Here is a 52,984-nt window from a genome sequence, read left to right on the forward strand (position 1 = left end):
GGCCGGGCCGCCGGCGCGGCGGGGGCGGCCGGCGCGGGGCGCGACGCGGGCGCGGCCTCGCGGGCGGGCGCACCCGGGGCGCCGACGCGGCGCTTGACCGTCTCGACCATGACCTGCTTCGTGCGGCCGTGGGAGAAGCTCTGGCGCACGACGCCCTGTTCGATCGGGCGCTTCAACGACAGCGGCTTGCGGGGGCCCCGCTCCGGCATCTTGTCGCCCGGGTTGTTCGTATCGCTCATCCAGTCCGAACCCTGAGGGTTTCCATCGTCCCGTGGACCGGCGCCCGGTGGCGCCGGCCGAATCGTCGATCGTGCGTCGTCATCGTGAGGTTTAGCCAATCCGGCCGGTGCGGGCTGGATCGGGCTCCTCGGTCGCCGCGGCGGCGCCCTCGAAGGAGCGTAGCCGACGCCAACGCGACAGGCAGCCGTTGGTCCCGGCTCCTGCGACGAGCGCAGCGTGTATCACATGATCCCGACCCAAGGCCATGTCCAATTCGTCCTCGGACAGGTCGTCGACGATCGGTATGCGCGATATGGCGTCGCCGTGCCGGCGCAGCAAGGCCGCGACGATCTTGCGGCGCCCGTCCGGGCTCGCCTCGGCGGCGTGGATCACCGCCGCCACCCCCGGCGCCCCGCCGATCGCCGCCTCGACCTTCGAGAAGCCCGCGACCACGCAGCCCGCCTTGTTGGCGAGCGCGATCGCCTGCCGGAGATCCTCGCGCAGGCCCGCCGCGATCCGGTCGGGCAGGTCGGGCCCGGCCTGGGCCGGTCCCTTGAACGCCCGCGAGAACAGGTTCTTCTTCACCGCCGCGGCGACCGCGTCGCGCCGGGCGCTGACCCAGGCCCCGCGGCCGGGCAGCTTCCCCCGCAGGTCCGGCACCACGGCGCAGTCGGGCCCGCGCACGAATCGGATCATCCCCTCCGGCGCCTGGGCGACGCGGGTAACGATGCAGGTGCGCGTGGGCGCCCGCCGGCCGGGGCCCGCATCGAGCACCTCGTCGGGCGCGCTGTCACCGGCCTCGTCCATGGGGGGTGGGGGATCCTCTCTCGTGCTGCGCAATCTGAAGGTCGCAAACGTGACCGCCCCCTCTCCCCGCGTGCGGGGAGAGGCCCGCACGGACCCTGTCGTCCGTGCGGGAAGCGGAGGCGGAGCCGGAGCGGCGGTGAGGGGGCGGTTCCGGACGGAGCGCATCCGGATACGCCCCCTCACCCTCGCTGCCGCTCGCCTCGCCCCCGGCAAGGGGGGCTCGGTCCTCTCCCCGCAGGCGGGGAGAGGGCTCGCGTGTCGCCTCAGGCCTGGGCGGGCTCGCCCTCGGCCGCCTCGGCCTCGGCCCCCTCCTCAGCTTCCTCGCCCTCGGGCTCGGGCAGCGCCTCGATCCAGCCGGCGTGGAGGCGCGCGGCCATGATCAGCGCCTCGGCGTCGGTGCGGGACAGCTCGAACCCGTCGAGGAAGCCCGCGTGCCGCACCGCCTCGGGGCCGCGGCCCTCGACGTAGCCGACGAGGTCGTCGGTGGCGCAGCCGGCCAGATCCTCGACCGACTTCACGTCGTTCTCGCCGAGCGCCACCATCATCGGGGTGGTGACGCCGTCGATCTCGCGCAGGTCGTCCGAGACGCCGAGTTCGCGGCGGCGGTCGTCGTGCTCCTGCTCGATGCGGGCGAGGTGGTCCTGGGCGCGGGCCTGGATCTCGGCGCCGGTCTCCTCGTCGAGGCCCTGGATGCCGGACAGTTCCTGCGGCTCGACGTAGGCGATGTCCTCCACCGAGCGGAAGCCCTCGGCGGCCAGGAGCTGGCCCACCGTCTCGTCCACGTCGAGCGCCTCCATGAAGATCTGGGTGCGCTCGGCGAACTCCTTCTGGCGCCGCTCGGATTCCTCGGCCTCGGTGAGGATGTCGATGTCCCAGCCGGTGAGCTGCGAGGCGAGGCGCACGTTCTGGCCGCGGCGGCCGATGGCCAGCGAGAGCTGGTCGTCGGGCACCACCACCTCGATGCGGTCGGCCTCCTCGTCGAGCACCACCTTGACCACCTCGGCGGGCTGGAGCGCGTTGACGATGAAGGTCGCCTGATCCTCCGACCAGGGGATGATGTCGATCTTCTCGCCCTGCAACTCGGCCACCACCGCCTGCACGCGCGAGCCGCGCATGCCGACGCAGGCGCCCACGGGATCGATCGAGCCGTCGCGGGAGATCACCGCGATCTTGGCGCGCGAGCCCGGGTCGCGGGCCACCGCCTTCACCTCGACGATGCCGTCGTAGATCTCGGGCACCTCCTGGCCGAACAGCTTGGCCATGAACTGCGGGTGCGAGCGCGACAGGAAGATCTGCGGGCCGCGCACCTCGGAGCGCACGTCGAACAGGTAGGAGCGGATGCGGTCGCCGGGGCGGAAGGTCTCGCGCGGGATCATCTCGTCGCGCCGCACGATGCCCTCGCCGCGGCCGAGATCGACGATGACGTTGCCGTACTCGACCCGCTTGACGATGCCGTTGAGGATCTCGCCGATCCGGTCCTTGTACTCGTCGAACTGCCGGGCGCGCTCGGCGTCGCGGACCTTCTGGACGATGACCTGCTTGGCCGACTGGGCGGCGACGCGGCCGAAATCGAAGGGCGGCAGGGTGTCGGAGATCACGTCGCCGACCAGCGCGCCCGGGTTGTAGCGGCGGGCCTGATCGAGGGTGATCTCGCGGGCATCGTTCTCCACCAGCTCGACCACCAGCAGGTGGCGCGACAGGCGCAGCGCCCCGGACTTCGTGTCGATCTCGGCGTGCACGTCGGTCTCGGCGCCGTAGCGGGAGCGGGCGGCCTTGGCGATCGCCTCCTCCATCGCCTCGATCACGATCTGGCGGTCGATCACCTTCTCGCGGGCGACCGCGTCGGCGATCTGGAGGAGTTCGAGCCTGTTGGCGCTGACGACGGCCATCGGTTCAGGTTCCTTCTTCTCATCAGCTCATCCGGCCCGGCGCCCGGGAGGGGCCGGCCCACATCGAAAGACGGTCAGTGCAGGTCGTCGCGGTGCTTGACCCGGGCGGCCTTGGTGACGACCGGCTGCTTCGGGCCGGTCCGCGCCGGCTTCTTCTGGGACTTCGGTTTCTCGGCGGGCGCGGCCTTCCGCGGCGGCTGCCGGGCGGGGCGGACGGGCGCCGTCGCCTCGACATCCTCGGCCTCCTCGCCGTCGTCCTCGGCCGGCGGGCCGCCGCGGCGCAGCGATTCGCGGATCAGCGCGTCGGTGAGGACGAGGTGGGCCTCGGCGAGGCTCGCGAGCGGCAGGAGGATCCGGCTCGGCAGCCCCTCCTTCACGTCGGGCAGGTCGATCGGCACCGTGCGCCCCTCGGCGTCGGGGGTGCCGATGATCCCGCGGAAGCGCTTGCGGCCGTCGAGCGGCACGGCGAGCTCCACCTTGGCCTCGTGGCCGGCCCATCGCGAAAAATCCGAGACGCGGACCAGCGGCCGGTCGATCCCGGGCGAGGACACCTCGAGGTTGTAGGCGCCGCCCACCGGATCGTCGAGATCGAGGATCGGCGAGATCGCCCGGCTGACCGCCTCGCAATCGTCGATCGTGAAGGTGCCGTCCGGCCGCTCGACCATGATCTGCACGGTGCAGCCGCCCTGGGCGGAGACCTTCACGCGCACGAGGCGGAAGCCGAGGCCGTGCAGCGGCCCCTCGATCACCTGCCCGACGCGCGCGGCGACGCCGGTTTCGCCGACCAGACGCGTCTCGGTGATATCCGATGTCTCGGTGTTGTCCGACATGGGTTGGGCCGACATGGGTTGGGCGCAGGACCTCGCTTCGGTCCGAGGGCGGTCGCGGCCAAAAAAAAGAGCGGGCCCGGGGGCCCACTCCGAACCGCAGCCTCGCGACTGCCATCAGAAATGTCGTCCTTGAGATAGACGCGGATCGCGGCGAGTTCAAGGCTGTTCCGGCGCGGCGTCCGCGATGCTGGCGACCGGCGCGGGCCGGCGCTAATCTGCCGCCATGCTCGTCGGCCCCCTCGCCCTGACCGTCGCCGCCCTCTTCACCGGCGCGGCGCTCTACATCAACGTCGCGGAGCAGCCCGCGCGCCTCGGGCTCGACAACCGCGCCCTGCTCCGGCAGTGGCAGCCCGCCTACACGCGCGGGCTCGCCATGCAGGCGCCGCTGGCGCTCGTCGGCTTCCTCCTCGGCGCCGCCGCGTGGTGGATCGCCGGCCGGGCCGGGTTCCTCGCCGGCGGGCTGCTGATGCTGGCGAACTGGCCGTGGACGATGCTCGCGATCCTGCCGGTCAACCGCGTCCTGATGGCGGCCGATCCGGCGGCGGCCGACGGGGCCGCCCGGGCGCTGATCGTGCGCTGGAACGGCCTGCACGCGGTGCGCACGGCGCTCGGTGCGGGCGCGACCCTCTGCTTCCTCTGGGCGCTGGCCTGAGGGCGGCGCCGGAGCGCTCATTGGCCGAAGCGGATGCCGGTTCGGCCAATGAGCGCGCGTCGGAACAGGAAATTCGAGCCGCGCACGATTGCAACGCGCTCGGGAACGGCTCTAAGCGGCGTCGTTTCCACGACGATCAGGCCCCGAGGGCCGCAGGACGGCGCCGCGTGATTCCCTGGGTTCCCCTCGACACCGCCGAGATCCCCGGCGGCGGCACGCCCCTGCGGTTGATGCAGCGCGGCCACGAGTTCTCGATCTTCGCCGGCCCGACCGAGCTGATGAACAGCACCCGCGGCGGCTCGGAGGAGGCGCTGGCCCATCTCGCCTGCGCGCGGCTCGGCGGCGTGCGGGCGCCGCGGGTGCTGATCGGCGGGCTGGGGATGGGCTTCACCCTGCGCGCGGCGCTCGCCGTCCTCGGGCCGGAGGCGCGGGTGACCGTGGCCGAACTGGTGCCGGCGGTGGCCGCCTGGGCGCGCGGCCCGCTCGCCGCCGTCTTCGCCGGCTGCCTCGACGACCCGCGCGTCGACCTGCGCGACGTCGACGTGAACCGGCTGATCCAGTCGGGCCCGGCCGCCTGGGACGCGATCCTGCTCGACGTGGACAACGGCCCGGAGGGGCTGATGCGGCGGGAGAACGACCGCCTCTACGACGGCTGGGGCCTCGGCCGGGCGCACTGGGCGCTGCGGCCGGGAGGCGTGCTCGGCGTCTGGTCCGGCGCCCCGGACCGCAAGTTCAAGGCGCGCCTCCAGCGCTTCGGCTTCGCCGTCGAGGAGGTCCGCCCCCGCTCGGGCGGGCGGAGCGGCGCCCGGCACGTGGTGTGGCTCGCCACGCGCGCGGTCGCCGCGCCGCGTTGAAGCGCTCGCCGCCTACGCCGCCGTGCGCGGCACCCGCCCCTCGATCGGGTAGGCCGGGTCGTTGTAGCCCGGGGTGGTCGGGTGGCCGCTCGTCACGTGGCGGTCCACCAGCGCCTCGTCCTCCGGGGTGAAGGCATAGTCGAGGGCACCCAGATATTCCCGCCACTGTTCCTCGGTCCGCGGGCCGGCGATGACGCCGGTGACGAGGCGGTTGTTGAGCACCCAGGCGGTGGCGAACTGCCCGGCGGTGATCCCGCGCGCCTCGGCGTGGGCGCGCAGGTCCCGGGCGATCCGCAGGGATTCCGGGCGCCACTCGGTCTGCATCATCCGCGTGTCCTGGCGTCCGGCGCGGCTGTCGGCGGGGGGCGGGGCGTCGGGATCGTACTTGCCAGTGAGCACGCCGCGGGCGAGCGGCGAGTAGGGCACCACGCCGAGCCCGAAATGCGCGCAGGCCGGCAGGTGCTCGGTCTCGGGCATGCGGTTGAAGGCGTTGTAGTAGGGCTGGCTCACCACCGGCCGGTCGATGCCGACCTCGTCGCACAGGCGGCAGATCTCGGCGATCCGCCAGGAGCGGTGGTTCGACACGCCGACGTGGCGGATCTTGCCGGCGCGCACGAGGTCGGCCAGGGCGCGGACCGTCTCGGCCAGCGGCGTGCCGTGGTCCTCCTTGTGGAGGTAGTAGATGTCGATGACGTCGGTGCCGAGACGCTTCAGGCTGTCCTCGGCGGCCTTGAGCACGTGGACGCGCGACAGGCCGCGGTCGTTCGGCCCCTTGCCCGTCGGGTTGGCGACCTTGGTGGCCAGCACCCAGGCGTGGCGCTCCGCCCCGATCAGGCGGCCGGTGATCTCCTCCGAGCGCCCGTCCGTGTAGACGTTCGCCGTGTCGATGAAGTTGATCCCGGCCTCGCGGGCGGAGGCCGTGATGCGGCCGGCCGCCGCCTCGTCGGTGGGGCCGCCGAACATCATCGTGCCGAGGCAGATCGGCGAGACCTGGAGGCCGGAGCGGCCGAGGGGGCGGTATTCCATGACGGGTGATCCGGGGCGGGGTGATCCGGTGGCGACCCGGTCCAATCTCGGCGCCGCGGCCGCGCCGTCAACCACCGCACCGTCGACCGCCGCGCCGACGTAACCCGGACGCCGCCGCGGCGAATCGGCCTGCGCGGGCACCGGGGCCCCCGGCAGCCGTTCCGCCACGGGACCGCCCCGGATCCGGGGCAAGGACCCGGAGCCCCACTCCGCTCACGCAGGCACCAAGTCCCGAACGATGACAGGACGAACGGTACGGCCCCTCCCCTGGCTCGACCGGGCCGGGCGGCTCTCCCCGCTGAAGCTCGCCGTGTTCCTGGCCTGCCTCGCGCCGGCCCTGTACCTCGCGGGCGCCTACCGGCTCGACGCGCTGGGCGCCAAGCCGATCACCGCGCTGATCCACGCCACCGGCGAGTGGACGGTGCGGTTCCTGCTGGCCTCGCTGGCGGTCTCGCTGCTGCGCCGGATCGGCGACTGGCCGCGGGTGCTGCTGGTGCGGCGGATGCTCGGCGTCACGGCGCTCGCCTACGCGCTGGCGCATCTCGCCCTCTACGTCGTCGACCAGAACTTCGTGCTGACGAAGGTCGTCTCCGAGATCGTCCTGCGGCTCTACCTGACGATCGGCTTCGTCGCGCTCGTCGGCCTGATCGCTCTGGGGGCGACCTCGACCGATGCCGCGATCCGCAACCTCGGCCCGAACTGGCACCGGCTGCACCGGCTCGTCTACACGATCGCGGTGCTGGGGCTGGCCCACTACTTCCTGCAATCCAAGATCGACGTGTCCGACCCGGTGTTCTGGACCGGGCTGTTCCTGCTGCTGATGGGCTGGCGGGTGATGCGGCGGTTCAAGTGGCCCGAGCGGCCGTGGTCGCTGCTGCTGCTCGCGGCGGGCGCCGCGCTCCTGACCGCGGGGCTGGAGGCGGCATGGTACGGGCTGGCGAGCGGCGTGCCGGCGAGCCTCGTGCTCGGGGCCAACCTCGACTTCTCCGGCCCGATCCGGCCGGCGTGGTGGGTGCTGGCGGTGGGCCTGAGCCTGCCGGTGCTGGCGCTGCTGCGCGGTCCCCGCGCCCGGGCGTCCGGGACGGCGCGCCCGGCGCCGGTCGCGACCCGGCGCGCGCCCCAGAACGTGCCCCAGAACGTGCCCTTGTCGCCGCGGGCGTGATGCCGCAGAACCCGCTGCCCCCTGCCCCGGGGGCGCAGCGGAGTTCTCCTGACCATGCGCGGCACGCCCCTCGCCCTCGCGGCCCTGCTCGCGTCGACCGCGGCGCTCGCCGCGCCGCCGGCCAAGGAGACGGTCAAGACGCCGCCGCCCGCCGCGAGTCCGCCCCCGGCCGCCGCGCAGGCCGTCGCCTGCACCCCGCCCGCGGCGCCGCCGGCCTCGGCCCGGCCCCAGAAACCCGCGCTCCCGGAAAAACCCGCCTGCCTGGACGCCAAGGACGGCTGCCCGGGCTGGGAAGCGTACAGCTACAACGACGCGATCAAGGCGTACAACGCCCAGGCCCAGGCCTTTCGGCCGATCGCCGAGGCCTACCTTCAGAAGCTCAACGCCTACGTGAAGGCGAGCGCCGACTACGCCCAGTGCGAGGTCAACGCGATGCAGAAGTAGGCGGCTGGCAAGAGGCGCTTGGCAAGAGGGGGCTGGCAAGAGGGGGCTGAACGGCAGCCTGCGGCCCGGGCCGGGCGCGGTTCAGCCCGGGCGGCGCAGTCTCCCCGGCACGATGGCCGCGATCCCCGCGGCCGGACGAGCCGAGCGCCGACAGTGCCCTCACCCCTCCGTCTCGCAGGCCTCTGCGCCCTGATCCTCGCGGGCGCTCCGGCGCTGGCCGCCGACTTCGACGCACCCTACCCGCCGCCGGGCCCCGGCCCCCGGGAGCGGATCGACGACGACGACGGGCCGGACCGCCTCCCGCCCCCGCCTCCCCCGGGACCAGCGTATCGCCGGCCGCACGTCACCGCAGCGCCCCCGGAAGCCTGCCGGGAATTCGTCCGGCGCCGGCTCGATCCCGACGGGCAGCCGGTGCTGCGGCGGGTGCGGGTCTGCGACGAGCCCGCGTTCGAGCGCGGCCCGCCGCCGCCGCCGGAGGACATCCCGCCGCGGCGCTGGGGCGGTCCCCGCTGGTGAGCGCGTCCTGCGCTCAAGGTCGGATCAGATCCGCGCCGGCGCCTTCTTGAGGGCGGCGGCGAAGGCCTTGAGCTGCCGGTTCAGGTCCGCCAGCTCGTTGAGCGCGATGGTCTTGTGCCCGTCGCGGACGGCGCGCTCGATGTCCTCGACCTGCGAGGACACGAGGCGGCGGATCGCGGCGGCGACTTGTTCACGGGTCATCGGGACTAGGGCTTCGCGGGCTTCGACGGACGGCCGGGCGCGGCCGTCGACACCCCACCGGTGTTAGGCGGGTAGGCTTAACCGTTGGTGTGCACCGCACGGCCCGTGCACCGGTGCGCGGTCGCCCTCCGCGGCGCGGATCACCGGTTCCCGCGCATCTCGTCCCGCCGCATCGGCATCGCGTCGATCGTCGCGAACAGCCGCTGGGGCGGGATCGGCGCGTCCGCGGTGAGCTTCGCCCCGCCGTCCTTGCCGACGAGCACCGCCCGGAAGGCGTCGGCGGGCAGGCCGAGGCGGGCGCGCAGGGCCGCGGCCTCGGCGCCCGGGCCCACCGCCTCGATCACTACGAGGTCGCGCTCCCCGAGCCCGCCGCGGACCGAGGCGAGCGCCGCGCGCTGCGCCCGCAGCCCGGCATCCCCGGCCCCGGGCGCCGACAGGACCAGCACCCGCGTCCGCCAGCGGTGGGCCGCGAGCGGATCGCTCCCCGCCGCCGCGCCCGTGGCGAGGAGCGCGGCACCGAGCATGCCCCAGACCGTCAGAACCGCGCGCATGGCCACCTCCCGCCTATCCCGGCGGACAACGCTCCCGGCCTCCCGCCCGTTGCGGGTCCGGCCGGGGCGGGTTTGCCGCCGCCGCCCCGGCGCACCAGATCGGGCGCGTGATCCGCGTGAACCCGGGAGCCCCCGCATGGCCGACAAGAACCGCCGCATCGTCCTGGCCGCCCGCCCGCACGGCGAGCCGACCCCCGACGATTTCCGGCTGGAGGAGGCGCCGGTGCCCGAGCCGGGGCCCGGCGAGATCCTGCTGCGCACCCGCTGGCTGTCGCTCGATCCCTACATGCGCGGGCGGATGAGCGCGGCGAAGTCCTACGCCGCCTCCGTCGAGATCGGCGCGCCGATCACCGCCGAGACGGTGGGCGAGGTGGTGGCCTCGAACAATCCGGCCTTCAAGCCCGGCGACCTCGTCACCGCCTTCGCCGGCTGGCAGGATTACTGCGTGACGGACGGCAAGGGCTCGCGGCGCGTGGATCCGGCGGTCGCCCCGCCCTCCACGGCGCTCGGCGTGCTCGGCATGCCGGGGATGACCGCCTACACCGGGCTCCTCAACATCGGCCGGCCGAAGGCGGGCGAGACGGTGGCGGTGGCCGCGGCCTCCGGCCCGGTCGGCTCCCTCGTCGGCCAGATCGCGCGGCTGAAAGGCGCCCGGGCGGTCGGCATCGCCGGCGGGCCGGACAAGTGCCGCTACCTCACGGAGGAGCTCGGCTTCGACGCGGCCGTGGACCACCGCGCCGCCGACTTCCCCGACGCGCTGGCGGCGGCCTGCCCGGGGGGCATCGACGTCTACTTCGAGAATGTCGGGGGTGCGGTGTTCGACGCGGTGATGCCGCTACTCAACGACTTCGCCCGCATCCCGGTCTGCGGCCTCGTCTCGGCCTACAACGCCACCGAGGTCCCGCCGGACCCCGACCGGCTGCCGGCCCTGATGCGCATGACCCTGACCAAGCGCCTGCACATCCAGGGCTTCATCGTCTGGGATTTCGCGTCGCAGGCCCAGGCGTTCCGGGAGGAGGTCGGCGGCTGGCTGAAGGCGGGCCGTGTCCGTTACCGCGAGGACGTGGTCGAGGGGCTGGAGCGGGCGCCGGAGGCGTTCATCGGCCTGCTCAAGGGCCGCAACTTCGGCAAGCTCGTGGTGCGCGTCTCCTGACGGCCGCTTGCCGCGACATAAGAACAGATATAGAACATCAACGTCGGCCTAGTGGGTATCGGGCACAAGCCTGGCCCCCCCGTTGCCGGCCCCAGGACCCCGGCGCATGACTCGCGCCGGGCGACGGCCCAGTGAGATGCGAGACGTGTGGAGAGAGCGATGGCGGGCAGCGTCAACAAGGTGATTCTGGTGGGCAATCTCGGGCGCGACCCCGAGATGCGCCGCCTCGGCTCGGGCGACCCGGTCTGCAACCTGCGGCTGGCCACCTCCGAGTCGTGGAAGGACAAGGCCACCGGCGAGCGCAAGGAGAAGACCGAGTGGCACTCGGTCGTGATCTACAACGACAACCTCGCGCGCGTGGCCGAGCAGTACCTGCGCAAGGGCTCGAAGGTCTACATCGAGGGCCAGCTCCAGACCCGGAAGTGGACCGACAATTCGGGCGTCGAGAAGTACACCACCGAGGTGGTGCTCCAGCGCTTCCGCGGCGAGATGACGATCCTCGACGGCCGCGGCGGCGGCGGGGGCGGCGACTTCGGCGGCGACGAGGAGGGCGGCGGCCAGATCAGCCGCGGCGGCGACTTCGGCGGGGGCCGGGGCGGCGACCGCGGGGGCGATTTCGGCGGCGGCCGCGCCCAGGGCGGCGGCGAGCGCCGGCCGGCCCCCTCGGGCGGCGGGAAGGGCGGCTACGACCTCGACGACGACATCCCGTTCTAGAATCCCGGCCCAACGCTCGACGACCGCGATAGCGGGATCCAGCGATCAGGCCAGCGCATCAGCGCTGGCCTTCCTCTTCCCATGCGAACAAGCGCCCCCAAACGGACGCGCCCAAGCGGACATCCGGGCCGCCCGTGCTCGGTCATGGACGGCGCGTCGCGTAGGAGTCGCGCAGGTCGATCCGGGCATCGGGGCCGATCGGCGGACGCCACGAACAGGTCAGCGGTGGCGCCGTGGACACGGGTCGGCGGCGCGCCTCAACCCCGCCCGGACCGGACCTGCTGGTGCGCCTCGGACTGGGCGGCCTCGGCCAGCTCCAGCTTGCGCAGGGCCTCGTAGCGGGAGATGTCGCCCTCCACGTCGCGGATCGTCTCCTCGACGAGGTGGCGCTGCAAGGCGACGCGCGGGTCGTCGGGCGGCAGCGCCTCGCGCTCCTGGAGGCGCTGCACCGCCTGCCGCACCACGGTGTAGACCGCCTCCCGCTCGGCGCGGCTCATCGAAGGCTGGATCGCCTTCGCGACGAGATCGGAGAAATCCGACATGGATTGCGGGGCTTCGCCTGCCTGCGTGGGGGGACCGCCCGGACCCTCCGGGCCGGTCGGTCTAGATCATGGAGCGGCCGAGGGAAATGGGCCCGCCCCCGCGGCCCGCTCGCCCCCGCGGGGCATCAGCCCCGCTGGTCGCGGATGCCGGCGGCCAGCAGCGAGACCGAGCTCCAGATCACGAAGAAGCAGAAGAACGCCACGAACAGGGTGTGGCCGCGCTCCGGATAGAGGGAGGCGGTGGGCAGCACGGGGGTCTCGAACGGGGCCAGGAAGATGTGCTGCTTGGTGGCCGCGATCCGGGCGCGGTCGAGCAGCATGTCGGCCGATTCCTCCAGCTTCTCGGCGATCGTGCGCTCGACGAGCAGGCCCTCGTAGTGCAGCAGCGCCTCGGTCATGTTCTGGCCGCCCGCCCCCGCGGTGGCGTTGGTCAGCTCGTCCTGGAGGCTCTTCATCTGCTGGTCGATGGCGGCGACGTTGGCGACCAGCGTCTGGATCGAGCGGGAGCGCTCGTCGAGGCTCGACCCGCGCAGCACCTGGAGGTCGGTCTCGAGCTTCAGCTTGTCCTTGCGCAGGGTCAGCAGGGTGGTCATCGTACCCTCGGCCGACTTGATCGGGTCGATCACCCCCCACTGGTTGCGGAAGCTCTGGACGGCGAGGTGCGCCTTGCGCAGGCGCTCCTGGGCGGTCGCGGCGTCGGCCTGGGCCTGGGCCACCATGTCGGCCTGGGCGCGGCGCGAGATGTCGTTGATCAGCGCCTCGGCGCGGGTCACGATCTCCCGGGCGATCAGCACCGAATCCTCGGGGGTGAAGGCGCGCACCGACAGGCGGATCACGCCCGAGATCGAGTCGATATGCGCCTCGACGTGCCGCCGCCAGTACTTGGTCAGCTCCTCGATCGGCTGGCTCGTGTCGTACCGCGCCCAGAAATCCGCCTCGGGTCGCGAGAACAGCTTCGAGATCCCGATGCTCTTCTCAAGCGCCTCGACCAGGGTCTGGCTGAGGATGAAGTCCCGGACGATGTAGCTGTCCTGGCTGTTGTGCTTCTGGATCAGGTTGGTGAACTGGCCGAGGCCGACGTTCTCCATCGGCTCGACGTTGCCGCGGACCGCGAACTGGGCCCGGGCGATGTACTGGTTGGAGGCGAACGCGAACAGGTAGACGCCGATCACCAGGGTCGGCAGCAGCACGAACAGGCCCACCCGGCGGATCACCCGCGAGGCGTAGCTCGACGTGTCCTGTCGGGCGGGGCGCAGGCCCGGCAGGCGGGTCCAGTCGACCCGGGCGCGGGCCGCCTCGATCAGTGCGCGCGCGCGCCGCCGCTCGGGCACCGGACGGACGGTCTCCGCGCCGCGGCGCAGCTCGGTCATCGTCGGCCGGACGTACTCGACGATACCGTCGCGCGTGTCCTCCTTGACGTCGTCGAAGCTCATCCGCTCACTGTGTCCTGAGGTGTGCGCCGGATCCGCTGCCGCGGAACCGGCCGGAGACGGCCCGTGCGCCGTGCCGAGATCCCGTTCTTTTAGGCCCTTTTTAAGGCGCGGCCCCGGCCGTTGCGCCGGGGCGCGGGGCGGCGTACCCGGCACCGGTGCCACGCCTCGACGACCGCCGGATGACGACAACCCTCGATACGGCCGAGCCCCGCACGGCCAAGTCCTGCACGGCCAAGCCCCGGACGGCCAAGACGAAGGTCGCGGCGGTGGCGGTGGTCTGTGCCAAGTGCGCCAAGCGGCAGGGCCTGCGGCCGCGGGACGTCCGGGCCCTGCTGAAGGGCGCGGCGAAGGCGGCGTCCAGGACCGCTTCGAGCGGAGCCAAGGGAGAGAAGGGAGCCAAGGGAGAGAAGGGGACCAAGCGGCGCAAGCTCTGCGTCGTCGCCTCGGGCTGCCTCGGCCCCTGCCCGAAGCGGGCTGTGGCGGTGGCCACCGGCGCGAGCCTCGCCGCCGGGCGGGTGCTGCTGCTCGATCCCGCCGCCGGCCCGGAGGCGGCGCTGGCGCTGCTCCCCGAATTCGGCCCCAATGCCCCCCTAGGGGGCTCGGACGCGCCGCCCCCACGCTGAGCCCATGCCCCTGCGCACCACACGCGGGCGCCGACCGTGAGCGGCGCCTCCACATCCCGGCTGCGCCCGGTCGGCCGGGCCATCCTGCGCCGGCTGCCGCTGCTGGGCACCCTGGTGGGGATCGGGCTCGCGATCTGGCTCGTGGCCACCAACGACCTCGCGGCGGTGGCGGCGGCCTTCGGCAAGATCGGGGTGCTGGGATTCGCCGGCGTCACCCTGGTGCGCGCCATCATCGTCCTCCTGTGCGGCCTCGCCTGGGCCCGGATCCTCGACGGGTTGTCGCCCGCGCCGACCATCGCCTTCCTGATCCTGCGCTTCGTGCGCGAGGGCATCAACGTGCTCCTGCCGGTGGCCTCGGTGGGCGGCGACGTGCTCGGCGCCCGGCTCCTGACCTTCTGGGGCGTGGCCGGGGCGCTCGCCGCGGCCTCGATCCTCGCCGACATGCTGCTCCAGGTCGGCACGCTCGCCCTGTTCGCCGGCCTCGGCGCCGGGCTGCTGACCCGGGTCGAGGGGGCGGCGGCGGCCGACCTCGCGCACTGGACCCTGCGGGCCCTCGCCATAGCGGGGCTGCTGCTCGCCGCCTTCTTCGCCCTCCAGCGGACCGGGATCGCGCACCGGCTGGAGGCGCGCGTCGTCGCGCTCGGCCGCCGCTTCGTGCGCGAGACCGAGGCGCGCCCCGACCCGGCGCCGCGCGTCCAGGGCGCCCTCGACGCGGTCTGGGGGCCCGGGCGGCGGGGGCATCTCGCCGAGTCGCTCGCCCTGCACGCGCTGGCGTGGCTGCTCGGGGCGGCCGAGATCGCGATCGTGCTCGCCTGCATCGGCGTCGATGTCGGCCTCAGCGAGGTGCTGGTGATCGAGGCGATGGGTCAGGCGATCAAGGCGGTGGCCTTCCTGATCCCGAGCGGGCTCGGCGTGCAGGAGGGCGGCCTCGTGCTGGTCTGCGGCCTGTTCGGCATCGACGCCGGCACGGCGCTGGCCCTGTCGCTCGCCAAGCGCGTGCCCGACGTGGTGCTGGGCCTGCCCGCCCTCCTGGTCTGGCAGAACCTGGAGGCGCGGCGCGCGGGCGTGCAGCCGGGCCCGGCCCCGCGATGACGCGCGCGCGCCTCCTCCGCGCCGCCCGGGTCGCTCCGGCGGCGGGCGCGCTGGCCGGCCTGATGCTCGGCGCCGGGCCGGCGCTGGCCCAGAGCGTGACCGTCGATCTCGGCGCGGGCGGCACCACCGAGCGCGCGCTCCAGCTCGTCGCGCTCATCACCGTGCTCGCGGTCGCCCCCTCGGTGCTGGTGATGGCCACCGCCTTCACCCGGATCGTGGTGGTGCTGTCGATCCTGCGCTCGGCGCTCGGCACCCAGACCGCCCCGCCGACCGCGGTGATCGTCAGCCTCGCCCTGTTCCTCACCGCCTTCGTGATGGCGCCGACCGGGCGCGAGGCCTACAGCGCCGGCATCGAGCCGCTGATCGCCGGGCGGATCACGCAAGGACAGGCGTTCGAGCGGGCCTCCGCCCCGTTCAAGACCTTCATGCTCAGAAACGTCCGCGAGAAGGATCTGAAGCTGTTCCTCGACCTCGCCAAGCAGCCGGTGCCGAAGGGGCCGGAGCAGATCGGGCTGGAGGTCGTCACCCCGGCCTTCATGATCTCGGAGCTGCGGCGCGCCTTCGAGATCGGCTTCCTGCTGTTCATCCCGTTCCTGATCATCGACCTCGTCGTGGCCTCGGTGCTGATGGCGGTGGGCATGATGATGGTGCCGCCGGCCACCGTGGCGCTGCCGTTCAAGCTGATCTTCTTCGTGCTGGTCGACGGCTGGACCCTCGTGGCGGGCTCCCTGGTCCAGAGCTACGGCGGATAGGCCGCGCCGGTGCGCGGGCCGGCTCGGCGGGACGCGTCACGCCGGGGCCCAGGCGCCGCGCCCGCGCCTCAGCCCGGCGGCGGGCCCGCGGGCATGTCGGCCCGGTTCGCGGTGCCGGTGTCGCCTGCCGCCTCCGGCTTGCCGCGGTCGGGCACGGCGGCGTCGGGGTAGCGCTTGCGGTACTCGGCCAGGAAGGCGGACAGGGTCTCGGCCTTGGTCGCCCGGGCGGCGATCTCGCGGAAGCCCGGGGCCCGGACCGCGCCGTCGCCGGTGAGCAGCGCGAAGGTGCGCGCGTCCGGCCCCCGCGCCATCGGGCCGGCGAACTTCGCCTTCAGCCGCTCCAGGCCCAGCGCCTCGCCCGCGAGGTCGTAGGCGATCGCCGCGCGCATCGCGTCGGCCCGTCCCCGCTCGTCGAGGGGTGCGCCGGCGCGCCACGCGTCGCCGAGCAGCCCCTCGTGCGCCTCCCCGGCCTCGCGCCAGCGCCGGGCGGCCCACAGGATGTCGGCGCGCAGGCGCTCGATCTCGGGGCCGGCCTCGCCGTCCAGCGTCTCCAGGGCGAGGTCGGTGCGGGTGAGGTCGGACAGGGCGCGGGCCCGGATCAGGCCGCGGGCGCGCCGCAGCGTCCCCGGCAGCTCCGCCATGTCGGTGCTCTCGATCGCCTCCAGCGCCCGCATCGGCTGCCCGTCCATCAGCCGCACGGTGGCGAGCCGGGCGGCCACCGCCGCGCGAGCCGGTCCGGTCAGCCGGTTCTCGATCTGGTACTGGAGCAACTCGGCCGCCGAATCGAGGAGGTCGAGGCCGACGAGCCGGTCGGCCAGGCTCCGCACCACCGCGTCGCCGCGGCGGCCGATCGGCGCCAGTTCCCGGAAGTCGAAGTACAGGGCCACCGCCTCGACGCCGGAGAGCCGGTCGCCGCGCCCGTCGAGATAGAGCTCGTCGAAGGCCTTCTGCGCCTCCACCGTCAGGGTGCGCACCGTGTCCGAGGCCGGGGCGAGCCCGTTGCCCCGTCGCACCATCGCGAAGGCGTCCCGCCAGCGGCCGGCGGCGAGGTAGAGCCGCGCGAGGCCCGCGATCAGCGCCTCCTCGGTGGCGCCGCCGTGCCACGTCAGGGCCAGCCGCTCCAGCCGCTCGATCGCCACGTCCGGGCCGAGCTTGCCGGCGCCCCGCGCGAGCAGCGTCCCGCGCAGGGCGGCCGCGACGGCCACGGGCCGCTCCGCGACGTCGGCGAGGCGGCCGTAGGTGTCCAGCGCCGCCGCGGTCTGGCCGGTGGCCTCGGCGACCCGCGCCCGCACCAGCGCCAGCCGGTCGCGCAGGAGCGGCGTCAGGCCGGGCCCGGCCTCGGCGCGGCCCGCGGCGGTCTCCGCGTCGCCGGTCTCGATCGCCGCCTCCGCCGCCGCGACGCGGATCGGGGCGGCGAGGTCGTCGGGGTAGCGCGCGGCGAGCGGCAGGATCTTGAGGAAGCCGGTCTCGGCCGTCTTCCAGTCGCCGAGGCCGGCGGCGGCCACGGCCCGCCACAGGGCCGCCTCGGGATCGGCCGCGAGCGACGGCGCGGCGAGGGCGGCCAGCGCGTCCCGGCCGCGGCCGAGGCGGGCGAGCGCCAGCCCGCGCAGGATCGCCGTGTCGCGGGCGGCCGCCGTCAGCGGATCGTCGGCCGCGGCGGCCTCCAGGACGGCGAGCCCCTCGGGGTCGAAGCCGTTGGCGAGGTAGGCGCGGGCGAGGGCGAGCCGGGCGGGCCCGCGCTCGGCCGGGAGCGCGGCGGCGGCCGCGGCCCCGAGGTCCCGCAGGGTGTCGCGCACGGTGCCGGCCCGCGCCCGCTCCCAGGCGGCGCGATCGACCGCCGAGGCGCCGGCCTCGGAGAGCGCCGTGTCGGGACGGCGGGCCACCGTCGAGGCCGACAGGCCGCCCTCGCGGTACACCGTCACCCCGTCGAGGTCCGGGCGCACGGCGAGGTCGTCGGCCCCGGCCAGCACCGCGACGCCGTGCCGGCTCGGCAGGATCTCGAAATCGACGAAGCGGCGGCCGCGCGGGTTGCCGGCGGGCTCCGGCGCGGCGGAGGGGACCACCGCCACGCGCTCGCCGTCGAGGTCGAGCCAGCCCGCGGAGCCCGGGCGCGGCAGGGGCACCGCCACGGAGACGCGGCCCGACGGGTCCGGCCGGCGGACCGGCTCCAGCGTGGCGCTGGGGCTGAGGGCCTCGCCCGCCGACATCTCCCAGGCGAGGCCCGTCCCGGTGGAGACGGCCGCGAGGTCGATCAGGCGCCCGGCCGGCACCGCGAAGCGCAGCACCGTCAGCGGCCCCGCCCGGACCGGCTCGCCCAGGGCCCGCAGGCCGGACTCGCCCGGGGGCGGCGCCGGGACCGGATCGGCGGTGTCGAAGGCGAGGATCGCGACGCCGCCGCGCTCGAACAGGGCGGCGGCCGGCAGGCGCGCGAACGGGAAGACGAGGCCGGAGCCCGCCCGGCGGGGCGGCGGAAATTCGGTGGCGGGCTTCGGGGCGGCGGGGCCGGGCTCCCCGGCGGTGGACGCCGTCGGCACGGGTGCCGGAGACATCGGTGCCGGTGACGTGGGAGCCGGAGGCATCGGAACCGGAGGCATGGGAGCCCGCGGTCCCGCCTGGGCCTCCGCGGCCGGCCCCGCTCCGGGTGAGGTTGCCGTCTCCGGCTCGCCGGCCGGGTCGGGCTTGGCTCGACCTGGCTTGGCCGTTCCCCGCGGCACGATGTCGAGGGTGAGCGTCCCGTCCTCGCGCTCGCTGGAGATCGTGAAGCCGTCGGCGGGGGTGAGGATCAGGCTGGCGGAGGTCTCGTCCGCCTCGACCGCGAGGGCGGCGAGCCCGGGGCGCGGCCGTCCGCGGATCTCGGCGGGGTCGATGGTCCAGGGGCCGGCGATCCGCAGGCGGGTGGCCGGCCCCTCCGCCGTCACCGCGGTCACGGCCTCGTCGGGCAGGCGCAGCGACAGGCGCGTCAGGGTCGGCAGGCGGGCGAGGTCGAGGGCCAGCCGGCGCCGGGGCGGGGCGGGGGCGCGGACCTTCAGCGCCTCCTCGGCGGCGCGCGCCCGGTGGGCGAGGTCGGCCACCACCTCGGCCGGCAGCGGCGGCGCGAGGCCGCGCCAGCCCTCCGGCAGGAGATCGACGAACACCCGCTCCCCGGCCTGCTGCACGTTGGCGCGGAAGGGCCGCTGGAGGGCGAGGCGCAGGCCGGTGCCGTCGGGATCGCGGCGCACGGCCGCGACGTAGCCCGGCATCTCCGTCGCGAGGCGCTCGGGGCCGGCGGCGCTGCGCTCGCCGTAGCCGAGGATCAGCACGCCGCCGGACACCGTGGCCTTGACCGCGACCGGCTTGTCGAAGGTGAGGATGATGCGGCCGTAGCCCTGGGCCTCGGCGCCCTTGGCCGCGAGCAGCCGGGCGGCGAGCGCCGAGTCGATCCCGGCCAGCAGGCCCAGCACCGGCAGCGCCGCGCCGAGGAGCCGGCGGCGCGCCGCGCCCGCTCGGCCGCACCGGGATCGCCTGCCCACAGCCTCCATCGCCCCCGCCGACCCGGTCCGCGGGCGACCCGCCGTCCGCGACCGGCATCCTGCGCCCGCGCGGCTAACGGCGGCTTAACCGTGACGCGTGAGCGCCGGACGAACGCCGCGTGCGGGCGAGGCCGGCCGCGTTCGAGCGCCGCGCGCGCGCCGGATCCGGTCAGCCGCCGAGCGCCACCGCCCGGTCGAAGGCCTGGGGGAATCCGACGAGGGGGACCGTGATGGTCGCCGGCTCGGTGCCCCCGGACTTCTGGCCGGTGACCGTGAGCGTCTTGGCGGTGCGCATCCCATCGGTGGCCAGCGTCGGGAAGCTGATCGGCACGATGCAGCCCTCGCCGGTGCAGCTCGTGTAGGGCGCGCCCTTGCCGAGCGCCTGCTCGTCGAGCTTGAAGGTGACGCCGGGATCGATCGACAGCCCGAACGGCATCAGGATGATGCCCTCGGCGCGCCCGTCCCGGGGGGGCTGCATCTCGATCGCGAACTTGCGCCGCCCGGTCTTCGAATCGCCCTGCGACTGGACGACGATGCAGGCGGCCTTGTCCGCCGGGCGGGTGCAGGTCACCGTCCAGTCGCCGTAGCTCTCGCTGACGCTGGAGGCGCCGGCGGGCCAGACCGCGGCGGCGGCGGGCGCCGGAGCGGGGGCCGCGGCCGGCGTGGGGGCGGGCGCGTGGGCGGGCGCGGCCTTCGGCGCGGGCTTCGGCCGGGGCTTGGGTTTCGGCCGCGCCTTCTCCTCGGCGGCCGGCGCCTCGGCCCCGGGCTCCGCGTCCTGGGCGCGGGCGGAACCGGCGACGGCGGCCAGGGTCAGGGCCGCGAGGAGGACGGATCGGGCGCGCGCGCGGATCGGCGGCATGGATTGCGATCTCCGAAGGCCGGATAGCGGCCGGACGCCGCCTACCCCCTGGCCCGCAGCGTGGCAATCGCGCGCCGATCCGAAAACGGCGCCCGAGGGAACCGTTACAGCGGGAACGGCCTCCCGGCGGCGGCGATCAGCGCGACGTGGCGCCGGTAGGCGGTCCGGGCGCCGCGGCGCAGGATCCGCGCGACCGAGAAGGCGAGGGTCAGGAAGCCGGGATCGCGGTCGGAGGTCTCCTCGACCGGGCCGGGGATCCGGGAAGCGATGAGCGCGAGCATGATCAGTCCGAAATCTGAGGGCTCGGGCGTTTCCGGGAGCGTCGTCAGGCGTCGTCGGCCTTTGCTGCACCGCAATATGAGACCTGCACTGGAGACCGGCAACGGCGCATCATGCGCCACATTCATGCGCATAATGCATAGCTTCAATGGGAACCGATCAACCGCGTGTTAACGGATCCGTGATCGGGCGCGGTTGACCGGTGGGGACCGAGCCGCCATTGAGCGCGCTGCCGGCGTCGGGCCGGGCGCGCGGTCCGCGAACCGCCCGCGCGTCGCCCGCGCGGGGCCGGACCCCGGGCTGTCGCCGCACCGTCACACACGCCCCCTAACCCGCCCGCGGGCGGCCCCCGGGGCGATCCGCGCCCTTCGACTGAGGATGACACGCATGACCGACGCGCCGGCACCGATCCACGGACACATCAGCGGTCCCATCGTGATGATCGGATTCGGCTCGATCGGCCGCGGCACCCTGCCCCTGATCGAGCGCCACTTCACCTACGACCGCGCCCGCTTCACGGTGATCGACCCGGTCGACACCCACAAGCCGCTCGCCGAGAAGCACGGCCTGCGCTTCGAGACCGTCGCGCTCACCCCCGAGAACTACCGCGACGTGCTCACGCCGCTGCTGACCGAGGGCGGCGGCCAGGGCTTCTGCGTGAACCTGTCGGTCGACACCTCGTCGCGGGCGATCCTGGAGCTGTGCCGCGAACTCGGCGCCCTCTACATCGACACGGTCGCCGAGCCGTGGCCGGGCTTCTACTTCGACAAGTCCAGGAGCCAGGGCGACCGCACCAACTACGCGCTGCGCGAGAACATCCTCGACGCCCGCGCCGCGAGCCCCGGCGGCACCACCGCCGTCTCCTGCTGCGGCGCCAACCCGGGCATGGTCTCGTGGTTCGTGAAGCAGGCGCTCCTGAACATCGCCGCGGATACCGGCGTCACCGATCCCGAGCCCACGTCCCGCGCCGAGTGGGCGGCGCTGATGCACAAGCTCGGCGTCAAGGGCGTCCACATCGCCGAGCGCGACACCCAGCGCGCCAAGAACCCGAAGCCGCGCGGCGTCTTCGTCAACACGTGGTCGGTCGAGGGCTTCGTCTCCGAGGGCAACCAGCCGGCCGAGCTCGGCTGGGGCACGCACGAGACGTGGAAGCCCGACAACGCCCGCGGGCAGGACAAGGGCTCGGGCTGCGCGATCTACCTACTCCAGCCCGGGGCCGACACCCGGGTGCGCACCTGGGTGCCGACCGCGGGCGCGCAGTTCGGCTTCCTCGTGACCCACAACGAGGCGATCTCGATCGCCGACTACTACACGGTGCGCGCGGGCGATGAGCCGGTCTTCCGCCCGACCTGCCACTACGCCTACCACCCGGCCGACGACGCGGTGCTGTCGCTGCACGAGATGTTCGGCAACGCCGGCCAAGTGCAGGAGCGGCACCACATCCTCGACGAGACCGAGATCGTCGACGGCATCGACGAGCTCGGCGTGCTGGTCTACGGGCACAAGAAGAACGCCTACTGGTACGGCTCGCAGCTCTCCATCGAGGAGACGCGCGCCATCGCCCCCTACCAGAACGCCACCGGCCTCCAAGTGACGAGCGCCGTGCTCGCCGGCATGGTCTGGGCGCTGGAGAACCCGGAGGCCGGCATCGTCGAGGCCGACGAGATGGATTTCCGCCGCTGCCTGGAGGTCCAGACGCCGTATCTGGGGCCGGTCGTCGGGGTCTACACCGACTGGACGCCGCTCACCGACCGGCCGGGCCTGTTCCCGGAGGACATCGACACCAGCGATCCCTGGCAGTTCCGCAACGTGCTGGTGCACGGCTGAGGCGCACTCCGCACGCGGAGCCCCCTCTACGGGCTACGGGATTCGCAGATCCGGATCTGGATGGCACCCCGTCATCCCGGGGCCGCGAGAGCGGAGCCCGGGATCCAGAGCCGCGACGGGTCCGAGCGTGCACGGGCCCCGGTCCATCCGGTCAGAGCGGAGGCTCTGGATCCCGGGCTCTCGCCTGCGGCGAGCCCCGGGATGACGGAGCGGCAGTCCTCGGGTGTGTGAACATCCAACCCCACACGGCGACGGCGCGCCCTATACCCCCACCTCCACGAAGAAATCCGGCCGGTAGGTCTCGCCCTCGACCGGGTTCGCCACCCAGCGGCAGCGGCCGAGCCGCATGTCGTGGCCGGCGTGGAAGTGTCCCGAGACCCAGAGGTCCGGGCGCGCGTCGTCCGCGAGGTCGTCGAGCACCGTGGTGGCGTAGAAGGCCGGCACCCACCAGGGCACGCCCGGCGCGTCCCGGTAGCGGTCGGCCGCCAGCGGGCTCGCCGGGTGGTGGGTCAGGACCACCGTCGGGCCGTCGTGGGGCTCGCCGAGCGCGGCGAGCAGCGCCGCCCGGTCGGCGGCATGCGCCGCCATCGCGTCGGCGGGCTGCCACGGGGCGCCGTCGGCCCGGCGGATCGAGCCCCGGTATTCCCGCGAGCCGGTGACCGGATCGGTCATCCGCGCGGCGGCGTAGGCGACCGGGTCGGCCGGGCGGTCGGGGGCGTCGGGGCCGAGCCAGCGGCCGGCGAGGCGCCAGTCGCTCCACAGGGTGGCGCCGACGACGCGCACGCCGCCGACCACGCAAGCCTCGCCCGCCTGGAGCAGGTGGATCCGGGCGCCGCCCGCGTTCAGGCGCGCGACCTCGGCCTCCAGGGCGGCGATCAGCTCCGGCGCGGTGCGCGGGTCCCCGGTCGGGGCGTAGCGCTCGTGGTTGCCCGGCACCAGCACGACCGGCCGGCCGTCGGCGAGGTGCAGCAGCGCCGCGAGCCCGCGCTCGGGCTGGCCCTCGTGCAGGTCGCCGGCGCAGGCGAGCAGGTCGAAATCCCCGCGCGGGCGCGGGATCCGGTCGAGGGACCGCCGCTCCAGGTGGAGGTCCGAGATGGGGAAGATCCGCATGGCGCTCCTGTCGGGCCGGCGCGCCACATCGCCCAGACCGGCGCTTCTGTCGAGCGGCGTCCCCGTCGCGCGCCCGCCGCCGGGAGGGCGCGAGAATCCTTTGCGGGCGCCTCAAGAAAGTTGCGCGCTCCTCCGGGTGGATTCGCCGGCGCGCCTGTGCGACGCCATAGCGAACGCGGCCGGGCGCGGAAGACGGATCGGCCGGAACCGGAGGTCCCGTCGAGCCATGCTGCCCGAACTGCGCGTCCTGTACTTCGAGGATCTCGAAGTCGGCCTGTCCGAGACGCTGACGAAGACCATCGCCTCGTCCGACGTGGTGGGCTTCGCCGAGATCACCGGCGACCGCAACCCGATCCACCTGTCCGAGCACTTCGCCGCCCGCACCCCGTTCGGCACCCGCATCGCCCACGGCCTCTACACCGCCGGGCTGATCTCGGCGGTGCTCGGCACGCGGCTGCCCGGCCCCGGCGCGGTCTACATCTCGCAGACCCTCAACTTCCGCGCGCCCGTGCGGATCGGCGACACGGTCGACGTCACCGTCACCGTGGCCGAGCTGGTGCCCGAGCGCCGCCGCGCCCGGCTGACCTGCACCTGCACGGTGGCGGGCGAGACGGTGCTCGACGGCGAGGCGCTGGTGAAGGTGCCGACCAAGGCCGAGGCCGACCCGCTCGCCGCGCGGATGGAGCGGAACCGGGTCTGACATCGGACGGCGATGATCACGCCGCATCGTCCCCCGCCCGCGCGACGGCGCGGCGGCTTGCGTCCCCCGGACGCCGTGATCGCGGCCACGGGTCGGGATCGCGGCACGATGACCCGAGTCCCCGCGTGATGCCCGAGACGATCCGCGATCCGGCCGACCCGCGCCTCGACCCCTACGCGCGGATGCGCGAGCGCGACCTCGTCGGCCGCAGCGGTCGGTTCGTCGCCGAGGGCGAGGTGACGCTGCGCCTGCTGCTCGGCCCCCGCGCCCGGTTCCGGGCGGAATCGGTGCTGCTCGCTCCCGAGCGCTGGCCGGGCCTCGCCGGAGCGCTCGCCGCCTGCCCCGCGCCGCCGCCGGTCTACCTCGCCGACAAGGCGGTGATGAGCGCGGTGACGGGCTTCCCGATCCACCGCGGCGTGCTGGCGGTGGGCCTGCGCGGGGCCGAGCCCGAGCCCGGGGCGCTGGTGCCGCCGCCGCCCGCCCCGGTGCTGGTGCTCGGGCTCGCGGGGCTGACCAACCACGACAATGTCGGCGCCGCGTTCCGCAACGCCGCCGCCTTCGGGGCCGACGCGGTGCTGCTCGACGGGCCGAGCTGCGATCCCCTCTACCGCAAGAGCATCCGCGTCTCGGCCGGGGCGGCGCTGATCCAGCCCTTCGCCCGTCTCGGCCCCGGCCGCGACTGGCTGGCGCTGGCGGAGACCCTCGGCCTCGAAACCCTGGCGCTCAGCCCCGGCGGGGCGGGCGGCCTCGACGGTCCGGACCTTCCGACCCGCGCCCTGCTGATCCTCGGCACCGAGGGGCCGGGCCTGGAGGCCGGGCTGCTGGCGCGGGCGCGCGCCCTGCGCATCGCGATGGCGCCGGGCTTCGACTCGCTCAACGTCGCCACCGCCGCGGGCATCGCGCTCCACGCGCTCGCGCGGGCGCAGGGGCGGCTCGTTCCGCGCGGCCCGAACCGCGGGGGCGGTTGACTCGCCCCGCGCGATTGCGTGGAACCTCCGGCCGGCGGCCGGATATCCGCGCGCGACAAAGGGCTGCAATTGCCTGGCGGCGACGCGCGCCTAGCTTGGCCATGGGAACCGGGGCGTTCGGACGGGAGTCGGTGGGGTTGCTTCAGTCGCGAGAGGGGTTGCGGGCGCTCACCGGACGCCGCGTGGCCGTGGTCGGTGCCGGGCCCGGCGGCCTCGCCAGCGCCCTGCTGCTGGCCAGGGCGGGGGTCCACGTCACGCTGTTCGAGCGGGACGCGCAGGTCGGGGGCCGCACCAAGACGGTGGAGGCGCCGGGCGGCTACCGGTTCGACATCGGCCCGACCTTCTTCCTCTACCCGCAGATCCTCGCCGACATCTTCACGAGTTGCGGCGAGCGGCTCGAGGACCACGTGCGGCTGGAGCGGCTCGACCCGCAATACCACCTCGCCTTCGAGGGCGAGGACGGCGTCGCCGCCGAGATCCGCGCCACCGGCGACGTCGCGCGGCTGGCCGCCGAGATCGCCCGCATCGCCCCCGACGACGCGAAGAACGTGGAGGCGTTCTTCGCGGAGAACCGGACCAAGCTGCGCTTCTTCAAGCCGGTGCTGGAGCAGGCCTTCCACCGCTTCTCCAGCATGGCGAGCCCCGGCATGCTGCGGGCGCTGCCCTACCTGCACCCGGGCCGCAGCGTCGACCGCGACCTGAAGCGCCACTTCGCCGACCCGCGGGTGCGCCTCGCCTTCTCGTTCCAGACCAAGTACCTCGGGATGAGCCCGTTCCGCTGCCCGAGTCTGTTCACGATCCTGTCGTTCCTCGAATACGAGCACGGGGTCTACCACCCGGTCGGCGGCTGCGGCGCCGTCTCGGAGGCGATGGCCGGACTCGCCCGGCGGATGGGCGTCGACGTCCGGCTCAACACCACCGTCGAGCGCGTGACCTTCGCCGGCAAGCGCGCCAGCGGCGTCGTGGTCGACGGCGAGACGTTCAACGCCGACGCGGTGATGATCAACGGCGATTTCGCCAAGGTCGTGCAGGCGCTCGTGCCCGAGCGCCGCCGCCCGCGCTGGTCGGACGCCAAGATCCGCGATGCCCGGCTCTCGTGCTCGACCTTCATGCTCTACCTCGGGATCGAGGGGCGCATGCCGGAGAGCCTCGGCCATCACACGATCCTGCTGTCGCGGGAATACGAGCGCAACATCCGCGAGATCACCGAGGGGACGCTGCCGATGCAGCCCTCCCTCTACGTGCAGCACGCCGGCTACACGGACGGCGGCATGGCGCCCCCCGGCCACACCGCCCTCTACGTGCTGGTGCCGGTGCCGAACCTGAAGTCCGGAATCGACTGGGCGGCGACGCGGGCCTCCTACCGCGCCCTGGTGCTGGAGCGGCTGAAGCTCCTCGGCCTCGGCGACATCGAGGCGCGCATCCGCTACGAGCGGATCGTCGACCCGACGCAGTGGGAGGGCGATTTCGCCGTGCACGAGGGGGCGACCTTCAACCTCGCCCACGACCTCCTGCAGATGCTGTGGTTCCGGCCGCACAACCGCTTCGGGCCGGGCCTCTACCTCGTGGGCGGCGGCACCCATCCGGGCTCCGGCCTGCCGGTGATCTACGAGGGCGCGCGCATCTCCGCCCGCCTGCTGATCGAGGAGCTGGCCGGCGCCCGGGCGGCGGCGCAGGCCGGCATCCCCGAGACGGCGCCGCTCGCCGCGCCGGGCGAGGCCTCGTGAGCGGATCCGCGGGTCCGGCCCCGCCAGGCCTCGCGCCGCTCCTGGCGCCGCTCCTGGCGCTGCTCCTCGCGGAGCTCGCGACGCCCGCGCACGCGGCCGCCGTCGAGGTCGAGGTCGACGGGATCGAGCCCGGCGGCGGACCCGTCCGGGTCGCCCTGTGCCGGGACGGCCTGACCGACGCGGCCTGCGACCGGGGCGAGGAGGCCCAGGCCGCGGGCGGGACGGCGCGGCTCGTGTTCCGCGAGGTCGCGCCGGGCACCTACGCGGTGGCCGCCTACCAGGACGGCAACGACAACGGCCGGCTCGACCGCACGCCGCTCGGCCTGCCCACCGAACCCTACGGCTTCTCCGGCGAGGCGGGGCGCCGGGCGCGGCCGGACTTCGCCCGCGCCGCCTTCGCGGTGCGCGAGCCCGGGACCGGCGTGCGGGTCCGGCTCGCCCGCGCCCTGCCCCGGCGCTGAGGCGCGGCATGGGCGCCGGACAGCCCCTCGTCCGGCTCGCCGGGATCCGCTTCGGCTACCGGGACCGTCCCGTGCTGGAAGGGATCGACCTCGCCCTGGAGGCCGGGGAGACGCTGGCGCTCCTCGGGCCGAACGGGGCCGGCAAGACCTCGCTGATGCGCCTCGCCGCCGGCCGCCTCGCCCCGGCCGCCGGCACCGTGCGGATCGACGGCGCCGACCCGTTCCGGGAGCGCGCGGCGCGGCGCGGCATCGGCTGGGTCCCGCAGGAGATCGCCCTCTACCCGCGGCTGACGGTCGCCGAGAACCTGTCGGTCTTCGCCCAGCTCGCGGGCGTGCCCCGGCGGGCGCGGCGGGCGGCCCTGGCCGAGGCCCTGGCGCTGGCCGACATCGCCGCCGTGGCGGACAGCTTGGTCGCCACCCTGTCGGGCGGCTTCCGGCGCCGGGTCAACATCGCCGCGAGCCTGATGAACCGCCCGCGCCTCGTGCTGCTCGACGAGCCGACGAGCGGCGTCGACCTCGCCGCCCGGGCGGCGATCCACGGGGTGCTCGCGCGGCTGCGGGCGGAGGGCACGGCGATCCTGCTGACCACCCACGACTTCTCCGAGGCCGAGCGGCTGGCCGACCGCGTCGCCTTCCTCGCGCAGGGCCGGGTGGTCCGCGAGGGCCGCCTCGCCGACATGCTGGCGGCGCTCCGGGTCGGCGCCCCGGAGCGGGAGCTGATCCTGACCGCCGCCGCCGACCCCGCCGCCGAGGCCGCCCTGCGCCGCGCCGGCTTCGCCCCCGCCGAGGCGGACGGTCTGCGCTGGCGCGAGCGGCGCGCGCACGGGCATCCCGGGCTCGACGGCGCGGCCCTGCTCGGTTCTCTCCGCGCCCAGGGCGTGCCGGTGGCCGAGGTGCGGGTGCGCGCCCCGGGCCTGGAGGCGCTCTACCTCGACGCCGTGCGGCCGCGGGACGTGCGCGCCGACCCGATCGCGGGCCCGGCCCGCAGCCGCGGGGCCGCCCGGTGATCGGCGCCGCCTTCCGGGTGATGCTGCTCACCCTCCTGCGCGACCGCGCCGCCCTGGCGATGGCCTTCGCGCTGCCGACGGTCCTGTTCGCGATCTTCGCCGCGATCTTCTCCGGGGCGATCGGCGACCGCATCCGCATCCATCTCGGGCTGGCGGATTTCGCCGGCACGCCGGCCACGCACCGCCTGGTGGACGCCCTGATCGCCGACCCCTCGCTGCGCGTCACGCGGCTCGCGGCGCGGGATCTCGACGCCGTGGTCCGCGCGGTGCGCTCCGGCGAGGTCGACGTGGCGCTGGCGCTGCGCGGCGACCTGATCGCCAGCCCCTCCGGCGCGGCCGGCACCGACGCCCCCGCCCCCGCCCCCGATGCCGACCAGCCGGTGGTGCTGGTGGAGAACCCGGCGCGGGCGCTCGCCACGCCGATCGCGCTCGGCCAGCTCCAGCGCGTCCTCAACGCGGCCCTGCCGGACGTCGTGCTGTCCCGGGTGGTGGCCGACGTGGAGCGCACCGGCAAGATCGGCCCGGACGAGCGCAAGTTCCTGGACGAGGCCTTCGCCGAGCAGCGGGCGCGCAAGGAGCCGTTTGCCTTCGCCGACCTCGTCGAGCGGCGCACCACCGTCGCGGGCGCGGCCAACGCCCGGGTCGGCTACTATGCGGGCGCGATCACCGCCGTGTTCCTGCTGTTCGCCGCCATGCAGGGCGCGCTGTCGCTGGTGGACGAGCGCGAATCGGGCCTGAGCGACCGCCTGTCGGCCGGGCCGGGCGGCCTCGCCGTCGTGGTGCTCGGCAAGTTCGCGTTCCTGACCGCGCAGGGGATGGTCCAGGCCGGGCTGATCGTCTGCGCCGCCGCCCTGCTCTATGGCGTCGCGATCGGCCCGCACTGGCCGGCCTTCCTCGCCGCCTGCGCCCTGATCGCGGCCATGGCCGCGGGCCTCGCGCTCGCCGCCTGCGCGCTGGCCGCCACCCGCCAGCAGGCGCAACTGGCCGCGACCTTCGGCGTGCTGCTGGTCTCGGCGGTGGGCGGCTCGATGGTGCCCCGCTTCCTCATGCCCCCCTGGCTGCAACAGGCCGGCTGGCTGACCCCGAACGCCTGGGCGATCGAGGCCTATCAGGCCGCCCTCGGCGAGGGGTTCGGCGCGGCCGCTCCGGCGCTGGTGGTGCTGGCCGCGGCGGCGCTCGCGGGGCTCGGCGTGGCGGTGGCCGCCGTCTCGCGGCAGGGCACCTGACGCCGTCCCGCCGAGGCCGGATCCGGCGCGAACCTCAGCGTCCGCGGTGGGAGTTCGGCCAGATCGCCGACACGCTCGCCATCCGGGCGATGCGCGCGATCTGCTCGCCGCTGGCCTTGACGACGAAGCTGCCGGAGGTCGGCAGGTAGGTTTCCGGGAGGTTGCCGGTGATCTGGGCGATGTCCTCCCGGGACGCCGCGATCTTCGATGCCGCCGATGCCTCCGCGCCGGGATCCGGCGGGGCGAAGCGGAAGCTCGGCTTGCCCCGCAGGCTCGACGTCGCCCGCACGGCCGTTTCCAGCTTCGGCATCGGCAGGTCCAGTTCCACGATCACGGTGTGGGCCGTCGCCGTCTCCGCGACCGCCTCGCTGCGCAGGCCGTCGGACTGAATCTTCGCGAGTACGGTGGCTGCCAGATCCATGATCGTCGTCCCCGGCGCGGTTGGAAGATCCGCCGCGGACGGGGATCCGCCCCGGAGCGCGACGAAACTTCAACGACACTGTAAGCGCCGTGGAGCGTGCGGCAAAGGCCCTAAGGATGCCTTCTCGGGGAGCTGCCCACGACGGCGTGCGCGGGCCGCGACGAGGGGCCGTACCCGAGATCCCTGGCGAAGCCGATCGCCCGCAGGATGTCGAGCCTGCCGAACCCGAAGCGATGGTTCTGCCCGGCCTCGCCGAGTTCCTCGGATGAGCCGGTCAGGAGGTCCTGGATGAGGAAGGCGCGGTCGCCGGGGGGCTCATCCTTGATGTTCGTGGCGCTCAGCAGCAGCGCGATGGCCCCGGCGACGTGCGGCGTGGCCATCGAAGTGCCGTTGAAGTGCTCCCACCCGCCGCCGGGCACGGACGACCACACCGCGACGCCGGGCGCGGAGATATCCGGCTTCGAGTAGAGCAGCGGCAGCGCTTCCGGCGGGAAGTAGCTCGACGTCTGGATGATCTGCGTCCGGCCGCCGCTGAAGCCTGCCGCCAGATCGTTCTGGTCGGTCGCGCCGACCGCGAAGGCGAAGTAGTCGCTCCCGGGGGAGCCGCTGGTCTGGCTGCCCTCGTTGCCGATCGCGGCGACGACGGGAATGCCCACGCGCATCGCGCTGAGGATCGCGCGCGTATACGTGTTGGGGGTCGCCGGCCCGAGGACGAAGGCGCCGAGCGACAGGCTGATGACGTCGACCCCGAGGTTGACCGCCCAGTCGATGCCGGCCAGCACCTGCGCGTCCGTGCCGCCGCGCTGCCCGTCGAGCACGAGGGCCGCGGCCAGACGGGCCTCCGGCGCCACGCCGATCCACCGGCCGCTCGCGTCGCCGCCGACGATCGTCCCGGCGCAATGCGTGCCGTGGCGGTCGCTGTCGTGCGCCGTCGACCCCTGCACCTCGACGCCCGTGGCGTCGAACTCCGCCCAGTGCTTGATCTTTCCCTTGAGGTCGGGGTGGTCGGGATCCACGCCCGTGTCGAGGAGACCGACCAGGACGCCATCGCCGCGGCACCCGTAGGCGCCCCACGCCCCGAGGGCAGCGATGCGGCGGATGCCCCAACTGCTGGCCTTGTTGTCCTCGATCGCTTCGGGGACCTTCCTGGGGACCGCCACCGGCGGCACGAACAGCCTCCGGTTCGGGTAGATATCCTCGATCCCGGGGACGGCCTCGACGATCCGGGCCAGATCCTCGTCCCGGACGGTGATGATGGCGCTGCCGGACGTCCAGAACGGGATCGGGTCCAGCGCGTTCGGCTTGGTCGCGGACACGGCCGCCTTGGCTTCCCGGACGGCATCGGACTGGATCAGCGGGTCGAGTGCGGCGAGGCTCGCCGACCGCAGGCCCTCGACGGTGCTCAACCGGCCGCGGGGGTCGATCGCGCTCGCGACCTCCGCCGCGAGGCTCTGCCTGTCGCTCTGGACGGCCCGGCTCGCCGTCCTGCCTCTGCGGGGCGGGCGGGCGTTCTGGATCTCCCGCCGCTGCGGCAGGAAATCCCGCGCCGAGATCGACAGCCGCCGCCGGTTGAACGCCGACGAGACCGTATCGATGAGCGAGCGCTCCTCGTCGTCGGGACGACGCATCCGCACGATCACGTCGAAGGTCCGTTCCTCCGTCGTATCGCGGATCATCTCGATCTGTCTGGCGAGGCGCCGTTTGGTCTCCTCCGAACTCACGCGTCCACTCCCCCCTCTCGATTCGCGAAGGATTTATGGAATGGTAGATTTCAGGTTTCAATAACCAACCTCAAATTATTATCGAGGCCGGACTCAGGGAGCGCGATGCCGATGCCTTCGGCGATTGGTCCCACCGACCCATCGCGCGGAGGCCGCGACGCCAGCGACCGCTTGGCGCGTTGACCGCATCCGCCCCAGGCCTAGCTTCCCGTCAGCGGGCCGCGCCGTCTCAGGCGCCCCTCGGCCCCCGGGAGCGACCGAGCAGCATGAGCCAGGATTCGACGGTCGCGGTGATCGGCTCGGGGCTCGGCGGGCTCGCCGCCGCCTGCGTGGCGGCCGCGCGGGGCCACCGCGTCACCGTCTACGACAAGAACGGCTGGCTCGGCGGCAAGGCCGCGGTGCTGCACGAGGGCGGCTTCCGGTTCGACATGGGGCCGACGATCCTCACCGTGCCGCGGGTGCTGGAGCGGGTCTTCGCCGAGGCCGGGCGCAGCGTCCACGACTACATGGACCTGCGCCGCCTCGACCCGCAATGGCGCTGCTTCTTCGACGACGGCAGCCGCATCGACCTGATGCAGGATGTCGACCGGATGGCCGGCGACATGGACCGCTTCGCGCCGGGCCTCGGAGCGGGCGAGGGCTACAAGCGGTTCATCGCGCTCTCCGAGCACCTGCACGGCGTGTCGGAGCGGTTCTTCTTCTGGAAGCCGGTCGAGGACCTGTTCGACACGATCAACATCCGCGCCAACATGAACCCCGGCACGCTGCGCGACGTACTGTCCCTGCGCATGCACGCCTCGGTCGCCTCGACCATCCGCGGCAAGGTGAAGGACGCGCGGCTCGCGCAGATGCTCGACCACTTCGTGCAGTATGTCGGCTCCTCGCCCTACGGCGCGCCGGCCGTGCTCTGCGCCATCGCCCACATGCAGACGGCGGAGGGGGTCTGGTATCCGATGGGCGGCACCCGCGCCGTGGCCGAGGGCTTGGCCAAGCTCGCCGAGGAACTCGGCGCGACGCTGAAGGCCGGCGTCGAGGTCACGGGCATCGAGACCGCGAACGGAGCGGTGCGCGGGGTGCGCACGTCCGAGGGCGTCACGCCCTACGACGCGGTCATCTCCAATATGGACGCGGTGCGCACCTACCGCGAGCTCGTCGGCGGCGCGCCGGCGAAAGCCATCGCGAAGAAGAACCCCGAGCCGGCCTGCTCCGGCGTGGTGCTCTATCTCGGGCTGAAGGAGCGCTACGAGCACCTCGCCCACCACGACTTCGTCTTCTCTCGGGACCCGGAAGAGGAGTTCGACGCCATCTACCGCCGCGGCGAGCCGGCCCCGGACCCGACCGCCTACCTCGCCGCGCCGTCGAGCACCGACCCGTCGGTGGCCCCGGAGGGGGGCGAGGCGCTCTACGTCCTCGTCCACACGCCCTACCTGCGGCCGGGGCACGACTGGCGCCCCGACGGGCCGCTGTTCCAGGGCTACCGCCGGACCATCCTCGACAAGCTGAAGCGCACCGCCGGCCTCCACGACCTCGAGGACCGCATCGTCGTCGAGCGCCACCTGACGCCCCAGGACATCCACGAGCGCTACCGGGTGCTCAACGGGGCGATCTACGGGCTCGCCTCCCATGGCCGGGTGATGGGCGCGTTCAAGCCCGGCAACCGCTCGCGGGCGGTGCGCGGCCTCTACCTCGCGGGCGGGGCCGCCCATCCGGGGCCCGGCATGCCGATGGTGATGATGTCGGGCTGGATCGCCGCGGACGCGCTCGATCAGGATGCGCGCGGCGCGCGGGACCAGGACGCCCGGGGCGCGCGGGACCAGGACGCCCGGGGCGCGCTGCGCGCCTCGGCGTGAGGTCCCGGTGAGGCGGTCCGCCGAGCCGGCGCCGGTCTCGCCGCTGCTGCGCCGCTTCATGGCGGTCTGGTTCGCGCGCTACCTGCACCGCCACCTCGACGCCCTGCGCCTGCCCCTGTGGAGCGCGCCGCCCGCCGACCATGCGGGGCCGGTCGTCGTCTACTGCAACCACCCCGCGTGGTGGGACGCGCTGGTGCTGATCGTGCTGGCCGCCCGCACCTGCCCCGAGCGGGACAACCGGGCGCCGTTCGACGCGGCGATGCTCCGGAAATACCGGATCTTCGAGCGGCTCGGCGCCTTCGGGGTCGACCTCGACAGCCCGCGCGGCGGCGCCCAGTTCCTGGCCGCGGCGCGGGGCATCCTGGCGCGGCCCGGCAGCGCGCTGTGGATCACCGCGCAGGGGCGGTTCGCCGACGTGCGCGCCCGGCCGCTCGACCTGCGCCCCGGCGTCGCCCGGCTGCCGGAGATCGCCCCCGAGGCCCTGTTCGTGCCGCTCGCCCTCGAATACGCCTTCTGGGACGAGCGCGGGGCCGGCGCCTTCGCGGCCTTCGGCCCGGGCGTCCCCGGCGCCGCACTGGCCGCCCTGCCGAGGTCCGAGCGGCTCGCCCGGATGGAGGGGGACCTCGCCGCCCTGCTCGACCGCCTGGGACGCGACGTCGTCAGCCGCGAGCCGGCGCGCTTCCGCACCCTGGTCGCGGGGCGCAAGGGCGTCGGCGGCGTCTACGACCTGTGGCGCCGGCTCGCGGCGCGGCTCGCGGGCCGCCGCTTCGATCCCGCCCACCGTCCCGTCAACGGCGGGGATCGCGCGGCGTGAGATTTTGGTGCATCGATCGCCACGAGCAGACAGAACGTGGCGAGGCCGGACGGCGGACGATCTGAAGCGGCGATGCACGACACCCTCCTGACCGCCCTCGCCCTGCTCTGCCTGCTGGCGGCCGGGCTTCCGGCCGCCCTGGCGGCGGTGAACCTCTCCGTGCTGCGCCCCCCCGCGCCCGGGCCGGACGGCGGCCTCGTCTCGATCCTGATCCCCGCCCGCAACGAGGCGGCCAACATCGTCGGCACCGTGCGGGCGGCGCTGGCGAGCGCCGACGTGCCGGTCGAGGTGATCGTCGGCGACGACCACTCCACAGACGCCACCCCCGACCTCGTCCGGGGGATCGGCGACCCGCGCCTGCGGCTGGCGCCGATCCCCGCCCTGCCGGACGGCTGGACCGGCAAGAACAACGCCTGCGTCCACATGGCCGGCCTCGCCCGGGGCCGCCACCTGCTGTTCCTCGACGCCGACGTGCGCCTGGAGCCGGGGGCCGCCGCCGCCCTCGCGGGCCACGCCCGCCGGACCGGCGCCGCCCTCGTCAGCGGCGTGCCGCGCCAGCGCATGGACACGCTGGGCGAGCGGCTGACCGTGCCGACCATCAACCTGCTGCTGCTCGGCTACCTGCCGGTGCCGCTGATGCGGCGGCGGCCCGACCCGTCGCTGGGGGCCGCCTGCGGGCAGCTCATGCTGATCGAGGCCGCGGCCTACGCCGCCACCGGCGGCCACGGCGCGGTGCGCGACACGCTGCACGACGGCGTGCGCCTGCCCCGGGCGCTGCGCGCGGCCGGCTACCGGACCGACCTTGTGGCCGGGGCGGACCTCGCGACCTGCCGGATGTACGACGGGTTCACGGGGGCCTGGGCCGGGTTCTCGAAGAACGCCCACGAGGGCATGGCCACCGCCCGCGCCCTCCCCGTCTGGACGCTCCTGCTCGGCCTCGGCCACCTGCTGCCGCCGGTGATGGTGCTGGCCGGCGTGTTCGGACTTCTCCCGCCCGCCGCATGGGCCGCTTCCGCCCTGGCGCTGATCCTGTCGCTCGGCACCCGCGCGGCGATCACCCGGGCCACGCGCGAGCCGTTCGCCACGGTCCCGCTGCACCCGGCCACCGTGCTCACCGCGCTCGCCATCCAGTGGAACGTGCTGCTGCGCCGCGAGCGGGCGGGGGCGGCGACGTGGAAGGGCCGCAGCTACCCGGTCGGCGGCGCCTGAGGGGCATGGCCCGCATCCGCCCCCGGCTGCGTCTCGGCGAGGATCCAGGCGGCGGTGTCGGGGTCGGCCTCCGCCACGGGCAGGTGCAGGATGATCGGCGTCTCGTAGGGGTGGCAGGCCTTCAGCGCGGCGGCGAGCGCCGCCTTCAGCCCCTCGCGGCTCTTGAGGAGCGCGACGACCTCGTCGGCCCGCTCGACCGCGCCCTTCCAGGCGTAGACCGACTGCATCCCCGGCAGGACGTTGACGCAGGCGACGAGCCGCTCCCGCACCAGCGCCTCGCCGATCGTCAGCGCCGAGGCGGCGTCGGGAAAGGTCGTGTAGACGAGGAGCGGACGCTCCATGCTATGCCTCCTCCGGCGGGACAGGTCCGACCGACGCCCCGCGGACGACCGGGCGGTTCGCTCTTGAACGCCGCGCTCACCCGCCGGACCGGCAGCCGCCGCGGCGGGGAGCGCTCACAGGGATGGGAGCCGTGACATGAGCCGGACACGCCGCCCGGGTTACCTGTAGCGCCATGCCGGCCTTCAGGAAAATCGCCTTCGTCGCCAGCCCGACCGGCCACGCCCGCGAGGCCGCCGACCTGCTGATGCGGCGCTACGACCACGTCTCGCCGGAGGAGGCCGACGTGGTGGTGGCGCTCGGCGGCGACGGCCTGATGCTTCAGGTGCTGCACCGGTTCATGGACCGGCCGAAGCCGATCTACGGCATGAACCGCGGCACGGTCGGCTTCCTGATGAACGAGTTCCGCGAGGACGACCTGCTGGAGCACCTGGAGAGCGCCCAGCGCAGCGTCATCCACCCGCTGCTGATGGAGGCGGTCGACACCGAGGGGCGCCGGCACCGGGCCCGGGCGATCAACGAGGTCTACCTGCTGCGCCAGACCCACCAGACCGCCAAGCTGAAGATCGCGGTCGACGGGCATGTCCGCCTGGACCAGTTGATCGCCGACGGGGTGCTCTGCGCCACCGCCGCCGGCTCGACCGCCTACAATCTCTCAGTCGGCGGCCCGATCCTTCCGCTCGATGCCAAGCTGCTGGCGCTGACCCCGATCTCCGCCTTCCGCCCCCGGCGCTGGCGGGGCGCCCTGCTGCCGGACTACGCCCGCATCCACATCGAGGTGCTCGACGCCGCCCACCGGCCGGTGGCGGCGGTGGCCGACCACAACGAGTTCCGTCGCGTCTGCACCGTCGAGACGCGCCTCGACCGCGCCACCGAACTCGTTCTGCTGCACGATCCCGGCCACAGCCTCGACGAGCGCATCCTGCGCGAGCAGTTCGGCTGACGCTGCTCGGACTGCAACCCCGACGCGCTCCCGATGCGCTGCCTTCGGGATCGCGGGACGGTCGGGGTACGGCTGACGCGAGCGGATGCGTCAGGATCTGTTAACCCCGGATCGCGTCTTTTGGTTGTGTTAATCAGCAGATAACTACCAAAAGTCGAATGTCCTCCCGACACTGCTTCGGAGCCGAAGGCAGGAGCGGCGGGGATGGATGCGGTCGCACGCGTGAGGGCCCTCGGGCGGCTCGGTCGCGACAGGCGCGGGAGCGTGGCGGTGCTCGTCGCGCTCGGCGCGATGCTGCTGATGGGCGCCGCGACGGTCGGCCTCGATCTCGGCACCGTCGCCCTGGCGCGGCGCAAGGCGCAGGGCGCGGTCGACCTCGCCGCCCTGAGCGCCGCGGCGCGGTTCGCCCAGGCCGAGCCCCGGGCGCGGCTGTCCCTGGCCGACAACGGCTACGCGGCCGGCAACGCCGTCACCGTCGCCACGGGCGCCTACGCGGGCGACGCGGAGGTCGCCCCGGCCGACCGGTTCAAGGCCGGCGCGGCACCGGGCAACGCCGTCCGCGTCGCTCTCCAGACCTCGGTGCGCACGCACTTCGCCCAGGCGGTCGGCCTCCCGCCGGTGGTCCCCATCCGGGTCACGGCCACGGCGGCGCAGGCGCAGTTCGCGAGCTTCACCCTCGGCTCCGGCACCGCCGCCCTCAACGGCGGGCTCCTCAACGCGGTGCTCGGGGGAATGCTCGGCGCCAAGCTCTCCCTCGGCGTGCTGGACTACAACGCGATCCTCTCCGCCCGCGTCGACATCCTGCGCGTGTTCGACGCCCTCTCGACCACTCTCGGTGTCGAGGTCGGCGACTACAACCGCCTCCTGAAGATGAACGCCAGCGTCGGGCAGATCATCTCCGCCCTGCGGGTCGCCATGCAGGGCGAGACCAACGCCGCCCCCGCCGTCAACGCGCTGGGCACCCTGCTGGGCAATCTCACGGGATCCAGCGCCGCCGCCGCGCCGGTGCCGATCGCCCAGGTGGCCGATCTCGGCGACGCCGCCGCGCTCACGCCGGGCTCGAACGCCGCCGGGCCGAAGGCCGGCCTGTTCGACCTGATCGCCGACGCCGCCAGCCTCGCCAACGGCCAGCGCCAGGTGGCGATCGACCTGGGCACCAGCGTCGCGGGCCTGCTCTCCGCCCGCATCACCCTGGCGGTCGGCGAGCGCCGGCAGAGCTCGGGCTGGGCGCAGCCCGGCAGCGCGGCCGCCACGCTGCACACCGCCCAGACGCGCCTCCTCGTCGAGGTGGGGATCACCGCCCCGCTCAACCTCGGTTCGATCACCCTGCCGGTCTACGCGGAGATCGCGCCAGCGCGGGCGACCCTGCGCTCGGTGACCTGCCCGTCGACGGATCCGAGCCAGCGGCGGGTGACGGTCGAGGCCCAGCCGGGACTGCTCAACCTCGCGATCGCCGACGTGCCGCGCTCGGCCATCGCCGTCGGCGCGGCGACGCCCGACCTGACCCGGGGCGCCGCGCTGATCAGCCTGCTGTCGATCTCGGTTCGGGGTCAGGCCCGCGTCAGCATCGCGCCCCCCGCGCCGCAACTCCTGACTTTCACGGACGCCGACATCACCCGTCTGACGCCGCGGTCGGCGTCGACGACCGGCCTCACCGGATCGCTCACGGGCAGCCTGATCCAGAACCTGACCCTCAGCCTCGACAGCCAGGACCTCGTCCTCCTGACCCTGCTGAAGCCGCTCCTCCTGCCGGCGATCCAGCTCGCCACCGGCCCCCTCGACGGGATCCTCGACACCCTTCTGCGGATCCTCGGGATCCGGGTGGGCTACGCCGAGGTGACGGTCGACGGCACGCGCTGCGATCAGGCGGTGCTGGTCCAGTAGCGCAGCGACCGCGCGGGCGCCCGGCCCCACCCGGGACCGGTCCGCGCGGCCCTCACCCCGCGCTCAGCCGCAGCGCCCCCTCGCCCCGGCGATGGCCCACCGCCGTGACGGCGACCTCCGCCGCCCGGCCCTCGGCGATCAGCCCGGCGGCGAGCGCCGCCCCGAACGGGGCCGCCGCCTCCAGCCCGTGGCCGATCAGGTCGCCGAGCGCGCGGATCCGGGCACCGGGGGCGAGGCGGGCCAGCGCCGCCCCCTCCTCCGCGGTGATCGGCGCGACGCCGGTGGCGGCGGTGAGCACGGCGTCCGGACGCCCGAGCCCGGCTTGCGCCCACAGGGCGTCGAGGCTCGCCGCGACGCTCCCGGGCGCCCGGCGGGTCCGGTCGCTCGCCACCGGGGCGAGGCGGGCCAGCGCGCGGGCGCCGCGGGCCGCGGCGGCGGCCTCCGATTCCAGCAGCAGGAAGGCGGCGCAGCTCCCGAGGATGAAGCCGCCGTCGTCGCCCCGGGCGAAGACCGGCCGCCAGCCGCCGCGGGCGGCGAAGCCGCCCATCGCGTGGATCACCAGCACGTCCGGCCGCTCGGCGCTGTAGGAGCCGCCGACCAGGACCGCCTCGACCTGCCCCGAGGCGATCCGCGCCTGGGCGATCCGCAGGGCGTCGATCCCGGCCGATTCCTCGCCCATGAAGGTGCGCGAGGCCCCGGTCACCCCGTGGACGATGGCGATGTTGCCGGCGAGGAGGTTGGAGAGTTGCGCGAGGAACAGAGTCGGGCGCAGGTCGTTCTGAAGCCGCTCGTTGAGGTAGGCGCCGGGATCGGGCGCGTCGCGCAGGCCGGTGAGGATCGCCCCGTCCACCGCGTAGTCGCGCTCGCCGCCGCCGGCCGCCACCACGAGATGCAGCGCCCCCTTGAAGGCGTCGTCGTCCTTCACCCCCGCCGCGTCGAGGGCGAGGCCCGCGGCGTAGACGCCGAGGCGCTGCCACGCCTCCATCTGCCGCTGATCGCTTTTCTTGGGTATTTGCCCGTCCCAGACGATGGTCGGCACGGGATGGACGGAATAGGGCGCGAAGGTCGCGGCATCCGTCCGCGGCGGCGTGCCCGCATCGAGCGCCGCGAGATGGGCGGCGAGCCCCTCGCCCGCGCAGGAGACGAGACCGAGGCCGGTGACGACCACCGGACGGCTCACGCCGCCGCCCCCGCGGCGTCGAGGAGGCCGATCGCCCGCGCCCGCGCCCGCATCGGGGTGTCGAGCCCGTCCGGGAACGGCATGGTGCGGAAGCGCAGCTCCGCGTCGCACAGCGCCTTGTCCGCGTGGCGGATCGCGGCCCTGGTCACGGCGTAGCCGGAGCCGTCGTGCTCCAGGCTGGCGCTGACGACGAGTTCCGCGCCGGGGCCGACGAAGCTGCGGAACCGGGCCTTGTCGACGCCGGTCAGGAACGGCATCCGCGCGAAGTCGAGATGGGCGAGGATCAGGTAGCCCGAGGCCTGGGCCATGGTCTCGGTCAGCAGCACGCCGGGCACGAGCGGGTGGCCGGGGAAGTGGCCCTCGAAGACGGGGCTCGCCTCAGGCACCCGGGCGAGCGCCTCGATCCGGCCGCCGGCCCGGTCGAGGTGCCGCACGGCGTCGATCATCTCGAAGTATTCGAGGCGCATGCCGGGCGCCGCGTCAGACCTTCGCGGCCTTCTCGGCCACCAGGGCGTCGATGCGCGCGCAGAGGTTCTTGAGGACGAAGTACTCCTCGGCCGGGACCTTGCCCTCGTTCACTTCCTGTGTCCAGCGTTCGAGCGGCAGCTTGATGCCGAACGCCTTGTCGACCGCGAAGGCGATGTCGAGGAAGGCGAGGCTGTCGATCCCGAGGTCGTCGATGGCGTGGCTCTCGGGGGTGATCTTGTCCCGCTCGATGTCGGCCGTCTCGGCGATGATGTCGGCCACGCGATCGAAGGTGGCGCTGCCGGTGACGGGCTCGTCGGACATGGGTTCTCGCGGGCTGCGTTCGGTTCCGGTTCGGCCGCGGGAAGCCCCGTCGGCACCGGGCGGGCCGGCGCTCACGTCCCGCGCGGCCCGTCGGCTGCGGCGGGCGGCGCCGACGGACGGCAGCGACCTCTACACGAGGGGGTCGGGAGCGGCAACCGCGGCGGTCTTCTGCGCAGGGCGATGGGCGCGACCGGGGCGGCGGAGCATGAACCGGAGCCCAGGGTTCGGCGTGGGACGGCACGCTGGGACGGCACGCGGGGTGTGGGCGGCGGTCCGCGCGGCTTGCGGACGCGGGAATCACGCGTACTTTCGGCTCATGGTGCCCGATCCTCGCTCCGCGCTCCGGCGTTCCACGGCCTCGGCAGAAGCGCCTTCCGTGCGCCCAGCGCGCGCGCCGATCGCCGAGCTCGATCGGGTGCCCCTCGCTCAAGAGGTCGAGAGCGACGACGGCGCCATGGTTCCGGCCGGGTTGACGGGGACCGTGGACGGGATCTGGGCCGAGGGCGCCGGCTTCGAGGTTGAGTTCGCGCAGCCCTTCTCGGCCCTGGCGACGGTCCGGGCGGATGCCATAGCCGCGCACTATCCCCGTCGCTGAACCGTGATCGATCTCGTCCCCTGGCCGGACCGGTTCTACGTCGAGCCGCCGAAGCTCGATGCGTACCTGCTCGACCCCGCATCCGACGACGGCGTTTCGAAGGGCCGGTATTCGAAGAGCCGGTACTTGCTCAGCTACGGGTTCGATGCCGCTCGCCCGGCAGAGCTTCGGGACGCTTTGATTGCCCACGCGACCGCGGCGAGCTTCGTGGGCAGGCGGGTGACGTCCTTCGGCCTCAAGTTCAACTTCGATGGCCCCTGCCCGCCCCCAACGGTCGCGAGGCGACCGTCCTGACGGTGTGGATGATCGATGCCCACCGTGAGGACGGTGGCGCCCGCTTCATCACCACGCGGCCGAGCGGCGGCAAGCGCCGCCGCACCCGGCAAACTTAGACGCTCGCCCTTCGGCATCCCTTGGAACCGCGGGCCCGCGCCGCATCTTCCTGCCACGATCGCACTGGCCCCGCGCGGGGCGACCGCGCTTCAGGACGAGGACCATGACACCGCTGCCGCGTCCCGCCGGAACGTCCCCCCCCGCAGCGCCCCCCGCCCCCGCCGCACCGCCCGCCGAGACGGCCCGCTCGCAGGGGATCGCCCGGGTCGCCCTCGTCCTGGCGCTCTCCGCCCTCGGCCTATGGATCCTGCACGGGTTCCTGCCGGCGCTCGCCTGGGCGGTTGTGCTCGGCATCGCGCTCGGGCCCCTCTACGCCTGGGCGGAGCGGCGCTTCCCGCCGGGCAAGCACAACCTGCTGCTGCCGACGCTGGCGGTGCTGGCGGTGGCCCTGGTGCTGCTCGCGCCGCTGGCGGTGCTCGCCGTCCAGGCGGCGCGGGAAGCGCACGACGTGCTCGAGTTCGTCCGCAACGCCGAGAAGAACGGGGTTCCGCCCCCCGAATTCCTCCAGCACCTGCCGTTCGGCGCGGCCCAGGCCACCGCGTGGTGGACCGCGAACCTCAGCCACGCCCAGGCGGGCTCCGACCTCCTGCACCGCATCAACAACGGCGACCTGCTCGGGTTCTCGCGCAATTTCGGCCGCGAGATCGTGCACCGGGCGGTGCTGTTCGGCTTCAGCCTCGTCGCCCTGTTCTTCCTGTTCCGGGAGCGGCGGACGCTGCAGGCGCAGGCGCTCAAGGCCTGCGACCGCCTGTTCGGTCCGCGCGGCCAGCGCGTCGCCCGGCAGATGGTCGCCTCGGTGCACGGCACCGTCGACGGGCTGGTCCTCGTCGGCCTCGGCGAGGGGTTCTTGCTCGGGATCGTCTACTACTTCGCGGGGGTGCCGCACCCGGTGCTGCTCGGGGCGCTGACGGCGGTGGCGGCGATGATCCCGTTCGGCGCGGCGGTGGCGATCGGCATCGCCGCGCTGCTCCTCGTCGCGGCCGGATCGGCCACGGGGGCGATCGTGGTGGCGGTGGCGGGCCTCGTCGTCACCTTCGTCGCCGACCACTTCGTGCGGCCGGCGCTGATCGGCGGCACCACCAAGCTGCCGTTCCTGTGGGTGCTGCTCGGCATCCTCGGCGGGGTCGAGACCTTCGGCCTGCTCGGCCTGTTCCTGGGGCCGGCGGTGATGGCCGCCCTGGTGCTGCTGTGGCGGGAATTCACGGAGGGCGGCGACCGGACGGCGTGAGGACCGGCCGGGGCCGGCGCCGCCGGGCGGGCGCTCACTCGGCCGCGGCGCTCCCGGCGGAAGCCTCGACGCGGAGCCGGTCCTGGAGCCAGTCGGCGGGCTTCTCGAAGGTCCCGGCCCAGAGGCCGCGGCGCGTCGCCCAGGCCTGGCCCTCCTGACCGGTATAGGCCGCCGTGATGCGGCGGCTGGCCAGCGCGTGGCCCTGCGCGACCATCCAGGCCGCGAGATCCTCGCCGCCGACCTGGCAGACCGCGGAGAGGCGGCCCTTCGCGGCCTCGCGCCGCTCGCAGGTGACCGTCGCCGCGCCGATCCGCTCGCGCAGGGCCCGGGTGGCGGCCCGGCCGCAGCGGTAGGTCCGGCCCTGGGCGGTCTCGCAGTTCTGGGCGGGCTCGGGCGCGTCGATGCCGTAGAGGTGGAGGCGCGTGCCGTGCACCTCGATCGTGTCGCCGTCGATCACCGTGGCGGGGCCGCTGATCGGTCCGGCCGCGCAGGCCGGGCCGCAGAGCAGAGCCAGTGCGAAGGCGGTTCTCAACATGGAGCGTGTTCCGGGGATCGTGTCGGTTCCGGGCTGCGGCCCGGGCAAGCCGCCCAGATCGCGCACCAATGTGGCGAATTTTACGGCTTGGCTTGCCGGAGGTTGTGCATGGCTGTGCAGAGCGGGGAACGCGGCGTGCCCGCGCCGGTTGTCGAAAGCCATGCGCTCCGTCACGACCCTGCTCTACACCGCCGCCGTCTGCACCGCCCTGCTGGTCGGGGCGGGCCTCTGGGCCGGGCCGATGCCCGCCGGGGCCGACGCCCGCCCGTCCGGCCTCACGACCGCGACGGTGCTCGGCAGCGACGGCACGCAGCCGGCGAGCTGAGGCCTGCGCCCTCGGGCGGCCGGCGACGGGTCGCGCCGTTCCCCGTCAGACCCGATACTTGCCGTTGCGCTTGACCAGCACCCGCGTGCCCACGGGCACCCGCTCGTAGAGGTCGGCGATGTCCTCGTTGAGCATGCGGATGCAGCCCGAGGACATCTGCTCGCCGATGCTCCACGGCTCGTTGGTGCCGTGGATGCGGAACAGGATGTCGCGGTCGCCCTGGTAGAGGTAGAGGGCGCGGGCCCCGAGCGGGTTGTCGACGCCGCCCTTGCGGGTGCGCGGCAGGTCGGGGTGGAGGGCGACCATCGTCGTGGTCGGGCTCCAGTCCGGCCAGACGCCCTTGCGGCCGACCCGGGCCTCGCCCTTCCACGAAAAGCCGAGCTTGCCCACGCCGACGCCGTACTGCATCGCCGTGCCGCCCTCCTGCACGAGGACGAGCTGGCGCTGGTCGATGTCGACCACGATCGTGCCGGGCTTCTCCAGGCCGGTATAGGCGACCGTCTGGCGGCGGTACTTGGGGTCGAGCCGGCCCGTGTCGACGAGGGGGATGTCGTAGGGCTTGTCGGCCTTGGTGCCGATGTACCACGCGGACTCGTCGTCCTCCGCCACCTGGACGGGGCGCGTCTGGCAGGCGGCGAGCGGCGCGATGGCGGCCAGCGCGAGCAGGAGCCGGCGGGCTGAGGCGCGGGCGGTCGGGCGCGTCGCGGTCATGGGTCCTTCCGACGAGAGCGTGCGGTTTCCCCTGCCTAACCCCTCCCCGGTTGACGGGATGTAGCTTTTGCGCCGCAGCCGCGGGACGAGCGCCCGCTGCCACCGCCGCGGTTTCGCCCTATTCTCCGGCCGGTCGGCGCGGCGCGCGACAGGTTTCGTGCCCGTAACGCCCGGCGTCGCAGGGGTCTGAACAGGTTCGGGCCGATCTCCCGATCCGGACAGACGGAGAACAGGAAGACGCGCATGCCCGACACAGAGACCCTGACCGAGGCGGAGGGCGTGCTGCCCGACGCGGCGCTGCGCCCGGCGATCCATCTCGACCACTGCGTCATCCACGTCGGCGAGTGGGCGCGGTCGAACCCGTTCTACCGGGACGTGCTCGGCGCCGAGGTGATCGCGCACGGCGCCGGCTTCGTCTACCGGTTCGGCGGCGTGCAGTTGAACTGCCACGGCCCCGGCGTGCGGGCCGAGCCGGTGGCCGCCGAGCCCGTCATGCCCGGCAACAGCGACCTGTGCTTCCGCTGGTCGGGCACGATCGAGGAGGCGATGGCCCACCTGGAGACCTTCGGCGTGCCGGTCGAGCTGGGGCCGGTGGAGCGGCACGGGGCCGCGGGGACCGGGATCAGCGTCTACTTCCGCGACCCGGACGGCTCGCTGATGGAGTTCATCACCTACCCGCCGGAGTGAGGGGTCAGGCCCGGCTCTCGGCCAGCGCCTGGTTCGTCTGCTCCAGGCGCAGGGCCAGGACGCGCATCAGGGCGATGCTGATCTGCGGGAACTGCGCCAGAAGCTCCAGGAACACGCCGCGGTCGATGCGCAGGGCGGTGACCGCGGTCTCGGCCGTCACCGTGGCGGAGCGGGGCTGCTCGGCCAGGATGCCCATCTCGCCGACGAGGGCGTCGGGCCCGAGCAGGGCGAGGCGCACCGGGCCGGCGGGACCGTCGAGGCTCACCTCGGCGTTGCCCTGGAGGATGACGTAGGCCGCGTCTGCGACGTCGCCCCGGGCGAAGAAGCGCTGGCCCGGCTCGAAATGGACCCGCTCGCTGGTGAAGGCCAGGAGCTTCAGGCGCGCCGGCTCCACCTCGCGGAACAGCGGCACCTGCTTCAGGGAGGAAACCTCGGTGTCGAGGGTCATGCGCGGGCTCCGCGACGCGTTTCACGCCCGGGCGGGGTGTGCCGGACCGGTCCGTGCAACCATGCGGCTCGTCGGCCGCTTGTCCAGCCCCGCCGCGGGTCGCATCCTCGCGGCCGCGCTCGTCATTCTCGGCTGCGGCGTCGCTCCGGCGGGGGCGCGCCTCGTCCGGGCCGACCTCGACCGGGTCGGCGTCGAGCCCGGCCCGGGGGCGCGGGCGCCCCTCGACCTCGGGCTGACCGACGCGGGCTCGGAGCGGCCGACCACCCTCGGGCAGGCGCTCGGCGGCCGGCCGGCCCTGCTTCTTCCTGTGGACTACACCTGCGGCAACGTCTGCGACCCGATGGTGACGCTGTCGGCCGCGGCGCTGGCCGCGACCGGCCTCCCGGCAGCGGATCGCGGCCTCGTGCTGGTGGGCATCGATCCGCGCGACGATGCCGCCGCGGCGCGGCGCCTCCTGGCCGACACGCTGGGCGACGGGACGGGGCCGGTGCGGGCCCTGGTCGCGGATCGCGACGCGGTGACGCGGCTGACCGCCGCTCTCGGCTACCGCTTCGCCTACGATCCCGGCACCGACAGCTTCGCCCACCCCGCGGCGGCGCTGCTGCTGACCGGGGACGGCCGGGTGTCGCGCGTCCTCTCGCCGCTGGCGCTCAACGGCCGCGACCTGCGGCTCGCCCTGACCGAGGCGGGCGACGGCCGGGTCGGGACGCTGGCCGACCGTCTCACCCTGCTCTGCTACGGCTACGACGCCGCGAGCGGCGTCTACACGCCGCTCGTCCGACGGATCCTCACGGTAGCCGGGATCGCCACGATCCTCGGCATCGGCGGCCTCGTCCTCTTGCTGATCCGCGTCTCGCACCGGCGCGCCCGCGACGCGGCGGGCTGACGCGCCGCCCGGAGCCGCCCCTCAGCGCTCGGTCGCGAGGCCCTGCTTGGCCGCGCTCGGGGCGTCGCGCTTGGCGCTGGCGTTCGGCTGGGGCGAATCGATGGGATCCTCGCGCGTGGTCGGCGTCGCGCTGTCCTCCGGTGCCGGCACCGGGGGGAGCGGCGGCGTGTTCGGCTCGACGCCGGGAGCGCCCCCCTTCTTCACCATATCGCGATTGGTCATGCCTGCCATCTCTCCACGCCGCCGCCGATCCCCGCGCGCGGGCCTGAGGGCGCACGGGCGACGACCGATATGCCGGGCAACGCGTGGGCGCGGGCGGCGGTTGCCGCCAAGCTTAAGCGTAAGCACGGCTTTGCGGGAGCTTGAGCAGGCGCCCAGAGGAACCTTGGTTATTGCTGAAGGTTGATGCACGAGTGAAGCGAAGCCTGAGGAGGAACTGATGGCGTCCGGGAATTCGACCTCCAAGCGGGGGTTTGCGTCGATGAACATCGAGCGGCAGCGCGAGATCGCCAGCAAGGGCGGCCGCAGCGTGCCGGCCGAGAAGCGCTCGTTCTCCCAGGACCGCGAACTGGCCTCTTCGGCCGGGCGCAAGGGCGGCCAGTCGACCGGAACGGGCCGCGCCGACTAGCGGCCTCCACGATTCGACCGCCACGGCGCCGCGTCATCCGACCGGCGCCGTTTTTTTGTCCGGTCCCTGCCGTAAGCCCGGCTCTCCAACGCGAAGGCCCGCCGGATCGTATCCGGCGGGCCTTCGCGCGTAGGGCCGATCGACGTCGCGGGATTTCCGCGAGGGGTTGACCCTCAGGAGATGCAGCGGCCGGGCGTCATGCGGCGCGCCTCGGGTCCGACCAGCGAACTCAGGGCCGTCTCGCAGCCCTCGCGCACCATCCGGCGAGGCTGCTTCAGAACCGGCTTGATGTCGATCTCCGGCCCCTCGCTCGCCATCGGCTGCGACCGGGTCTCGCCGCGCTGGACGCCGGCGACGCGGGTGGGGCTGATCGCCAGCGAAGCCGGGCGCATCCCGGGCAACACGACCGGGACGATGGGGGCGGCCACCGGGGCCGGAGGCGCCCAGCGATCGGCGGTCTCGCGCACGACGGGCTGGACGAGAACGGTCAAGAGAGCGGCCGGCGCACTGACACCCAGGAGGAAACCAGACCGCAGCATCGCCCAAACCCCTTCGCGAGAGCTTGACAGGATATTCGCTTAACGCGCCCTGCAATCGCAGGTTCCTCGACTGTCACGCTTCTTCAGCGATCAGTATTCGACGCGGATCCGAAGCGGCGTGCGGGGGCGCACGCGGGCCGTCCACACCCATCCCGTGTGGCCTTCAGATCACAGACGTCGAAATAATGGGTCGCGCGGAACCGCGGGCCGGCTCGGCCGTTCTCATAGGACCCGGCCACCTGGTCCTCCCCGCATTCCCCTTGTGCATCGGCCGGAACCTAACCGACGGGCTGGAGCTTTCTCCGGCCCGTTTTTTTGTGCCCGGAGCTCGAACACGAAAAAGCCCCGGCCGAGGCCGGGGCTTTTTCGTTGCGTCACCTCTTGAGGGATGTCGCGCCGTTCGGATCGGGCCCGCTCGGCGGCGGTACGGTGCCCGGGATCAGGCGGATTTCGCCTCTCGCCGCCGGGCCGTCTGCTGGAAGAACAGGGCTTGGCTGATCACGGCCGAGACGTTGGCGGGCTGGAACGGCTTGGCGATCAGGAACGCCGGCTCCGGACGCTCGCCGGTGAGGAACCGCTCGGGATAGGCGGTGATGAAGATCACCGGAACCTCGAAGGTCTTCAGCAGGTCGTTCACCGCGTCGAGGCCGGACGAGCCGTCGGCGAGCTGGATGTCCGCCAGGATCAGGCCGGGGCGCTTGCCGCCGCCGGCGATCTTGATCGCCTCGCTGCGGGTGCGGGCCACGCCGATGACGTTGTGGCCGAGGCCCTCGACCAGCGCTTCGAGATCCATGGCGATCAGCGGCTCGTCCTCGATGATGAGGATCTCGGTCGCCATGTCGGCGGCGAGCTCGCGGCCGGCCTCGTCGACGAGGTCGCGCACCTCGGACACGTCGACCCCGAGGATGATCGCGGCGTCCTCCTCCGAGAAGCCTTCGAGGCAGGAGAGCAGGAAGGCCTGCCGCGGCAACGGCGTGATCTGGCCCAGCCGCACCTCGGCCGGCAGGTCGTGCTGCACCTGCTCGCTTCGCCCGTTCACGGACAGCGAATTCCAGATGCGCGTGAAGACGCGGAAGAGATCAGCCTTGAGGTTGGTGCTGCGACCCAGCGTATCCGGCTCGTTGACCAGCGTCTCCAGGGTCGCCGCCACGTAGGCGTCGCCCGCGACTTGGCTCCCGGTGAGGGCGCGCGCGTACCGGCGCAGGTACGGCAGATGCTGCACCACGAGTTGCGATGTCGACATTCGATCCCCTGTGCCTCGCCGTCGTCCCGGCCGCGATGGACGCCCGGTCGTCGACCGAAGCGGCGCCGGGGCCGGCGTTGTTGTGCGCAGCCTGTCGCCCAACGCGGCGGCCGCCGCTCCGTTCCACCCCCGGGGCGGAACCGATCCAGCGGGCGAGCGTTGCAGGCGCAGCCATGACGTATGTCGAGCCGCAGCACAATGTGGCCGGGCCGGTGACGGCAGTGAGGGGCGCGTGGATGACGGATGAGGAGAAGGAAGCGGGCACTCGGTCCGGCGACGCGCCGACCGATCCTGCTTCGCGCCTCCGTGCGGACGACGCGGACGGGGTGGGGGCCAAGCGGCGCGCACCGCTCAGCGAGCACGCCCGGACACGCATCGCGACGCAGTTGCGGGCGATGTACGACAGCGTGGCGCAGCAGCCGGTCCCGGATCGGTTCGCGGACTTGATCGCACGCCTCGACGCCGCCGAGCGGAAGGGCCCCTGAGCGGCCTGCCTTCTTAAGCATGAGACACCGTGGGAGGCACGGAAAGCCGAGGCTTCCCGTGCCGACCGTACTCTACAGGGTCGGCGAGCGGCCCCGCATCAGGCCGATGACGGCGGAGATGGCGAAGAGGACGATGGCCACGAAGAAGACGAGCTTGGCGGCTTCCATGGCAGTTCCGGCGATGCCGCCGAACCCGAGAAGCGCGGCCACGAGCGCGACCACGAGGAATGTAACGGCCCAACCCAGCATCGTACGAATCCTTCTGACTGTGCAGGCGCCGCTGTATTCGCGCCGCGATTGCCTTGAAAACGCCAAGTTTCCCATTCGGTTCCAGGGGCTGCCGTCACGCTGGGGGGATGCGCCGCAGGCCCGATTTCGGGGCCGGCGGAACGGCGGCGCCGGCGCGACGTTCGACGAAGGATCATCGAAGGACCAACGACCAGCGGGATCAGCGATGCAGGACACCGTCCAAGGTACAGGGCGCCAAGATACGGAGCGCCACGATTCAGGTCGGTCGAACCGGGACCGCTCGGACGCGATCCGGTCGAAGGCCGCCCGTCTGACCGGACGCATCGCCGGAGCCCTGGCTGCGGCGGCCGAGGCGGCCTCCGAGGCGATTCACGGAGCGCTCCGGCCGGAGCCCACCCTCCAGCCGATCCCCGTGCGGGCGCGCCGCGGCCGGGCGCAGATCCGGCGCTGAGGCCGCGGCCGCACCGAGCGTTCCGCGGGCCTCGCAGCGCGGGTTTGCCGCCCGCCGCCCCATGGCGTAGGTGCCGCCGTCGGGCGGAGCGGAGCGCGGATGGCGGACGGGGACGAGAGCGGGCCGGCCTTCGAGGCGGCGATGCCCGCGCCGGGACGCATCGAGGCGGTGGCCCCGCTGATCCGCCGGCGCGTCGCGGGCAACGGCGGTTCCTTCACCGCCAGCGGCACCTGCACCTACGTGGTCGGCCGCGGCCGCGTCGCGGTGATCGACCCGGGCCCGGAGGATCCGGACCACGTCGCCGGCCTGCTCGCGGATCTCGCGGGCGAGACGGTCGAGGCGATCGTCGTCACCCACACCCACCGGGACCATTCGCCGGGTGCGCGGCTCCTCAAGGCCCGGACCGGCGCGCCGATCGTCGGCTGCGGCCCGCACCGGGCGGCCCGGGCGCTGGGCGCCGGCGAGGTGCCGGCCCTCGACGCCAGCGCCGACCGGGCGCACGCGCCCGACCGGATCCTCGCGGAAGGCGAGACGGTCGCGGGACCGGGCTGGAACCTCGTCGCGGTCGAGACGCCCGGCCACACCATGAACCATCTCGCCTTCAGTCTGCCGGAGGCGGACGCGCTGTTCTCGGGCGACCACGTGATGGCGTGGTCGACGACGATCGTCGCCCCGCCGGACGGGCAGATGCGCGCCTACATGGAGTCTCTCGACAAGCTGCGCGGCCGGAGCGAGGCGACCTACTGGCCGGGCCACGGCGGCCCGGTGCGCGACCCGGCCCGGTTCGTGCGCGGGCTGATGGGCCACCGCCGCCAGCGCGAGGTCGCGATCCGGGCGCGGCTCGCCGCCGGTGACGGGCGCATCCCGGAGATCGTCGCGGCGATCTACCAGGGCCTCGCCCCGCGCCTGCGGGGCGCCGCCGCCCTGTCGGTCTTCGCCCACCTGGAGGATCTGGTCGGGCGCGGGCTCGCCGTCAGCGACGGGCCACCGCGGCTCGACGGGCTCTACGCGCCGGGCGACGCCGCGGCCTGAGGACGCGCGGCACCCGCCGGAGACCCTACTTCACGGCGAGCGCGAGGTTGGCGACGTCGTCGAGGTAGCTGCGGATGCGGTCGGCGTTGGCGCCGAAGTCGCGCCCCGGCAGTCGCGCGGCCGAGCGCACGTCGATGCGTGCCCCGTCGGCGCGGGGGCGCACGCGGACGGTCACGTCGTCGGGCAGGTTGAGCACGAGGCCGCGGGCCACGGCGTCGATCCGGCCCTGGCCCATGCGGCCGCCCGGGCGGATCGCCTCGACGATCTGCCAGCGGCGCTTGATCGCGGCCTGGCGGGCGAGCTCGAAGGCCTCGTCGGCGCCGATGTCCAGGGTCAGGGGCGCGATCTGCGGGTAGGCGGCGCGCTGGCTGTCGCGGGCGGCGGTGCCGGGATCGGGGGGATAACGGCCGGCGCGCGCGGCGAAGGCGGCGCGCGAGCGGGAGAAGGCGGGCGGATTGTCGACGTCGGTGGAGATGTCCGACACGGCCGGCAGGCGCAGCGCGCGCAGGCCCGCGTAGGCCGGGTAGGCCAGCACCACCACAGCCAGGAACAGGCCGGCCAGCGCCGCCCCGAGGCCGCGGGCGCCCTCCTGCCACACCCGGACGCAGGCGAACGAAGCGGCCAGCACCGCGAGCAGCGCGACGCCGAGCCCGGCCGTGAGCGCGGTAAGAGCGGCTCCGGTGTCGGCGCGCGGGTCGCGCACCACGATCAGGGCGATGAGCGTGGTGAGGAGGGAGAACACGGCGAGCCGCCGGGCCAGCGGACCGGCGCGGGTGACGGGTTCCTCGACGAGCAGGCGGCGGCGCATGGGGTCTCGGGCAGGGGCAGGCCGGCGATCCTACAGCCGAGCCGTGCCCGGCGCCAACCGCGGGCTCACGGCGCGAAGGCGCGGGCGTTCGCGGGCAGCCCCGCGGCGGCGGGGACGGCGAGGGGGCGGGGTGGCAGCGCCTCACCGGCCCGGTCCGGATCGGCGGTGCCGGGCAGGCCGCGGACCGCAACCGCGTCCCACGGCCCCGCGATCTCGAACAGCAGGGCCCGGGAAGGATCGGCGGGCGGGCGCAGGGCGAGGCCCGCCTGCGCGTCGAGCCGCCCTTCGGGCAGGGAGAGCTGCCCGCGCAGGGTCGCGCCGATCCCCGGGCCGCGCAGGACGGCGTCGGTGATCTCGCCGACGCCGTCGGTGAACCGCAGGCCGACGGAGGCCCGCTCGAAACCGGTGCGGCCGTTCCGGCGGGCGAGCGCGCCCGGGGCCACGGCGCCGTTGCGGTGGATCACGTCGGCGAGGTCGAGGCCGGTGATCGCGCCGCCGTCGATGGCGAGGCTCGCCCGGCCGGAGACCCGCGACAGGAGCCCGGCCGCCTCCCGGGCGCCGCTCTCCAGGGCGAACTGCCCCTGCGCGGCCCCCAGGACCCAGCGCCCCTCGCCGGCGTCGCTGATCAGTCCCCCGAGGTCGAGGCGGTCGAAGCCGCCCTGCGCCCGCACCTCCGTCTCGGCCGGGTCCGCCCCACGCGTCAGCAGGACGCGGCCCTTGAGCGTGCCGCCCTGGATCCGGGCCCGGTTGAGTGCGACCTCGACCGAGGCCGCCCGCACCAGCACGCTCGCGGCGAGATCCTCGATCTGGACCGGGCCGACCCGGCTCGCCGCCGCCGACAAGCGCAGGTCGAGGTCGGCGCGGGTGTACGGCCCGAGCGCCAGGGGAACCGTCCCAGGCTCGAACGGCCGCACCAGCGCGGCGACCACGGGCGCGAGGTTGAGGCTGTCGGCGGCGAGCGTCGCCTGCACCGACAGGCGCGGGGCCGTGCCCGTTCCCGCCGTGCCCGTCCCCAGCACGAGGGCGCCGGCCCCTTCCAGGTGCGCGCCGCCGACGCCGACGCGCAGGCGGGGCCAGGACACGGTGCGCCCCGCCGCCTCGAAATCGCCCTCGAAATCGAACGCCCCGGCGAAGGGCAGGAGCGGTGCGGAGCCGCCGAGCCACGCGAGGGTCTCAGGCAGCGCACGCGTCTCGCCCCGGGCCCGGCCCGTCAGGCTCGGCAGGCCGCCCCACGTCTCGGGGAGCCCGGCCGTGCCCTCGGCCGCGAGGCCGCCACCGGGCCATCCCGCCTCCGCCGCGAACGGGCTGCGCCGCCCGAGCGCGAGTTCGGCCGGCCGCAGCCGGCTCACCACCAGCCGCGTCGGCACGCCCCGCCACGTCAGGCGGGCCCGCGCATCGGCCGCCGCGCTCCAGAACGGCCACGCGAGGTCGAGGTCGAGGTCGCGGGCGAGTGCGCCG

General features: G+C 74.2%; 60 protein-coding genes (1 of these 60 cut by a window edge). 32 read left to right on the top strand and 28 right to left on the bottom strand.

The genetic code is table 11. From position 1 onward, the window contains the following. The 4 genes from Q8W71_RS23080 to rimP all read right to left on the bottom strand — a co-directional run. On the bottom strand, positions 1–239 hold a 239-nt coding region (locus tag Q8W71_RS23080), incomplete at its 3' end, for a translation initiation factor IF-2 associated domain-containing protein (protein ID WP_305527760.1). 91 nt (positions 240–330) lie between these two features. Further along, positions 331–1,026 carry an RNA-binding protein gene (locus Q8W71_RS23085; RefSeq protein ID WP_305527761.1) on the bottom strand — a complete coding sequence of 232 codons (696 nt, stop codon included), beginning with the start codon at positions 1,024–1,026 and terminating at the stop codon, positions 331–333. Positions 1,027–1,289: 263 nt separating this feature from the next. Then, on the bottom strand, positions 1,290–2,915 hold the full coding sequence (gene nusA, locus Q8W71_RS23090) for a transcription termination factor NusA (protein WP_305527762.1): 1,626 nt from the start codon (positions 2,913–2,915) through the stop codon (positions 1,290–1,292). Positions 2,916–2,989: 74 nt separating this feature from the next. Then, complete coding sequence (gene rimP, locus Q8W71_RS23095) at positions 2,990–3,745, bottom strand: ribosome maturation factor RimP (protein WP_305527763.1); 756 nt, start codon at positions 3,743–3,745, stop codon at positions 2,990–2,992. 223 nt (positions 3,746–3,968) lie between these two features. Between rimP and Q8W71_RS23100 the strand changes: the two genes are divergently transcribed. Both Q8W71_RS23100 and Q8W71_RS23105 read left to right on the top strand, forming a co-directional pair. Then, positions 3,969–4,397 (top strand): DUF1772 domain-containing protein, encoded by a 429-nt coding sequence (locus tag Q8W71_RS23100; protein WP_305527764.1) that lies wholly within the window; start codon positions 3,969–3,971, stop codon positions 4,395–4,397. A gap of 230 nt (positions 4,398–4,627) precedes the next feature. After that, on the top strand, positions 4,628–5,251 hold the full coding sequence (locus Q8W71_RS23105) for a polyamine aminopropyltransferase (RefSeq protein WP_370875513.1): 624 nt from the start codon (positions 4,628–4,630) through the stop codon (positions 5,249–5,251). A 12-nt stretch (positions 5,252–5,263) separates the two neighbouring features. On the opposite strand, the gene Q8W71_RS23110 is transcribed toward Q8W71_RS23105, so the two are convergent. After that, entirely contained in the window at positions 5,264–6,277 is a 1,014-nt protein-coding gene (locus tag Q8W71_RS23110) for an aldo/keto reductase (protein ID WP_305527766.1), read from the bottom strand. A gap of 238 nt (positions 6,278–6,515) precedes the next feature. On the opposite strand from Q8W71_RS23110, the gene Q8W71_RS23115 reads away from it, so the two are divergent. The 3 genes from Q8W71_RS23115 (at position 6,516) to Q8W71_RS23125 (ending at position 8,399) form a co-directional block, all read left to right on the top strand. Further along, on the top strand, positions 6,516–7,439 hold the full coding sequence (locus Q8W71_RS23115) for a protein-methionine-sulfoxide reductase heme-binding subunit MsrQ (RefSeq protein WP_305527767.1): 924 nt from the start codon (positions 6,516–6,518) through the stop codon (positions 7,437–7,439). A gap of 54 nt (positions 7,440–7,493) precedes the next feature. Further along, on the top strand, positions 7,494–7,883 hold the full coding sequence (locus tag Q8W71_RS23120; RefSeq protein ID WP_305527768.1) for a hypothetical protein: 390 nt from the start codon (positions 7,494–7,496) through the stop codon (positions 7,881–7,883). A 153-nt stretch (positions 7,884–8,036) separates the two neighbouring features. Next, positions 8,037–8,399 (top strand): hypothetical protein, encoded by a 363-nt coding sequence (locus Q8W71_RS23125; protein WP_305527769.1) that lies wholly within the window; start codon positions 8,037–8,039, stop codon positions 8,397–8,399. 24 nt (positions 8,400–8,423) lie between these two features. On the opposite strand, the gene Q8W71_RS23130 is transcribed toward Q8W71_RS23125, so the two are convergent. Both Q8W71_RS23130 and Q8W71_RS23135 read right to left on the bottom strand, forming a co-directional pair. Next, entirely contained in the window at positions 8,424–8,600 is a 177-nt protein-coding gene (locus Q8W71_RS23130) for a hypothetical protein (RefSeq protein WP_305527770.1), read from the bottom strand. 140 nt (positions 8,601–8,740) lie between these two features. After that, entirely contained in the window at positions 8,741–9,151 is a 411-nt protein-coding gene (locus Q8W71_RS23135; protein WP_305527771.1) for a DUF4174 domain-containing protein, read from the bottom strand. 136 nt (positions 9,152–9,287) lie between these two features. Between Q8W71_RS23135 and Q8W71_RS23140 the strand changes: the two genes are divergently transcribed. Both Q8W71_RS23140 and ssb read left to right on the top strand, forming a co-directional pair. Beyond that, positions 9,288–10,304, top strand: coding sequence for an NADP-dependent oxidoreductase (locus tag Q8W71_RS23140; protein ID WP_305527772.1), 1,017 nt, complete (start codon positions 9,288–9,290; stop codon positions 10,302–10,304). A 159-nt stretch (positions 10,305–10,463) separates the two neighbouring features. Beyond that, the gene (gene ssb, locus Q8W71_RS23145; protein WP_305527773.1) at positions 10,464–11,018 is read left to right on the top strand and encodes a single-stranded DNA-binding protein; all 555 of its coding nucleotides are present in this window, start codon (positions 10,464–10,466) and stop codon (positions 11,016–11,018) included. A 257-nt stretch (positions 11,019–11,275) separates the two neighbouring features. Here the strand turns inward: ssb and Q8W71_RS23150 are convergent, their stop codons facing one another. Together Q8W71_RS23150 and Q8W71_RS23155 are read right to left on the bottom strand one after the other, a co-directional pair. Further along, on the bottom strand, positions 11,276–11,560 hold the full coding sequence (locus Q8W71_RS23150; RefSeq protein WP_305527774.1) for a hypothetical protein: 285 nt from the start codon (positions 11,558–11,560) through the stop codon (positions 11,276–11,278). Between the two features lie 125 nt (positions 11,561–11,685). Further along, the gene (locus Q8W71_RS23155) at positions 11,686–12,993 is read right to left on the bottom strand and encodes a capsule biosynthesis protein (RefSeq protein ID WP_305527775.1); all 1,308 of its coding nucleotides are present in this window, start codon (positions 12,991–12,993) and stop codon (positions 11,686–11,688) included. Between the two features lie 179 nt (positions 12,994–13,172). On the opposite strand from Q8W71_RS23155, the gene Q8W71_RS23160 reads away from it, so the two are divergent. From Q8W71_RS23160 to fliP, 3 genes are read left to right on the top strand one after another with little or no spacing between them, the layout of a single operon-like run. Continuing rightward, positions 13,173–13,616 (top strand): hypothetical protein, encoded by a 444-nt coding sequence (locus tag Q8W71_RS23160; RefSeq protein WP_305527776.1) that lies wholly within the window; start codon positions 13,173–13,175, stop codon positions 13,614–13,616. Between the two features lie 36 nt (positions 13,617–13,652). Then, the gene (locus Q8W71_RS23165) at positions 13,653–14,708 is read left to right on the top strand and encodes a lysylphosphatidylglycerol synthase domain-containing protein (protein WP_305527777.1); all 1,056 of its coding nucleotides are present in this window, start codon (positions 13,653–13,655) and stop codon (positions 14,706–14,708) included. Next, positions 14,705–15,460 (top strand): flagellar type III secretion system pore protein FliP, encoded by a 756-nt coding sequence (fliP, locus tag Q8W71_RS23170; RefSeq protein ID WP_305527778.1) that lies wholly within the window; start codon positions 14,705–14,707, stop codon positions 15,458–15,460. Before Q8W71_RS23165 ends, fliP begins: the two co-directional genes overlap by 4 nt. Positions 15,461–15,528: 68 nt before the next feature. Here fliP and Q8W71_RS23175 read toward each other — a convergent pair whose 3' ends face one another. The 3 genes from Q8W71_RS23175 to Q8W71_RS23185 all read right to left on the bottom strand — a co-directional run bounded on the left by Q8W71_RS23175 (position 15,529) and on the right by Q8W71_RS23185 (position 20,109). After that, on the bottom strand, positions 15,529–18,978 hold the full coding sequence (locus Q8W71_RS23175) for a hypothetical protein (protein ID WP_305527779.1): 3,450 nt from the start codon (positions 18,976–18,978) through the stop codon (positions 15,529–15,531). A gap of 160 nt (positions 18,979–19,138) precedes the next feature. Beyond that, positions 19,139–19,828, bottom strand: a complete 690-nt coding sequence (locus Q8W71_RS23180) for an invasion associated locus B family protein (RefSeq protein WP_305527780.1) — start codon at positions 19,826–19,828, stop codon at positions 19,139–19,141. A 104-nt stretch (positions 19,829–19,932) separates the two neighbouring features. Further along, positions 19,933–20,109, bottom strand: coding sequence for a hypothetical protein (locus Q8W71_RS23185; protein ID WP_305527781.1), 177 nt, complete (start codon positions 20,107–20,109; stop codon positions 19,933–19,935). Between the two features lie 385 nt (positions 20,110–20,494). Here Q8W71_RS23185 and Q8W71_RS23190 point away from each other — a divergent pair, with 385 nt between their 5' ends. Then, complete coding sequence (locus Q8W71_RS23190) at positions 20,495–21,934, top strand: homospermidine synthase (protein ID WP_305527782.1); 1,440 nt, start codon at positions 20,495–20,497, stop codon at positions 21,932–21,934. Between the two features lie 261 nt (positions 21,935–22,195). Here the strand turns inward: Q8W71_RS23190 and Q8W71_RS23195 are convergent, their stop codons facing one another. Continuing rightward, the gene (locus Q8W71_RS23195; protein WP_305527783.1) at positions 22,196–23,044 is read right to left on the bottom strand and encodes a metallophosphoesterase; all 849 of its coding nucleotides are present in this window, start codon (positions 23,042–23,044) and stop codon (positions 22,196–22,198) included. Positions 23,045–23,270: 226 nt separating this feature from the next. On the opposite strand from Q8W71_RS23195, the gene croR reads away from it, so the two are divergent. The 6 genes from croR to Q8W71_RS23225 all read left to right on the top strand — a co-directional run bounded on the left by croR (position 23,271) and on the right by Q8W71_RS23225 (position 29,133). Continuing rightward, positions 23,271–23,744: a 3-hydroxybutyryl-CoA dehydratase gene (gene croR, locus Q8W71_RS23200; RefSeq protein WP_305527784.1), complete on the top strand. Its 474-nt coding sequence runs from the start codon at positions 23,271–23,273 to the stop codon at positions 23,742–23,744. Between the two features lie 128 nt (positions 23,745–23,872). Next, complete coding sequence (locus tag Q8W71_RS23205; RefSeq protein WP_305527785.1) at positions 23,873–24,712, top strand: TrmH family RNA methyltransferase; 840 nt, start codon at positions 23,873–23,875, stop codon at positions 24,710–24,712. Between the two features lie 137 nt (positions 24,713–24,849). Next, positions 24,850–26,439 (top strand): phytoene desaturase family protein, encoded by a 1,590-nt coding sequence (gene crtI / locus Q8W71_RS23210; RefSeq protein WP_305527786.1) that lies wholly within the window; start codon positions 24,850–24,852, stop codon positions 26,437–26,439. 41 nt (positions 26,440–26,480) lie between these two features. Further along, on the top strand, positions 26,481–26,900 hold the full coding sequence (locus Q8W71_RS23215) for a DUF2141 domain-containing protein (RefSeq protein ID WP_305527824.1): 420 nt from the start codon (positions 26,481–26,483) through the stop codon (positions 26,898–26,900). Between the two features lie 8 nt (positions 26,901–26,908). Further along, the gene (locus Q8W71_RS23220) at positions 26,909–27,907 is read left to right on the top strand and encodes an ABC transporter ATP-binding protein (protein ID WP_305527787.1); all 999 of its coding nucleotides are present in this window, start codon (positions 26,909–26,911) and stop codon (positions 27,905–27,907) included. Beyond that, positions 27,904–29,133: an ABC transporter permease gene (locus Q8W71_RS23225; RefSeq protein ID WP_305527788.1), complete on the top strand. Its 1,230-nt coding sequence runs from the start codon at positions 27,904–27,906 to the stop codon at positions 29,131–29,133. The genes Q8W71_RS23220 and Q8W71_RS23225 overlap by 4 nt, the downstream gene beginning before the upstream one ends. 34 nt (positions 29,134–29,167) lie before the next feature. Here Q8W71_RS23225 and Q8W71_RS23230 read toward each other — a convergent pair whose 3' ends face one another. After that, the gene (locus Q8W71_RS23230; protein WP_305527789.1) at positions 29,168–29,554 is read right to left on the bottom strand and encodes a hypothetical protein; all 387 of its coding nucleotides are present in this window, start codon (positions 29,552–29,554) and stop codon (positions 29,168–29,170) included. 110 nt (positions 29,555–29,664) lie between these two features. Further along, positions 29,665–31,275, bottom strand: coding sequence for a S8 family peptidase (locus Q8W71_RS23235; protein WP_305527790.1), 1,611 nt, complete (start codon positions 31,273–31,275; stop codon positions 29,665–29,667). 266 nt (positions 31,276–31,541) lie between these two features. On the opposite strand from Q8W71_RS23235, the gene Q8W71_RS23240 reads away from it, so the two are divergent. From Q8W71_RS23240 to Q8W71_RS23250, 3 genes are all read left to right on the top strand, one after another. After that, positions 31,542–33,125, top strand: a complete 1,584-nt coding sequence (locus Q8W71_RS23240) for a phytoene desaturase family protein (protein WP_305527791.1) — start codon at positions 31,542–31,544, stop codon at positions 33,123–33,125. Positions 33,126–33,183: 58 nt separating this feature from the next. Further along, positions 33,184–33,939: a lysophospholipid acyltransferase family protein gene (locus Q8W71_RS23245; RefSeq protein WP_305527825.1), complete on the top strand. Its 756-nt coding sequence runs from the start codon at positions 33,184–33,186 to the stop codon at positions 33,937–33,939. Positions 33,940–34,011: 72 nt separating this feature from the next. Further along, on the top strand, positions 34,012–35,148 hold the full coding sequence (locus Q8W71_RS23250) for a glycosyltransferase family 2 protein (RefSeq protein WP_305527792.1): 1,137 nt from the start codon (positions 34,012–34,014) through the stop codon (positions 35,146–35,148). Here the strand turns inward: Q8W71_RS23250 and cutA are convergent. After that, a complete protein-coding gene (gene cutA, locus Q8W71_RS23255) occupies positions 35,127–35,489 on the bottom strand; it encodes a divalent-cation tolerance protein CutA (protein ID WP_305527793.1) in 363 nt (120 codons plus the stop codon). The genes Q8W71_RS23250 and cutA overlap by 22 nt on opposite strands. A 173-nt stretch (positions 35,490–35,662) precedes the next feature. On the opposite strand from cutA, the gene Q8W71_RS23260 reads away from it, so the two are divergent. Further along, positions 35,663–36,430 (top strand): NAD kinase, encoded by a 768-nt coding sequence (locus Q8W71_RS23260; protein WP_305527794.1) that lies wholly within the window; start codon positions 35,663–35,665, stop codon positions 36,428–36,430. A 204-nt stretch (positions 36,431–36,634) separates the two neighbouring features. Continuing rightward, positions 36,635–38,314, top strand: coding sequence for a pilus assembly protein TadG-related protein (locus Q8W71_RS23265; RefSeq protein WP_305527795.1), 1,680 nt, complete (start codon positions 36,635–36,637; stop codon positions 38,312–38,314). A 52-nt stretch (positions 38,315–38,366) separates the two neighbouring features. Here the strand turns inward: Q8W71_RS23265 and Q8W71_RS23270 are convergent, their stop codons facing one another. The 3 genes from Q8W71_RS23270 to Q8W71_RS23280 are packed head-to-tail and all read right to left on the bottom strand — an operon-like array spanning position 38,367 to position 40,283. Further along, entirely contained in the window at positions 38,367–39,494 is a 1,128-nt protein-coding gene (locus tag Q8W71_RS23270; RefSeq protein ID WP_305527796.1) for a beta-ketoacyl-ACP synthase, read from the bottom strand. Beyond that, entirely contained in the window at positions 39,491–39,961 is a 471-nt protein-coding gene (locus Q8W71_RS23275) for a 3-hydroxyacyl-ACP dehydratase FabZ family protein (RefSeq protein WP_305527797.1), read from the bottom strand. The genes Q8W71_RS23270 and Q8W71_RS23275 overlap by 4 nt, the downstream gene beginning before the upstream one ends. A 13-nt stretch (positions 39,962–39,974) precedes the next feature. After that, positions 39,975–40,283, bottom strand: a complete 309-nt coding sequence (locus Q8W71_RS23280) for an acyl carrier protein (RefSeq protein ID WP_305527798.1) — start codon at positions 40,281–40,283, stop codon at positions 39,975–39,977. A gap of 376 nt (positions 40,284–40,659) precedes the next feature. Between Q8W71_RS23280 and Q8W71_RS23285 the strand changes: the two genes are divergently transcribed. The 3 genes from Q8W71_RS23285 (at position 40,660) to Q8W71_RS23295 (ending at position 42,499) form a co-directional block, all read left to right on the top strand. Further along, complete coding sequence (locus tag Q8W71_RS23285; RefSeq protein ID WP_305527799.1) at positions 40,660–40,878, top strand: DUF4926 domain-containing protein; 219 nt, start codon at positions 40,660–40,662, stop codon at positions 40,876–40,878. A gap of 3 nt (positions 40,879–40,881) precedes the next feature. Then, positions 40,882–41,172: a hypothetical protein gene (locus Q8W71_RS23290; RefSeq protein ID WP_305527800.1), complete on the top strand. Its 291-nt coding sequence runs from the start codon at positions 40,882–40,884 to the stop codon at positions 41,170–41,172. Positions 41,173–41,374: 202 nt separating this feature from the next. Further along, positions 41,375–42,499 (top strand): AI-2E family transporter, encoded by a 1,125-nt coding sequence (locus Q8W71_RS23295; RefSeq protein WP_305527801.1) that lies wholly within the window; start codon positions 41,375–41,377, stop codon positions 42,497–42,499. 34 nt (positions 42,500–42,533) lie between these two features. On the opposite strand, the gene Q8W71_RS23300 is transcribed toward Q8W71_RS23295, so the two are convergent. Further along, on the bottom strand, positions 42,534–43,034 hold the full coding sequence (locus tag Q8W71_RS23300; protein WP_305527802.1) for a thermonuclease family protein: 501 nt from the start codon (positions 43,032–43,034) through the stop codon (positions 42,534–42,536). Between the two features lie 160 nt (positions 43,035–43,194). Here Q8W71_RS23300 and Q8W71_RS23305 point away from each other — a divergent pair, with 160 nt between their 5' ends. Further along, positions 43,195–43,359 carry a hypothetical protein gene (locus tag Q8W71_RS23305; RefSeq protein ID WP_305527803.1) on the top strand — a complete coding sequence of 55 codons (165 nt, stop codon included), beginning with the start codon at positions 43,195–43,197 and terminating at the stop codon, positions 43,357–43,359. A gap of 45 nt (positions 43,360–43,404) precedes the next feature. Here Q8W71_RS23305 and Q8W71_RS23310 read toward each other — a convergent pair whose 3' ends face one another. Beyond that, positions 43,405–44,070 (bottom strand): L,D-transpeptidase, encoded by a 666-nt coding sequence (locus Q8W71_RS23310; RefSeq protein ID WP_305527804.1) that lies wholly within the window; start codon positions 44,068–44,070, stop codon positions 43,405–43,407. Between the two features lie 243 nt (positions 44,071–44,313). Between Q8W71_RS23310 and Q8W71_RS23315 the strand changes: the two genes are divergently transcribed. Further along, the gene (locus Q8W71_RS23315; RefSeq protein ID WP_305527805.1) at positions 44,314–44,757 is read left to right on the top strand and encodes a VOC family protein; all 444 of its coding nucleotides are present in this window, start codon (positions 44,314–44,316) and stop codon (positions 44,755–44,757) included. Positions 44,758–44,761: 4 nt separating this feature from the next. On the opposite strand, the gene Q8W71_RS23320 is transcribed toward Q8W71_RS23315, so the two are convergent. After that, complete coding sequence (locus Q8W71_RS23320) at positions 44,762–45,205, bottom strand: cyclic nucleotide-binding domain-containing protein (RefSeq protein WP_305527806.1); 444 nt, start codon at positions 45,203–45,205, stop codon at positions 44,762–44,764. A 61-nt stretch (positions 45,206–45,266) separates the two neighbouring features. Here Q8W71_RS23320 and Q8W71_RS23325 point away from each other — a divergent pair, with 61 nt between their 5' ends. Then, on the top strand, positions 45,267–46,091 hold the full coding sequence (locus Q8W71_RS23325) for a thioredoxin domain-containing protein (protein ID WP_305527807.1): 825 nt from the start codon (positions 45,267–45,269) through the stop codon (positions 46,089–46,091). 21 nt (positions 46,092–46,112) lie between these two features. Here Q8W71_RS23325 and Q8W71_RS23330 read toward each other — a convergent pair whose 3' ends face one another. Next, positions 46,113–46,313 (bottom strand): hypothetical protein, encoded by a 201-nt coding sequence (locus tag Q8W71_RS23330; protein ID WP_305527808.1) that lies wholly within the window; start codon positions 46,311–46,313, stop codon positions 46,113–46,115. 217 nt (positions 46,314–46,530) lie between these two features. On the opposite strand from Q8W71_RS23330, the gene Q8W71_RS23335 reads away from it, so the two are divergent. Further along, positions 46,531–46,719 carry a con-10 family general stress protein gene (locus Q8W71_RS23335; protein WP_305527809.1) on the top strand — a complete coding sequence of 63 codons (189 nt, stop codon included), beginning with the start codon at positions 46,531–46,533 and terminating at the stop codon, positions 46,717–46,719. 173 nt (positions 46,720–46,892) lie between these two features. Here the strand turns inward: Q8W71_RS23335 and Q8W71_RS23340 are convergent, their stop codons facing one another. Further along, entirely contained in the window at positions 46,893–47,210 is a 318-nt protein-coding gene (locus Q8W71_RS23340; protein ID WP_305527810.1) for a hypothetical protein, read from the bottom strand. Between the two features lie 487 nt (positions 47,211–47,697). Continuing rightward, the gene (locus Q8W71_RS23345; RefSeq protein WP_305527811.1) at positions 47,698–48,501 is read right to left on the bottom strand and encodes a response regulator; all 804 of its coding nucleotides are present in this window, start codon (positions 48,499–48,501) and stop codon (positions 47,698–47,700) included. On the opposite strand from Q8W71_RS23345, the gene Q8W71_RS32960 reads away from it, so the two are divergent. Then, positions 48,492–48,986: a NepR family anti-sigma factor gene (locus tag Q8W71_RS32960; protein ID WP_370875512.1), complete on the top strand. Its 495-nt coding sequence runs from the start codon at positions 48,492–48,494 to the stop codon at positions 48,984–48,986. The two genes, Q8W71_RS23345 and Q8W71_RS32960, sit on opposite strands and share 10 nt — an antisense overlap. A gap of 72 nt (positions 48,987–49,058) precedes the next feature. Here Q8W71_RS32960 and Q8W71_RS23355 read toward each other — a convergent pair whose 3' ends face one another. After that, positions 49,059–49,235: a DUF1328 domain-containing protein gene (locus Q8W71_RS23355; RefSeq protein WP_003599466.1), complete on the bottom strand. Its 177-nt coding sequence runs from the start codon at positions 49,233–49,235 to the stop codon at positions 49,059–49,061. Positions 49,236–49,440: 205 nt separating this feature from the next. Between Q8W71_RS23355 and Q8W71_RS23360 the strand changes: the two genes are divergently transcribed. Beyond that, complete coding sequence (locus tag Q8W71_RS23360) at positions 49,441–49,686, top strand: hypothetical protein (RefSeq protein ID WP_305527812.1); 246 nt, start codon at positions 49,441–49,443, stop codon at positions 49,684–49,686. Between the two features lie 99 nt (positions 49,687–49,785). After that, positions 49,786–50,718 (top strand): MBL fold metallo-hydrolase, encoded by a 933-nt coding sequence (locus Q8W71_RS23365; RefSeq protein WP_305527813.1) that lies wholly within the window; start codon positions 49,786–49,788, stop codon positions 50,716–50,718. Positions 50,719–50,743: 25 nt separating this feature from the next. Here the strand turns inward: Q8W71_RS23365 and Q8W71_RS23370 are convergent, their stop codons facing one another. Both Q8W71_RS23370 and Q8W71_RS23375 read right to left on the bottom strand, forming a co-directional pair. Then, positions 50,744–51,526 carry a DUF1499 domain-containing protein gene (locus Q8W71_RS23370; RefSeq protein WP_305527814.1) on the bottom strand — a complete coding sequence of 261 codons (783 nt, stop codon included), beginning with the start codon at positions 51,524–51,526 and terminating at the stop codon, positions 50,744–50,746. A gap of 65 nt (positions 51,527–51,591) precedes the next feature. Then, positions 51,592–52,984 carry the 3' portion of an AsmA family protein gene (locus Q8W71_RS23375; RefSeq protein WP_305527815.1) on the bottom strand. Its footprint extends 449 nt past the window's final position, so 1,393 of the gene's 1,842 nt are visible here — the last part of the coding sequence; its start codon lies beyond the right edge, outside the window; it ends in the stop codon at positions 51,592–51,594.

Source organism: Methylobacterium amylolyticum, from assembly GCF_030700245.1.
In the GTDB taxonomy this organism is placed as follows: domain Bacteria; phylum Pseudomonadota; class Alphaproteobacteria; order Rhizobiales; family Beijerinckiaceae; genus Methylobacterium.

What these genes read in the sequence shown, in the direction of transcription:
- Q8W71_RS23300 (WP_305527802.1), bottom strand. Translation starts at nt 43,034, where the DNA reads ATGTTGAGAACCGCCTTCGCACTGGCTCTGCTCTGCGGCCCGGCCTGC.
- ssb (WP_305527773.1), top strand. Translation starts at nt 10,464, where the DNA reads ATGGCGGGCAGCGTCAACAAGGTGATTCTGGTGGGCAATCTCGGGCGC.
- Q8W71_RS23155 (WP_305527775.1), bottom strand. Translation starts at nt 12,993, where the DNA reads ATGAGCTTCGACGACGTCAAGGAGGACACGCGCGACGGTATCGTCGAG.
- Q8W71_RS23365 (WP_305527813.1), top strand. Translation starts at nt 49,786, where the DNA reads ATGGCGGACGGGGACGAGAGCGGGCCGGCCTTCGAGGCGGCGATGCCC.
- Q8W71_RS23245 (WP_305527825.1), top strand. Translation starts at nt 33,184, where the DNA reads ATGGCGGTCTGGTTCGCGCGCTACCTGCACCGCCACCTCGACGCCCTG.
- Q8W71_RS23260 (WP_305527794.1), top strand. Translation starts at nt 35,663, where the DNA reads ATGCCGGCCTTCAGGAAAATCGCCTTCGTCGCCAGCCCGACCGGCCAC.
- fliP (WP_305527778.1), top strand. Translation starts at nt 14,705, where the DNA reads ATGACGCGCGCGCGCCTCCTCCGCGCCGCCCGGGTCGCTCCGGCGGCG.
- Q8W71_RS23250 (WP_305527792.1), top strand. Translation starts at nt 34,012, where the DNA reads ATGCACGACACCCTCCTGACCGCCCTCGCCCTGCTCTGCCTGCTGGCG.
- Q8W71_RS23160 (WP_305527776.1), top strand. Translation starts at nt 13,173, where the DNA reads ATGACGACAACCCTCGATACGGCCGAGCCCCGCACGGCCAAGTCCTGC.
- Q8W71_RS23135 (WP_305527771.1), bottom strand. Translation starts at nt 9,151, where the DNA reads ATGCGCGCGGTTCTGACGGTCTGGGGCATGCTCGGTGCCGCGCTCCTC.
- Q8W71_RS23355 (WP_003599466.1), bottom strand. Translation starts at nt 49,235, where the DNA reads ATGCTGGGTTGGGCCGTTACATTCCTCGTGGTCGCGCTCGTGGCCGCG.
- Q8W71_RS23240 (WP_305527791.1), top strand. Translation starts at nt 31,542, where the DNA reads ATGAGCCAGGATTCGACGGTCGCGGTGATCGGCTCGGGGCTCGGCGGG.
- cutA (WP_305527793.1), bottom strand. Translation starts at nt 35,489, where the DNA reads ATGGAGCGTCCGCTCCTCGTCTACACGACCTTTCCCGACGCCGCCTCG.
- Q8W71_RS23230 (WP_305527789.1), bottom strand. Translation starts at nt 29,554, where the DNA reads ATGGATCTGGCAGCCACCGTACTCGCGAAGATTCAGTCCGACGGCCTG.
- Q8W71_RS23325 (WP_305527807.1), top strand. Translation starts at nt 45,267, where the DNA reads ATGCGGCTCGTCGGCCGCTTGTCCAGCCCCGCCGCGGGTCGCATCCTC.
- Q8W71_RS23115 (WP_305527767.1), top strand. Translation starts at nt 6,516, where the DNA reads ATGACAGGACGAACGGTACGGCCCCTCCCCTGGCTCGACCGGGCCGGG.
- Q8W71_RS23360 (WP_305527812.1), top strand. Translation starts at nt 49,441, where the DNA reads ATGCAGGACACCGTCCAAGGTACAGGGCGCCAAGATACGGAGCGCCAC.
- Q8W71_RS23315 (WP_305527805.1), top strand. Translation starts at nt 44,314, where the DNA reads ATGCCCGACACAGAGACCCTGACCGAGGCGGAGGGCGTGCTGCCCGAC.
- Q8W71_RS23310 (WP_305527804.1), bottom strand. Translation starts at nt 44,070, where the DNA reads ATGACCGCGACGCGCCCGACCGCCCGCGCCTCAGCCCGCCGGCTCCTG.
- Q8W71_RS32960 (WP_370875512.1), top strand. Translation starts at nt 48,492, where the DNA reads ATGTCGACATTCGATCCCCTGTGCCTCGCCGTCGTCCCGGCCGCGATG.
- Q8W71_RS23105 (WP_370875513.1), top strand. Translation starts at nt 4,628, where the DNA reads ATGCAGCGCGGCCACGAGTTCTCGATCTTCGCCGGCCCGACCGAGCTG.
- Q8W71_RS23150 (WP_305527774.1), bottom strand. Translation starts at nt 11,560, where the DNA reads ATGTCGGATTTCTCCGATCTCGTCGCGAAGGCGATCCAGCCTTCGATG.
- nusA (WP_305527762.1), bottom strand. Translation starts at nt 2,915, where the DNA reads ATGGCCGTCGTCAGCGCCAACAGGCTCGAACTCCTCCAGATCGCCGAC.
- Q8W71_RS23110 (WP_305527766.1), bottom strand. Translation starts at nt 6,277, where the DNA reads ATGGAATACCGCCCCCTCGGCCGCTCCGGCCTCCAGGTCTCGCCGATC.
- Q8W71_RS23130 (WP_305527770.1), bottom strand. Translation starts at nt 8,600, where the DNA reads ATGACCCGTGAACAAGTCGCCGCCGCGATCCGCCGCCTCGTGTCCTCG.
- Q8W71_RS23335 (WP_305527809.1), top strand. Translation starts at nt 46,531, where the DNA reads ATGGCGTCCGGGAATTCGACCTCCAAGCGGGGGTTTGCGTCGATGAAC.
- Q8W71_RS23295 (WP_305527801.1), top strand. Translation starts at nt 41,375, where the DNA reads ATGACACCGCTGCCGCGTCCCGCCGGAACGTCCCCCCCCGCAGCGCCC.
- Q8W71_RS23305 (WP_305527803.1), top strand. Translation starts at nt 43,195, where the DNA reads ATGCGCTCCGTCACGACCCTGCTCTACACCGCCGCCGTCTGCACCGCC.
- Q8W71_RS23330 (WP_305527808.1), bottom strand. Translation starts at nt 46,313, where the DNA reads ATGACCAATCGCGATATGGTGAAGAAGGGGGGCGCTCCCGGCGTCGAG.
- Q8W71_RS23205 (WP_305527785.1), top strand. Translation starts at nt 23,873, where the DNA reads ATGCCCGAGACGATCCGCGATCCGGCCGACCCGCGCCTCGACCCCTAC.
- Q8W71_RS23345 (WP_305527811.1), bottom strand. Translation starts at nt 48,501, where the DNA reads ATGTCGACATCGCAACTCGTGGTGCAGCATCTGCCGTACCTGCGCCGG.
- Q8W71_RS23275 (WP_305527797.1), bottom strand. Translation starts at nt 39,961, where the DNA reads ATGCGCCTCGAATACTTCGAGATGATCGACGCCGTGCGGCACCTCGAC.
- Q8W71_RS23370 (WP_305527814.1), bottom strand. Translation starts at nt 51,526, where the DNA reads ATGCGCCGCCGCCTGCTCGTCGAGGAACCCGTCACCCGCGCCGGTCCG.
- Q8W71_RS23185 (WP_305527781.1), bottom strand. Translation starts at nt 20,109, where the DNA reads ATGCTCGCGCTCATCGCTTCCCGGATCCCCGGCCCGGTCGAGGAGACC.
- Q8W71_RS23100 (WP_305527764.1), top strand. Translation starts at nt 3,969, where the DNA reads ATGCTCGTCGGCCCCCTCGCCCTGACCGTCGCCGCCCTCTTCACCGGC.
- Q8W71_RS23220 (WP_305527787.1), top strand. Translation starts at nt 26,909, where the DNA reads ATGGGCGCCGGACAGCCCCTCGTCCGGCTCGCCGGGATCCGCTTCGGC.
- Q8W71_RS23195 (WP_305527783.1), bottom strand. Translation starts at nt 23,044, where the DNA reads ATGCGGATCTTCCCCATCTCGGACCTCCACCTGGAGCGGCGGTCCCTC.
- Q8W71_RS23175 (WP_305527779.1), bottom strand. Translation starts at nt 18,978, where the DNA reads ATGGAGGCTGTGGGCAGGCGATCCCGGTGCGGCCGAGCGGGCGCGGCG.
- Q8W71_RS23140 (WP_305527772.1), top strand. Translation starts at nt 9,288, where the DNA reads ATGGCCGACAAGAACCGCCGCATCGTCCTGGCCGCCCGCCCGCACGGC.
- Q8W71_RS23320 (WP_305527806.1), bottom strand. Translation starts at nt 45,205, where the DNA reads ATGACCCTCGACACCGAGGTTTCCTCCCTGAAGCAGGTGCCGCTGTTC.
- Q8W71_RS23190 (WP_305527782.1), top strand. Translation starts at nt 20,495, where the DNA reads ATGACCGACGCGCCGGCACCGATCCACGGACACATCAGCGGTCCCATC.
- Q8W71_RS23120 (WP_305527768.1), top strand. Translation starts at nt 7,494, where the DNA reads ATGCGCGGCACGCCCCTCGCCCTCGCGGCCCTGCTCGCGTCGACCGCG.
- croR (WP_305527784.1), top strand. Translation starts at nt 23,271, where the DNA reads ATGCTGCCCGAACTGCGCGTCCTGTACTTCGAGGATCTCGAAGTCGGC.
- Q8W71_RS23085 (WP_305527761.1), bottom strand. Translation starts at nt 1,026, where the DNA reads ATGGACGAGGCCGGTGACAGCGCGCCCGACGAGGTGCTCGATGCGGGC.
- Q8W71_RS23180 (WP_305527780.1), bottom strand. Translation starts at nt 19,828, where the DNA reads ATGCCGCCGATCCGCGCGCGCGCCCGATCCGTCCTCCTCGCGGCCCTG.
- Q8W71_RS23280 (WP_305527798.1), bottom strand. Translation starts at nt 40,283, where the DNA reads ATGTCCGACGAGCCCGTCACCGGCAGCGCCACCTTCGATCGCGTGGCC.
- Q8W71_RS23265 (WP_305527795.1), top strand. Translation starts at nt 36,635, where the DNA reads ATGGATGCGGTCGCACGCGTGAGGGCCCTCGGGCGGCTCGGTCGCGAC.
- rimP (WP_305527763.1), bottom strand. Translation starts at nt 3,745, where the DNA reads ATGTCGGACAACACCGAGACATCGGATATCACCGAGACGCGTCTGGTC.